This window comes from Archangium sp. (assembly GCF_045802675.1).
GTDB lineage: Bacteria > Myxococcota > Myxococcia > Myxococcales > Myxococcaceae > Archangium.
On record NZ_JBJMQO010000055.1, the window covers coordinates 1 to 55,760 of the forward strand.

The window sequence follows — 55,760 nt, forward strand, 5'->3', positions numbered from 1 at the left end:
GGGCAGAAGTGGAAGGTGGCTCGACTCCCGCTGTCCCCGGTACGGACGTACTGCGTGGAGCGGCCCTCGGTGCGCACCTGGTCACGGGGGAACCGCGCCTGGACGCCGTACGTACTCCCCGTCCGTCATCGGCGCCTACGGCGGACCCCTGGGCCGCTGGCAGTAGGCGAGCGCTCGGCACCGAGCCGCCCGGCATGCGCCCAGGAGGGCCCCACGCTCGCTGCTCCCACGCGGGAGCACGCCACGGGCCCGGACACACCCTACGTTTCCCTCGTGCATCTCAGCGAGGTTCAAATCCACCCGACGCCGCTGGAACGCTTCGAGCCGCTCATCGGCCCCGAGCGGGCGGCGAAGTTGTATGCCGCGGCGGAGCTGGCCCGGCGGGTGCTCGCGGGACGTGTCGTCTTCATCGTGAACTCGACGGCCATGGGCGGCGGCGTGGCGGAGATGCTCCAGCCCCTGCTCGCCTACTCGCGGGGCGCGGGCATTGACGTGCGCTGGCTCGTCATCCAGGGCAACGAGGAGTTCTTCCGCATCACCAAGCGGGTGCACAACCACTTCCACGGGGACGCCGGGGATGGCGGTCCACTCGGGGCGAGCGAGCGAGCCACCTACGAGGCCGTCCTGCGCGACAACGCGCTGGAGTTCGCGGCGCTCCTCTCTCCCCGGGACGTCGTGCTGCTGCATGATCCGCAGACGGCGGGGTTGATTCCCTTGTTGCGGCGCTCGGGGGCGGTCGTGGTCTGGCGGAGCCACGTCGGCACGGAACTGTGGAACGACTACGTCCGGTCCGCCTGGAGCTTCATCCGGCCGTATATCGAGGAGGCCGAGGCCGTCATCCTCACCCGCTCCGCATACGCGCCGGACTGGCTGCGCCGCTACGTCGTCATCCCGCCGTCCATTGATCCGTTCTCGGTGAAGAACGCGCCCATGGACGAGCGCACGGTGCGCTCCATCCTCTACCGCGTGGGCATCCTGCGCGGCCGGCCGGAGGTGCCCGCGGTCTTCTCCCACCGGGACGGCACGCCGGGCCGCATCGACCATTGCGCGGATCTCCTGCGTGCCGGACCCCCGCCCTCCGCCGACGTCCCGCTCATCGTGCAGGTGTCGCGGTGGGATCGGCTCAAGGACATGGTGGGCGTCATGCACGGCTTCGCGCGACGTGCCGCCGCGCTCGGGAATGCCCACCTCGCGCTCGTGGGCCCCAATGTGAGCGGCGTCTCCGATGATCCCGAGGGCGCCCTGGTGCTCGACGAGTGCACCGCGGCCTGGCGCGCGCTCCCCCATGCCATCCGGCAGCGCATCCAGCTCGTGTGTCTGCCCATGCTCGACCGCGACGAGAACGCGGCCATCGTCAACGCGCTCCAGCGGCACGCGGCCGTCGTGGTGCAGAAGAGCCTCGCCGAGGGCTTCGGCCTCACCGTCGCCGAGGCCATGTGGAAGTCCCGTCCCGTCATCGGCAGCGCCGTCGGAGGCATCGAGGAGCAGCTCGTGGAGGGCGAGAGCGGGCTGCTGATCGCTCCGCCCACGGATCTGGACGGCTTCGGCGCGGCGCTGGAGCGGTTGATCTCGGATCGCGCCTTCGCCGAGCGGCTGGGACAGAACGCCCATCAGCGCGTGCTCGAGTTCTTCCTCGGGAGCCGGCACCTCATCCAGTACGGGGAGCTGTTCGCCCGGCTGGAGCATCCGCTCGTGGCCCCGGAGTCCGCCGCGGCGCCCTGAGCGGGTACGGGCCCGCCCGTGTTAGACACTCCGCATGAGCCAGGTGCCTGACGCAGAGCCCACTCGTCCTCCATCCGCTCCGGTCTCCCAACGTGCTCATCCATGGCGCGTGCTCATCGTCGATGACGACGAGGCCAGCCGGAAGACGGCGGCGGCCCTGCTGTCGCCCGGGGGCTACGAGGTGGTCTTCGCCAGCAATGGCCAGGAGGCCCTGGCCGCCACGCACGAGTCCGGTGTGGACCTGGTGCTGCTGGACGTGATGATGCCGGGCCTGGATGGCCTCGAGGTCTGTCGGCGGATTCGCGAGCACTCGCGCGAGGACTACATCCCCATCATCCTCCTCACGGCGCTGGATGGGCGGCGCGAGGTCGTCCTCGGGCTCGAGGCCGGTGCCGATGACTTCCTCTCCAAGCCGGTGCACGGGGCGGAGCTGCGCGCCCGCGTGGCCAATCTCCTCAAGGTGCGCTCCTACCACCAGCTGGTCACCACGCAGCGCGACAGCGCCCTGGCCACCGTGGGCGAGCTGCGCCAGCAGATCCTCCAGGCCGACCGGCTGGCGACGCTCGGCACCTTCGCCGCCGGCGTCAGCCACGAGCTGAACAACATCGCCCAGGTCCTCACTGTCGCCGTCGCCGAGCTGCCCGTGGAGCCGGCGGACCCGGAGGGTATGGACACGCGCGACATGCTGGCCATGGCGACCCAGCACGTCACCGAGCTGGCGCGCACCATCCTCCGCATGGCCCGCCCCCAGGAGGACACCACGCTCCAGGCCGATGTGGGACGGACGCTCGGCGAGGTGCGCGACATGCTGCGCCTCACCGGCCGCGCCCGGCACGTGCGCCTGTCGCTCGAGCTGCCCGCGGCTCCCTGTCTCATCCACGCCAACCCCGTGCATGCGCAGCAGGTGTTCCTCAACCTGCTCGCCAACGCCGCGGATGCCCTGTCCGGGACGGCCCGGCCGGAGATAAAGGCTGGCGTGCGCCACGCTCCCGGAGGGCGCGTCGATGCCTGGGTCGAGGACAATGGCCCCGGCATGAGCGAGGAGGTGCTCGCCCGCGTCTTCGAGCCCTTCTTCACCACCAAGCCCGCCGGACAGGGCACGGGGCTGGGGTTGCCCGTCGTCAAACAGCTCGTCGAGTCGTGGGGCGGACGCCTCCAGCTCCACAGCCGGCAGGGGCAAGGCACCCGCGTCGTGGTGGAAGTCCCGGCGGCCTCCGCGCCCGCCACCTCCTCGTCTTCCGTTTCGGGGCCCACTCCGTGAATCCTCCTCCCATCGCCTCCTCGTCACCGGCCCTGATGCTCGTCACCGACGCCGCCGGGCGCGTCCTCACCACCTGCGGCAGGCAGGAGCGGCTGTCCGGCACGGGCCTCCTCGAGAGGCAGGGGCTCACGCTGGCCGAGCTCTTCGGAGAAGACGCCTCGCGTCAGCTGCTGGCCGGACAATCCGAGGCCCTCCGCCTCACCCGGGGCGCACCCACGGCCGAGGGCGATGAGCCCACCGTGTGGCACCTGCGCAGCCAGCCGCTGGTGGGTGGGGGCGTGCTCGTCAGCGTCTGGATGCAGGGGGCGACGTCCCAGGGGGTGCCGGCCGCCTGGGAGCGCCGCATCACCCCCCGGTTGCTCAACCCGAGCGAGGATCTCCTCGGCCAGAAGCGCGCCTTCATGCTGGCCATCCTCGACGCGGACCCCACCCTCGTCTACGTGAGGGACCGGCAGCGCCGCTTCGTCTTCGTCAACAAGGCGTTGGCGGATGCGTACGGCACCACGCCCACGGAGCTCGTGCTCCAGCGTCCCGACGAGGTGCACTCCCAGGGGCAGGAGACCGAGGTCTTCGACGAGGTGGACCAGCGCGTGTTCGCCACCGGGGCCGAGGTCCGGCTGCAGGAGCGCTTCACCAAACCGGATGGCACCGTCGGCTGGTACGACACGATCAAGCGGCCCCTCCCGGCTCCCAACGGGGAGCTGTTCGTGCTCGGCATCACGGTGGACATCACCGAGCGGGTGCGCATGGAGCAGCTCCTGCACGAGACCAACCAGCGCCTGGAGCTGGCGGTGAAGGCGGGCAACCTGGGCCTGTGGGATTGGACCGTCGGTACGGACCGCGTCTACTACTCGTCCGTCTGGAAGGCACAGCTCGGCTACGAGGACCACGAGCTGCCCAACACCTTCGCCACCTGGAAGGACGGCATGCATCCGGAGGACGTGGAGGCCTCGCTCCGGACGGTGCAGCAGCACCTGGAGGATGCGTCGCGCGGCGACCGGTTCGTGAACGAGTTCCGCATACGGACCAAGAACGGCTCCTGGCGGTGGATGGCCGGTTATGGCCTGGTGGTGCGGGACGAGCGGGGCCGGGGGGTGCGCGTCACCGGCTGCCACCTGGACATCACCGAGCGCAGGCAGCGCGAGCAGGAGGCGGAGCTGCGGCGGGCCAACGAGCGGCTGGTGCAGGTGGCGCGGATGAAGGACGAGTTCCTCGCCAACATGAGCCACGAGCTGCGCACCCCGCTCAACGCGGTGCTGGGTCAGGCCGAGGCCATGGCCGAGGGCATCTTCGGGCCGCTCACCGAGCAGCAGCGCGGCTCGCTACAGACGATCGACGAGAGTGGCCGCCACCTGCTCTCGCTCATCAACGACGTGCTGGACATCGCCAAGAGCAACGCGGGCCACCTGGAGCTGGAGCTCGAGCAGGTGCCCGTGGAGGAGGTGTGCCAGGAGAGCCTGCGGCTGGTGCGCGAGCAGGCGCGGCGCAAGAAGATCTCCGTGGCGTACTCGAGTGACGGCGAGGTGCAGCACCTGCACGCGGACCGGCGGCGGTTGAGGCAGATCCTCCTCAACCTGCTGAGCAACGCGATGAAGTTCACCCGGGAGGGAGGGCGCATCGGGCTGGAGGTGACGTCGCGGGAGGGTGGGGACGCGGTGGCCTTCACCGTCTGGGACACGGGGGCCGGCATCGCCCGGGAGGACGTGAAGCGCATTTTCGATCCCTTCGTCCAGCTCGACGCGGGGCTGGCGCGCCAGCACGAGGGCTCGGGCCTGGGACTGGCGCTGGTGCGCCGCTTCGTGGACCTGCACCACGGCATGCTGGAGGTGGACAGCGAGCTGGGACGTGGCAGCCGCTTCACCGTGGTGCTGCCCGCGGGAGCGCCCGACGCCGAGCTGCCGGTGCACGACGCCCTCCCGAGCGCCGAGCCCCTTGCGCCGGAGGTGCCCTCGGACTTCGCCGCCCGGCGCACGGTGGTGATCGCCGACGACAGCGAGGCCAACACCCGCCACCTGCACGGCTACCTGGTGGCGCACGGCTACGTGGTGCGCATCGCCCGGGACGGCCTGGAGGCGGTGCGGCTGTGCCGCGAGCTGCGGCCCGCCATGGTGCTGATGGACATCCAGATGCCCCGGCTCGACGGCCTGGAGGCCATCCGCACCTTGAGGGCGGACCGCGTCACCGCCTCCATTCCCATCATCGCGCTCACCGCGCTGGCCATGCCCGGAGACCGCGAGCGGTGCCTGGAGGCGGGCGCCAACGAGTACCTCAGCAAGCCGGTGCGGCTGCGGCAGATGCTGGAGGTGATGCGGCGCTTCGAGGCGCGGGCCTGACGCTCAGGGCTTCGCGCACAGCTCCTGCACCTTCCAGCGGTGCAGGACGAGGTGGCTGTCCACGCCGACGATGTTGTCCTCGTCGATGGGGTGCCAGTGGTCCTCGCCGGAGAGCTGCTCGCTGGCGAGCACGAACTGCTCCAGCTGCGTGCCCGGCGTGGGAGGGCCCCCGTGCAGGTGGTGCGGGCGCTTGCCCGTCTCGGGCGCCGTGTCCGACAGGAAGAGCGTGCGGTTGCGCCGCGTGGCCACCATCACGTCCCCGTTCGTCACGAGGAAGTTCATGGACGAGCGCTCCTGCCCCGGCACGTCGGTGAGGTGGGACACCAGTCCCATCGTCTCCGCCAGCGCGCACGCCACCTTCTCCACGCACGCGGGCCCCTCGAGCGACTGCAGGTGCGCCAGCCGTGTGAGGAAGAGGTAGAAGCAGCGCTCCGAGTCCGTGGCGCCCCGGATGTTCGCCCGCAGGTCCGGCCGGATGAGGGCCTCCACCTCGTGCTGGTGCTGGGTGAAGTTCTTCACCGTGCCGTTGTGCACGAAGCACCAGCGGCCGTGGTGGAAGGGGTGGGCGTTGCGCTTCTCCACCTTGCCCACCGAGGCCAGGCGCAGGTGCGCCACCACCGTGCGAGAGGACACACGGCTGCTCACCCGCTCGAAGTCGGGATCGCAATACGCGGGGCCGAGCCCGTGCGCGACGAGGGGTTGCTCACCCGTTTCGTAGGTGGCGATGCCCCAGCCATCCTTGTGCTCCCTCGACTGGCGGAGCAGCGAGTTCTTCTCCGTGACGAGGGATGGGTGAACGGCAGCGGGAACAGCGGATCGAAAGCCGAAGAGACGGCACATGGTCTTCTGTCTGATTATAACGGCCGGCCCCGGCGGGAAGTCCCGCCCCGCCACTCCTGTCTGCCTGTCATCAGGGACAGAGGGCCCGCTCGTGCTCTACCACCACGTGGCCATCTTTAATGACAATCCGCGCGTGATTGATTCCCAGGTGATAGGGAAGGTGGCGGTAGTTTGAGCACGAAAAGATGACAAGGTTGGCTGGATCGCCCACGGTGATCCGCCCGTAGGTGCTCAAACCAAGCGCCAGGGCGGCGCCCCGGGTGGTGGCCCAGTAGGCCTCGGCGGCCGTCAGCCCGTTCTCCAGGCAGGCGAGCCCCATGGCGAGGGGGAGGTTCTCGCTCATGGCGGAGCCGGGGTTGAGGTTGGTGCCCAGGGCCACGTTGACGCCGGCGTCGCGCAGCTTGCGCCCGGGGGCATAGGGCTTCACGCGCAGGAAGAGGGTGGAGGTGGGGACGAGCACGGCGGTGACGCCCGCGTCGGCCAGGGCGCGGATGCCCGCGTCGCTGATGTTCTCCAGGTGGTCCGCGGTGGCGGCGCCCAGCTCGGCCGCCAGCTCGGCGCCTCCGTTGGCGGTGAGCTGGTCCACGTGCAGCCGCGGCTTGAGGCCCGCCTTCTGGCCGGCGGTGAGGATCCGCCGCGCCTCGGCGTGGCTGAAGGCGCTCTGCTCGACGAAGACGTCGCAGAAGCGCGCCAGTCCCTGCTCGGCCACGGCGGGGATGATCTCCTTGATGCAGAGATCCATATAGGCCTCGCGCCACTCGCGGTACTCCTCGGGCACGGCGTGGGCGCACATGAGCGTGGGGATGAGCTCCAGGGGCTGGAGGGCGGAGAGCCGCTGCACCACCCGGAGCATCTTCAGCTCGTCCTGGAGCGACAGGCCGTAGCCGCTCTTCACCTCGGCGGTGGCGATGCCGTACTCGAGCATCGCCTGCAGTCGGGGCAGGGCGAGCCGGATGAGATCCTCCTCGCCGGCGAAGCGCGTGTTGCGCACGGTGTTGGCGATGCCGCCGCCGGCCTGGGCGATCTGCAGGTAGGTGGCACCCTGGCAGCGCAGGTCGAACTCGGCGGCGCGCTCACCCGCGAAGACGGCGTGGGTGTGCGGGTCCACGAAGGCGGGGCCCACGAACTGGCCGTGGGCGTCGAGCACGCGGGTGGAGGGGCCCACCGCTCCCGGCGGCAGCGCGCCCTCGGGGCCCACGTACCAGACCTTCCCGCGGCGCACGCCGACGCAGGCATTGGGACGAGGCGTGAGGGCCTTCTCGGCGGGCTCCTGGGGGGAGCCCTCGAGGGTGAGCACCTCGGACGTGTTGCGGATGAGCAGCTCCAGGGTTTCCATGCGTCACTCGGTGATGCCGGGGATGCGCACGCCGCGGGTCTTCGCGACCTCGATGGCCTCGGGGTAGCCGGCGTCGGCATGGCGCAGCACGCCCATGCCCGGGTCGGAGGTGAGCACGCGCTCGATGCGGCGCGCGGCCTCGGGGGTGCCGTCGGCCACGATCACCTGGCCCGAGTGCAGCGAGTAGCCCATGCCCACGCCGCCGCCATGGTGGAAGGACACCCAGGAGGCGCCGTTCACCGCGTTGACGAGCGCGTTGAGGATGGGCCAGTCCGCCACCGCGTCCGAGCCATCGCGCATGGACTCCGTCTCCCGGTTGGGCGAGGCCACCGAGCCGCAGTCGAGATGGTCTCTCCCGATGACGATGGGGGCCTTCACCTCGCCCTTGCGGACCATCTCGTTGAAGCGCAGGCCGGCCTTGGCGCGCTCGCCGTAGCCCAGCCAGCAGATGCGCGCGGGCAGGCCCTGGAAGGCCACGCGCTCGCGGGCCATCTTGATCCACCGGTGCAGCGACTCCTTGTGGGGGAAGAGCTCCAGCACCGCCTCGTCCGTGCGGCGGATGTCCTCGGGGTCGCCGGAGAGGGCCACCCAGCGGAAGGGCCCGAGCCCCTCGCAGAACATGGGGCGGATGTAGGCCGGGACGAAGCCGGGGAAGTCGAAGGCGTTCTCGAGGCCCGCGAGCTGCGCCTGGGCGCGGATGTTGTTGCCGTAGTCGAAGACGTGGCTGCCGGCGCGGGCGAAGTCGAGCATCGCCTCCACCTGCATGGACATGGACTGGCGGGCCTTCTCCACGTAGCCCTTGGGATCGCGCTGGCGCAGCTCGGCGGCGGCCTCGAGCGACATGTCCACGGGGATGTAGCCGTTGAGCGGATCATGCGCGCTCGTCTGGTCGGTGACGAGGTCCGGCTTGATGCCGCGGCGGTACAGCTCGCGGAACACCTGGGCCGCGTTGCCGATGATGCCGATGGAGCGGCCCACGCGCTTGGCCTGGGCTTCCTTCGCGAGGGCGATGGCCTCGTCGAGGTCCTTGGCGACGACGTCGAGGTAGCGCGTCTCCACGCGGCGGCGGGCGCGGGTGGGGTCGATCTCCACGCCGAGGAAGACGGCGTTGTTCATGGTGGCGGCGAGGGGCTGGGCGCCGCCCATGCCGCCGAGGCCGCCGGAGAGGACGAGCCGGCCGGAGAGGTCATCGGAGCCGAAGTGGACACGGCCGGCCTGGGCGAAGGTCTCGAAGGTGCCCTGGAGGATGCCCTGGGTGCCGATGTAGATCCACGAGCCGGCGGTCATCTGGCCGTACATCATGAGACCCTTCTTCTCGAGCTCGAAGAAGTGGTCCCAGGTGGCCCAGCGGCCGACGAGGTTGGAGTTGGCGATGAGGACGCGGGGGGCATCCGGGTGGGTGCGCAGGACGCCCACGGGCTTGCCGGACTGGACGAGGAGGGTCTCCTCATCGGTGAGGCGGCGGAGGCTGTCGACGATGCGATCGAAGGACGGCCAGTCGCGAGCGGCCTTGCCGATGCCGCCGTAGACGACCAGGTCCTCGGGGCGCTCGGCCACGTCCGGATCCAGGTTGTTCATCAACATCCGGAGGGCGGCTTCCTGGACCCAGCCCTTGCAGGACAGGGTGGTTCCACGGGGGGCACGAATGGTGCGGGACATGTGTCTCCTCGGGGGGTACTCGAGCGGCGCGGACACTAACCGAAAGCGGGTGGGGGAGGGGTGTCCGAGTTGGTGGCTTCCCACTACAGGACTTCCCCGCAGGTGACGCGGGACGTCCGGGCCGTTCCGTGCTACCACGCGCCGCGCCATGAGCCGCATCTACCGTTCGCTTCCCCCCGCTGGTACCCGGATTGGTCTCGCCTTCTCGGGTGGTCTCGATACCCGCGCCGCCGTCGCGTGGATGTCCCGCAAGGGCCTCGAGGTGTACGCCTACACCGCGGACCTCGCCCAGCCCGACGAGAAGAACCCCGCCGACATCCCTCCCGTCGCGATGCAGCACGGCGCGAAGCAGGCCCGGCTCGTGGACTGCCGCGAGGCCATGGTGCGCGAGGGACTCGTCGCCATCCAGTGCGGCGCCTTCCACCTCTCCGTGGGCGGCAAGAAGTACTTCAACACCACGCCCCTGGGCCGCGCCGTCACCACCACCGCCATCGTCCAGGCCATGCGCGAGGACGGCGTCAACGTCTTCGGCGACGGCAGCACCCACAAGGGCAACGACATCCAGCGCTTCTACCGGTACGGCATCCTCGTCAACCCGGAGCTGCGCATCTACAAGCCCTGGTTGGACCCGGCGTTCGTCAACGCCTTCGGCGGCCGCAAGGAGATGAGCGAGTACCTCGTCTCCATCGGCATGCCCTACAAGATGGGCACCGAGAAGGCCTACTCCACCGACGCCAACGTGCTCGGCGCCACGCACGAGGCCAAGGACCTGGAGCACCTCGACAAGGGCATGAACATCGTGGAGCCCATCATGGGCCTGGCCCACTGGCGCCCCGAGGTGGACATCCGCCCCGAGCGCGTCACCGTGGAGTTCGCCCAGGGCCTGCCCGTGTCCCTCAACGGCAAGCGCTTCCCCTCGCTCTTCGAGCTCTTCCTCGAGTGCAACCGCATCGGCGGGCGCCACGGCCTGGGCATGAGCGATCAGCTCGAGAACCGCGTCATCGAGGCCAAGAGCCGCGGCATCTACGAGGCCCCCGGCATGGCGCTGCTGCACCTCGTCTACGAGCGCCTGCTCTCCGCCATCCACAACGAGTCCACCACGGACCTCTACTTCACCCTGGGCCGCCGCCTGGGCCGCTTCCTCTACGAGGGCAAGTGGTTCGATCCCGAGGCGCTCATGCTCAAGGACGGGCTCTCCCGGTGGGTGGCCCCCAGCATCACCGGCAGCGTCACCGTGGAGCTGCGCCGCGGCGATGACTACACGCTGCTCGACACCCAGGCCCAGCACATGGCCTACGATCCGGACAAGCTCTCCATGGAGAAGGTCGCCAGCGCCTTCACCCCCGAGGACCGCATCGGCGCCCTGGAGATGCAGAACCTCGCCGTGGGCGACAACCGCGCCCTCCTCCTCCACCACCTCTCCAGCATCCGCCAGCTCTCCGGCGGCACCGGCACCGGCATCGCCCAGTTGCTCGGCGACGGGGACGAGGAGTAAGGCTTTCCATTAATTCCCGGTTTGCGTGAATATGGGAGTCCCCAGCCGGGGAAGGGTCCCCGGCGCTCAGGAGACTCCCCCATGCGAACCGGACGGTTGTTGCTGCTCTCCACGCTGACGCTCGCCTCGTGCGGCCCCCTCGTCGAGGAGGAGGCCGTGCTGGGTACGCGCCAGGATGCGGTCATCACCGATGCGGACGCGGACGGTATCGACGATGGGCTGGAGGATCAGCTCGCGGCGAAGTTCGCGCCCGAGGTGCGGCTGGCTCCGGACTCCATCGACTGGACGCGGCCGGCCAACGTGGACTGGTACCTGGCGCGGGTGACGATGCGCTTCGACCATTCGGGTTGCCCGGACTGCCAGGTGCTCGCGCTCGCCGCGCCCACGCAGGCCAACCTCTCCGCGCAGTCCCACGCGACGAAGGGCACGTTCTGCACGCACACGAGCACCGTCTATAACTCGAGCGCGTCGCACAAGGAGTTCTTCCTCCAGCCGCCGGACGACACCGTGCACAACGGCTCGGCGTCCTCGGGGTGGAAGGTGTACGTGCACTCGAAGAAGAGCACGCTCGTCTCGGGCGGCTACGACCTCCAGTACTGGTTCTTCTACGCGTACAACGACTCGTACGCGTCGGTGAACCACGAGGCGGACTGGGAGCACATCACCGTCACCACCGACTCGGCCGGCAACTTCTATTCGGCCTGGTACGCGGCGCACAGCGGCGGCACGCGCTACAGCGCCTCGCAGCTCAAGTGGAACGGGACACACCCCATCGTCTACTCGGCGGATGGCTCGCACGCGAGCTACCCCACCGCGGGCACGTACCCCACCGAGGTGTCGGGCTTCGATGACCACTCCTACGACGGCGGCCCGGTGTGGCAGACGTGGAACAACTGGGTGAACGTGGGCGAGAAGGCCGCGCCGCGCAACGGCCAGACGTTCATCAAGTACGGCGGCCGCTGGGGCGAGGTGGGCAGCCTCGATGACACCAGCGGTCCCCAGGGCCCGTCCTTCCAGGGCTCCTGGACCACCTACTGACGCCGCTGTGTGGCAAGGGGCTTCACGGCCGGGCACCTTCGCCCGGCCGTGCTAAGCCAGGTGGGGAAAGTCCTGTCAGGGTGCTCTCGGCACAAAGAACGAGGCACCTTCCGGTCGCGCTTCGTCCCGACTGGTACGACCATCGGACCAGTTGCGGGAAAACGCGCCCGGAGCCTCCCCCCTGACAGGACCTACCCCATCTGGCTTAGCGCAGCCGCTTCCCCGCGAAGGCGCGCCCTTCTATCCTCGGCGCACCGGTTTCAGCGGGAGGAGATGCGAGCCATGAATCGAGTGAAGAGTGCCTCGTGGTGGTGTGCGGCGGTGATGGGCGGGTTGCTGCTGGCGCTGCCCGCGGCGGCCGCGCCGAAACAGAAGGACCCGGAGCAGTGCAGGCACGAGTGCCTGCGGAAGGCCACCGCGGCGGTGGACTCGTGCTCCCAGGCGTGCCCCCGGGGACAGGATGCGGCGGCCTCGGCCAGGTGCATGACGACGTGCGGGGAGAAGTACCGCGCGGCCGAGGCGTCCTGCGCCTCCAGTTGCCCTATCCCCAAGGCGCCGCCGCCGCAGGAGCCGCCGCCGCAGGAGCCGCCGCCTCAGCAGAAGAAGTAGCCTCGCCCGGCGGAGGCGTGAGTCAACCGCTCACGCCTCTCGCGAGAAGGCGGCGTACACCGAGGCGAAGCCCGTCGCCGCGAGGCCCCCCAGGAAGAGCAGCGGGCCGAGCATCAGCCCGCCGTGCACGAGCGTCCACACGAGGCCGAGCACCACCACCCCGATGGGCGTGAAGCGCACCCAGTCCGGCCGGGGCACCTCGGGGCGCAGCGCCATCAGTCCGAGCATCCCCAGCAGCAGCAGCTCCAGCGCCACGGAGAACGACTGGTCCCAGCCCTTGTCGTAGGACTCGTCGAACCAGCTGTAGACGACGTCGTCCGACGGGCGCGGCACATCCACCACGTGCAGCTCCGGCGGCCCCTGGGGCACCGGACCCGCCGGCCCCGTGCTGCCCTTCGGGGCCTGTCCCGGCAACCAGGTGAGGAACAGCGCCGTCAGGCACAGCGCCACGCCCACGAGCGCCACCGGGCCCATGCCCCGCAGCAGCCGGCGCGGCTCGAAGAAGCGGCTCCACCCGTCCTCTCCCGCGAACACCTTGCGGTACTGGTCGGTGCCCAGCAGCACCGCGCCTCCCAGCCACAACATGGGCGTGAAGCCCAGGCCGAGCATCCGGATCGCCAGCCCCGCCACCACCACCGTGTAGAGCGCCGGCACCAGGGGGCGCAGCAGGGACTCGGGCACCCAATCCACCAGCGGGTGCCGCTGTCCGGCCGCGCGCACCTCCCGCGCCGTCACCAGCCACCCGCCCGCGAACGTCACCAGCGCCCAGAAGGGCCCCACTCCCTGGAAGAGCAGCGAGAGCACCAGCGCCATCGCCAGCAGCCCCACGCCCACCACGCTCGGCGAGTGCCCCGGCACCTTCGCCAGCCACACCGGTCCGTCGTAGCGCACCTCGGGCCGGCCGGGATCCGTGTACTCGTCCGCGTCCTCCGCCCGCACCGCGCGCAGGCCGGGATCCGTGTCCTCGGCCGCGTCGGAGGCGGGAAGGGCTCGCACCGTCCCCGTGCTCCGCGCCCGCCCCGAGGTCTGGATGGCGGCCCGGGTGCCCGTCCGGCGGATGGAGCCAGGCGGCGGGGGCGGCGGCATCTTCGCCCCACAGTTCTCGCAGTAGCGCAGGGCGTGCTCCCGCGCGATCTCTCCGCACTCCTTGCACTGCATGGGCGACGGCCTCCAGCTCCCGGGCTCTCGGGCTTCCCGGCTCTTGCCGCACCCGAGTCTAGGGCCAACCCGGGGTCCGTGCACCCCCACCCCGTCCACTTCCCGGTGGGAGAGGGGCCGTGGGGGGGTACCCCGGGGTTACTGCTGCTTCGCCGTGGGGGCGGGGGCGGGGGCGCTCGAGGCCAGGTCCTTCATCCAGTCCGCCATCGTCTGCGGATCGATCGGGCCCACGTGCTTGCCCCGGATCGTCCCCTGCGCGTCGATGAAGTACGTCTCCGGCACTCCCGCCACCCCGTAGTCCACCGCCACCCGCGAGCGCGGATCCACCAGCTGCGGGAAGCTCGCCCCCATCTGCGACAGGAACTGCCGGGCGTTGTCCTCGGTGTCCTCGAAGACGACCCCCAGGAACTGCGCCTGGTTGCCGAACTCCCGCGAGCCCCACTCCAGCACCGGGTGCTCCATCTTGCAGGGCCCGCACCAGGACGCCCAGAAGTTCATCACCACCGGCCGGCCCTTGAACTGCTCCAGGCTCACCTTCATCCCGCTGTCGAGCGCCCTCAACGCGAAGGGCGGTGCCGGCTCGCCCTTGAGCATGAAGGGCACCGCGTGCGGATCGCTCCCGAAGCCCTTGTAGAGCACCGCCAGCAGGCCCATGCACAGCACCACGAAGCTCAGCGTGACGCGCCACTTCATGCCGCACCCCGATTCATCTCGTCACCCGCCGAGGGAGGTGCTCCCGCCTCCGGCGTCTTGGCGTCGGCCACCGCACGCGAGCGCCGCGCCGGCCACAGGGCGATCAGCGTCCCCAGCACCAGCACGGGGATGCTCCACCAGATCCACCCCACCAGCGGGAAGACCCAGGCGTTGAAGCTCGCCGTGCCGCGCTCCTGCGAGAAGGCCATCAGCGACAGGTACAGGTCCTCCTTCGCCGTGGTGCGCACCGCCGGCGTGCCGATGGGGTCCGTCATGCGCTCGTAGTAGTTCATCCGGGGCGCGAGCTCGCTGACGCTGCCGTTGGGCGCCGTCACCTCCACCCGCGTGGCCACGTAGGTGCGGTGCGGCTCCTGGCCGCTGGCCAGTCCCAGGAACTTCACCTGGTACTCGCCCACCTTGAGCGACTCGCCCTGGCGCACCGTGCCCGAGGTGTGCGTCACGTACGCATGCGAGGCCCCCACCGCCACGAAGATCATCACGATCCCCAGGTGCACGATGTAGCCGCCGAAGCGCCGACGCGCCTTGGTGGCGCTGCCCACGAGCGCCGTGACGAAGCCCTCCTTGCGCTCGCTCATGCGCACCTTCACCGGCAGCGCCAGCTCGCGCAGGGTGATGACGGTGACGAAGCCCGCCAGCCCGAACGTCAGCAGCGGGTAGAAGCCGCGCAGGCCGCCCACGAGGCACGCGGCGACCACGGCCACGCCCACCGCCGCCGGAATCCAGAAGCGCTCGCGCACCGTCTTCGCATCCGAGCTGCCCCAGGGCAGCATCGGGCCCACGCCCATGAGGAACAGCACCATGATGCCGCCGGGCACCGCCATCTTGTTGAAGTACGGCTCGCCCACGCTCACCCGGACGCCGCGCACGGCCTCGGAGATGAGCGGGTAGAGCGTGCCCAGCAGCACCGTGAAGGTGATGGCCACGAAGACCAGGTTGTTCACCAGGATGGTGGTCTCGCGCGAGAGCGCCGACTTGATGCTGCTCTCGGCCACCAGCAGGTGCCCGCGCGTGGCCAGCAGCGCGATGGAGACGAACAGCAGGATGGCGATGAACACCAGGAACGTGGGGCCGATGTCCGACTGCGTGAAGCTGTGCACCGAGTTGAAGATGCCGCTGCGGGTCATGAACGTGCCCAGCACCGTGAGCACGAAGCTGCCCAGCACCAGGCTCAGCGTCCACAGCTTCAGCATCTTCTTGCGCTCGTGCACCAGCGTGGAGTGCATGAACGCGGTGGAGGTCAGCCACGGCAGGAACGACGCGTTCTCCACCGGGTCCCACGCCCAGTAACCGCCCCAGCCGAGCACCGCGTACGCCCACCACGAGCCGAGCACGATGCCGATGGAGAGGAACAGCCACGCCACCAGCGTCCAGCGCCGCAGCGGGGCCATCCACGCATCGCCCATCTCCCCGCGCAGCAGCGCGGCCACGGCGATGCCGAAGGGCACCGTCATGCCCACGTAGCCCAGGTACAGCATGGGCGGGTGGATGATCATCAGGTAGTGGTTCTGCAGCAGCGCGTTGGGGCCCGGCCCGTCCATGGGCACCGGAGACATCGTGTGGAACGGGTTGGCCGGCCCGGCGATGAGGAAGCTGAAGAAGACGCCCACCGCGAGCATGGTGCCGAGCGCCAGGGACATGTAGCGCTTGTGCTCGTTGCGGTGCACCAGCGCGAACGCGAACACGTACGTGCCCATGATGAGGCCCCAGAAGAGGATGGAGCCCTCGAGCGCGCTCCACAGCGAGACGATCTTGAAGACCGTCGGCGTGGCGCGGCTGCCCACCTGCGCCACGTACTGGACGCTGAAGTCGTTGGTGAGGAGCGCGAACTCCATCACCAGGTTGGCGCCGAGCATGCAGGCGAAGAAGCCGAACACACAGCCCATCACCCACCGGAAGGCCGAGTCGTTGCGGCGCATCCCGCCCACCAGGCCCACCAACGCCCCGAAGCTCGCGAAGGCGAGCCCGCCGAGCACCATCCCGTATCCGAGCGTCGCGTTCACTGGCCCTTCCCCGCCGAGGCCGTGGTGGCCTCCGCCTTCTGCATCTCCTCGAACATCTTCTTCACGTCGTCATCCGTCTTGGGCGCGCGGTACTCGTTGGAGTGGTTCACCATCAGTCGGCTGCCCTGGAACACGTGCGTGGAGTCGAAGGTGCCTTCCACCACCACGCCGATGCGCTCGCGGAACATCTGCGGGGGCACTTCCGTGGTGCGCACCAGCACGGTGGCCGCGCCGGGCTTCTCGTCGTCCATGACGCGGAAGTTCAGCGTGGTGTGCTGCTCGTTCCACTGCACGCTGCCGGGCTGCACCTGGCCGCCCAGGCGGATGGTGGGGCCGTAAGCCTTCTCGCCCTGGCCCAGCATCTCCGAGGGCCGCCAGTAATAGACGAGGTTCTCACCGATGTTGCCGAAGGCCACCAGGGCCAGGCCCGCTCCGGCCACCAGCAGGGCCGCCACGGCGATGAGACGGTTGCGCGTCTGCTGCGTCATGGCTCACTCCTTCGTTTCGTTGGCGGCCTTGCCGGGACGGCGCAGCCAGAGGGACAGGGCATACAGCGAGATGGACGTCCAGGCGATGACGTAGGCGGCCCAGATGTACTCCCAGCCTCCCTGGATGCGGCCGGCGCCCACCTGGGCGAGCAGCGTGTGCATGAGCGGCGACATCAGGCCACCTCCGAAGCGCGGTTGGGCTGCGAGCCGGGCGCGTCCGGGGGGAGCGCGTCGGGCAGGGCCACCTCGGCCTCGCGCGTGGCGAGGGCGATGCGGTAGCGGTGCAGCAGGAAGAGGGTGAGGACGATGAGGAAGGCCCAGGCGTTGACGCGCAGCGACAGCACCATGTCCGGGTCCACCGTCTTGGGCGTCGACTGCACCTGGTGCAGGCTGCGCCACCACTTCACCGAGAACCACACGATGGGCAGGTTCACGTACGAGATGATGCCCACCACCGAGCTCCACACCGCGCGCTTCTCGGGGTCCTCCACGAAGCCGCGCAGCGCCATGTAGGCCACGTACGTCACCAGCATGATGGCCATGGCGGTGAGCCGCGGATCCCAGTCCCAATACGTGCCCCACGTGGGCTTGCCCCAGATGGAGCCGAGCACCAGCCCGTAGCTGCCGAAGAGCAGGCCCACCTCGCCCGTGGCCTCCGCCAGCGCGTCCGTCTTCCAGCTCGACTTCATCAGGTACGCGATGCAGCAGCCGAAGTTGAGCGTCAGCGCCAGCAGCGCCATCCACATGGCCGGCACGTGCACGTAGATGATGCGGTACACCTCGCCCATCATCGCCTCGGGCGGCGTCCACACCAGGCCCAGGTACGCGCCAATGACGAGCAGCAGCACCGCCGCCGCCGTCATGCCGATGAGCGCCGGCTTCGCGTTGTAGCGCGAGCCCGGCGGCGCCCACTTCGCGCCCAGCCGGAAGCCCAGAAACACACTCGCCAGCGCCGCCACCGCCGACACCACCTGCAGCACCGTGTTCATGACACCGCTCCTGACCTCAATCCTCGATGACCCGGGGGAACAGGACGAAACCCAGCCCCCAATAAATCAGATTGAACCCGACGAGCAGCCCGAACCATGAGCCAATCTGATTCATCGGGTCGCCTTGCAGTACGAGCGATGTCGCCTTCGCGGCGGCGAGCAGCGCGGGAATGATGAGCGGGAACAGCAACAGCGGGAGCAGCACATCTCTTGCCCGCGCGTTGCTCGCGATGGCCGAATACACCGTGCCCGGCGCGCTGATGGCCATGCAGCCAAGCACGAGCGTGGTCAGCAAGGTCCCCATCCCCATGGCCACGTTCACCGCGTAGAGCGCCACCATCACCGGGATGAGCAGGACGCCCAGCAGGACGAGCAGCAGGGCGTTGCCCACCGCCTTGGAGAGGAAGATGGCGCGCGCGTCCGCCGGGGCCAGCCGCAGCCCGTCCAGGGTGAGGTTCTCCTGCTCCACCCGGAAGGACTCGCCGAGCGCCAGCACGCTCGCGAAGAGCAGCGCCAGCCACAGGTAGCCGCCCGCGTTGCGCGCCAGCACCTTGGTGTCCGGGCCCACCGCGAAGGAGAAGAGCAGCAGCGTGGCCAGCGCGAAGAAGACGAGCGCGTTGAGCCGCGCGCGCGTGCGCCATTCAATCAGCAGATCCTTGGCCAGCAGCACCCCCACCGTCTTCAGCAGGGAGATGGGTCGGGGTCCGCGCTTCATGCCGCCACCGCCCGGCCTTCCCGCAGGTCCAGGCGCTCCTCGCACAGCGACAGGCCCTGTTCAATCAGGTGCGTGGCCAGGATCACCGTCACGCCCGCGTCCTTGAGCTCGCGGATGATCTTCTCCATGGCCTGGATGCCGGAAGGGTCCAACTCGCCGAAGGGCTCGTCCAGCAGCGCGAGGGCAGGGGCCTTCATCAGCAGCCGGGCGATGGCCAGACGCTTGCGCATGCCCGCGGAGAACTGGCGCACCGGGCTGTCCGAGCGCTTCGTCAGCCCCACCTTGGTGAGCAGCTCCCCGGCCACGTCCGAGGGCCCCTCCATCCCGAGCAGCCGCGCCAGCACCACCAGGTTCTGGTGCGCCGTGAGGTCCTCGTAGAGGAAGCTCGCGTGCGACAGGAGGGCCACCTCGCGGCGCACCGCCTCGCGCTCGGTGACGCAGTCGTTGCCGCGCACCAGCACCCGGCCGTGGGTGGGGGAGAGCGCGGTGGCCACCAGCCGCAGCAGCGTCGTCTTCCCGGAGCCGTTGTGCCCGGTGAGCAGCAACGAGCGGCCCGCGGGGAGGGTGTAGCTCAGGCGCGCGAGGGCCCAGCGACGTCCATATCGCTTGCTGACATCGTGGAGGGCGAGCGCGGGAGGTGACGCTGCGGCGGGGGCTTCCATCGGCGGAAGCGTTCGTAACTGGAAACTTCCCCGCACTCCAGAGAAAGCAGGCCCGGCTGCTCGCCCTGGGGGCGGGAGGTGGTGCCCCAGCGCCCTGGGCGCCTGGGAGAGGGCACGGGCGGGGGAATCGCCGCATCCCGGACAGGGAAATTCCAGGGCATGACCTGGGACCCAGATGGGGTGATCCCCAGGACATGAGACGGGAAGTTTTTTCAACCGGAGCCCCTCCCGTCAGGGCAGGCGAGGGGCTTGGAATTCAGTCAAGGCCGAGAGACGGGGGGGCTGTCCGCGGCGGAACGGAAGATCTTTCGGCCCACTGACGCCCCGTTTGCATCGCCCTTGCACCAGGGACGCAGCGGCTGGGAACGGCGGTACCGCCAACAGTGGCCCCCGCTTCTTGTCGCGGACCTCTGGGCGGATGGCATCCCACGTGCACACCTCCCTGGCCGGGGAACATGGGCGGCGGCGTCATCTGGGAGGAAGCAGCGATGGTGGACGTGCGGGGAACGGTACGACGGGCAATGAAATCCGCGGCGGCGGGGGTGCTCCATCACACGGGGTTGCGCAAGGCCTTGGCGGCCTACAGGCGCTCCCAGTCCGGTGGGCGCCGGCTCCTCATCGTCAGCTACCACCGCGTCGTGGGGGACTTCACCGGAGAGCTGCAGCGCTCCATCCCGGGCCTGCTCATCTCCCAGGAGACATTCCGCAAGCACCTCGAGGGCCTGTCCGCGGCCGGTTATGACTTCGCGCCGCTCGGCGAGGCGCTGGACGTGATGGCCGGACGCCGCACGGCGCGCAAGGACCTGTGCGTCGTCACCTTCGACGACGGCTACCGCGACGTGTACCGCTACGGCTACCCCGTCCTGAAGCAGATGGGGGTGCCGGCCATCACCTACCTGCCCGCGGCCCTCATCGGCACGCCGGGGCGCTTCAACCATGATCGGCTCTTCCACCTGCTGCGGCTCGCGCAGGCGCGCAACCACCGGGCCGTGTTCGACATGATGCCCGCGCCGGCCGCGGAGCTGCTGGACACGGTGGTGTCCGGCCGCCAGCGGCTGTCCGCGGCGCTCGACGACTTCATCGGCCAGTACCCCTCCACCACGCTCCTGGAGACGATCGACGCGCTGGAGAAGACGCTCGGCCCCGGCCCGGACCTGCTCCCCGAGCAGGGCGACCTGATGGACTGGGACGAGGTGCGCCAGATGGTGAAGGACGGCTTCGAGTTCGGCGCGCACACCCTGGGCCACGTGGTGCTCACGCACGAGCCCGTCGACGTGGTGGAGCGCGAGGTGCGCGAGTCCAAGGAGATCATCGAGCGCGAGACGGGCACCACGGTGCGCGACTTCGCCTACTGCAACGGCTGGTACTCGGACGAGGTCATCCGCGTGCTGGTGCGCAACGGGTTCCGCTCGGCCGTCACCACCGAGGACATGCCCAACCGCATCGGCGGGGATCCCTTCACCCTCAAGCGCAAGGTGCTCTGGGAGAACTTCAGCGTGGGCGTGTCGGGTGGGTACTCGCAGAGCCTCACGGTGTGCCAGCTCGACGACTGCTTCGGCGCGCTGGGCATGCGCGGGCCCGTGTACGGCCGGCGTCCGCAGCGCTCGCAGGCCATGGCCAACACGCCGCTCCTCTTCAACCCGCCCGAGGGGGTGTCCTGGTGAACGGTAAGCCGGACACCGCGGTGCCCGCGGCACCCGCTTCACCTGTCACTCCGGCGGCGCCCGCCTCCTCTTTCCTGGGGAAGGCGGGCCCGTTGGTGCTCGCCCGGCTGTTCACCGCGGGCCTCACGCTGTCCATTCCGCTCGTGCTGGCGCGGGTGCTGAGCCCCGCCGAGTACGGCACCTACTACCAGCTCTTCCTCATCGCCACGACGCTCTACTACGTGCTGCCCTTCGGGGTGGTGCAGAGCCTCTACTACTTCGTGCCCCGCGCCGAGGAGAAGCGGCCCTGGTTGGGCCAGGCGCTGCTCTACGTGTCCGGCGCGGGCGTGGTGGCCGCGGGCCTGGTGTGGGCGCTGATGGGGCCGGTGGCGCACCACTTCACCAACCCGGCGTTGCTCGAGCACCGCGGCACGCTCGCGCTCTACACCGCCTTCCTGCTCGGCTCGTTCCCGCTGGAGATTTCGCTCACCAGCCAGGGCCGCACGAAACACTCGGCCCTCGTCTACCTGGTGTCGGACGGGGTGCGCTCCCTGTCCATGGTGGTGCCGTGCCTGCTGGGCTTCGGCCTGCACGGGATGATGCTGGCGGTGGCGGGCTTCGCCTTCCTGCGCTTCGTGGCCGCCTGGGTGGTGGTGCCGCGGGGCTCGAAGGGTCCGCTCGCGCGCGCGGACCTGTGGCGCCAGCAGTTCGTCTACGCGGCGCCCTTCGGCGCGGCCATGGCGCTCGCCATTCCCCAGCAGAACGCCCACCTCTACATGGTGGCGAGCGCGGTGGCTCCGGCCATCTACGCCGTCTACCGCGTGGGGTGCTTCCAGTTGCCCGTGGTGGACCTGCTCTACACGCCCACCAGCGAGGTGCTCATGGTGCGCCTGGGCGAGCTGGACAAGCAGGGGCGCATGGAGGAGGGCGTGGTGGCCTTCCGCGAGGCCGCGGGCAAGCTGGCCTTCGTCTTCCTGCCCTTCGCCGCGTTCCTCTTCGCCGCGGCGCCCGAGTTCATCGGCGCCCTCTTTGGTGTGAAGTACCTCGCGGCGGTGCCCATCTTCCGGGTGAGCGTGCTGGGCGTGGTGCTCGCCATCCTGCCCATGGACGGCGTGCTGCGCGCCCGGGGGCACACGCGCGCCATCCTCCTGTCGTACCTGCTCAAGGCGGCGGTGACGGCGCCGCTCGTCTGGTTCGGCGTGAAGCGCTTCGGCATGACGGGCGGTGTCGTGTCCTGGGCGGTGGCCGAGGTGGTGGGCAAGAGCGCGCTGCTGATGCGCGTACCGGCGGCGCTGTCCACGCCGGAGCGGGCCCTGCGCCTCCGCGACGTCATCCCCTGGCGTGAGCTGGGCAAGGCGTCGCTCGCGGCCGTGGCCGCCGCGGTGGCCGTCTTCCTGCTTCGCCTGGGCACGGAGCACGCCTTCAGCGGCCTGCCCCAGGGCTTCGTCTGGCGGGTGCTGCCGCTCGCGGTGGCCGGCGCGCTGTTCGTCACCGGCTATGTGGGTGTCCTCTACGCGACGGGCGTGAGGCCGTTGAGCCTGCTCGCCAGCTTGCGCTCCCGTCGCGCGGGTTGAGCTCCGGAGCGGCCGTCCGTCATGGACCCTCTGGAGGCCCTCCGGATGATGTCGATGGCGGACGGCGAGGGTCCGGGGGACTCCCGCCCTGGGGGGCCGGTACCTAGCTTGGGGCCTCGTTCAACCAGGGGAGAGGCGTGATGGGCATTGATGCGATGGCGTTGTATCGGATGGGGCGCAAGCTGTACCTGCGGGGCATTCCTGTGTTGCCCGCGGTGGTGCGCAAGGTCATCCACTACCTGCACGGCTCGTACATCCCCTGTGAGGCCGACATCGGCGAGGGGACGCAGCTGGGCTACGGTGGCATGGGCATCGTCATCCACAAGGAAGCCCGGATCGGCCAGCACTGCCTCATCTCCCACCAGGTGACCATTGGTGGGCGCTCGGGGATCAAGCAGCTGCCCATCATCGGCGACTATGTGCGCATCGGCGCGGGCGCGAAGATTCTGGGCCCCGTGCACATTGGCGACTTCGCGGTGATCGGCGCCAATGCCGTGGTGGTGAAGGACGTGGCCCCCGGCGCCATCGTGGGAGGCATCCCCGCCCGGGAGCTGCGCAGGGATCCGGATCCGCTCACCACCTACGAGCGTGAGATGGGCATCCGCCCGCAGCCGGCGCGGCGCCCCGAGGGAGTGCAGCCCGTTCCGCCCGTGTCATCCGCCGCGCAGTAGCCACAAGGAGGGCAGGCCATGCGAGTGCTCCTCGTCGGGGACTATCCGCCACCGCACGGTGGCGTGGCCGTGCACGTCCAGCAGCTCCACGAGTACCTGCGCGGGCGCGGGGTGGAGGCCATGGTGCTGGACATCGGGAAGGGGGGCCGGCCCACACCGGACGTCATCCCCGTCCGGACTCCCACCCAGTATGGAACGCGGCTCGCGGGCTTCCTCCGCGAGGGGTGGACCGTTCACGTCCACACCAGTGGCAACAACCCGAAGTCCTGGATGGTCGCCGCCACCGCGGGAGTGAGGGCACCGCGCTCGCAGCGCGTCATCACCCTGCACTCGGGATTGATTCCGGACTACCTGCGCGCCTCGGTATCGCGCCGGGCCTTCGCTCGGGTGGCGCTGGCCGGCTACTCGCGCGTGGTGGCCGTGTCCGAGGCGGTGGGCGAGGCGCTCGCGCGCTGCGGCGTGCCCGAGGAGAAGCTCGTGGTGTACCCGGCCTTCTGCGGCTCGCAGGTGCGGCCGGGGCCGGTGACGCGGGAGCTCGAGGAGGCGCGGGGCCGCCGCCAGACGCTGCTGGCCATGGCGCACCATCCTTCGCCCGTCTATGGGCGAGAGCTGATGTTCCGCGCGCTGCGGATGCTCTCGGACGAGCGGCCCGGTGTGGGGCTCGCCGTCTTCGGGCCCGGCACGCGCTCGGAGGAGTTCCTCCAAGATGCCCGGCGCCTCGGGGTGGAGGAGCTGCTCGAGGACCTGGGCGAGCTGGAGCACGCGACGGCGCTCGCGTTGATGGCGCGCTGCGATGCCTTCGTGCGGCCGACCACGCACGATGGAGATGCCATCTCCGTGCGCGAGGCGCTCACGTTGGGGGTGCCGTGCGTGGCGAGTGACGTGTGCGGGCGGCCGCATGGGACGTACACCTTCCGCGGGGGCAACGCGGTGGATCTGGCGGAACAGGTGAAGCGCGCGCTCGAGCACGGTCCCGCGCAGGTGGTGTCACCGGACGCCGGGCCGGTGCTGCTGAAGCTCTACGGCGATCTTCTGTCGCAACCGACGATTCTGGGAGGAGGCGAGACACATGCGGCGCAGTGAAGAACTGGAGCTGGCCCGCCGGGCCCTGCGTGGACGGGACCTGGTGGTCTTCTCGAACGACTGGGATGGGGACCCGCTGTCCAAGGTCCACATCATGCGGATTCTGTCCCGGGACAATCGCGTCCTGTGGGTGAACAGCATCGGCAACCGGGCCCCGAAGGCCAATGCGCACGACGTGAAGCGCATCTGGAAGAAGCTGGCCTCGTTCACCGAGGGCATCCGCGAGGTGGAGCCCAACCTCTTCGTGCTCGCGCCGCTGGCGGTGCCGTTCTACGGCTCGGAGGCGGTGCGCGCCTTCAACCGCACGCTGCTGCGCGCCCAGGTGCTGCGCGCCATGCGGCAGCTGCACTTCAAGAAGCCCATCTCCTGGTCCTTCCTGCCGGCCTCGGCGCCGGTGTCCGGGCGGCTGGGCGAGGAGTTCGTCGTCTACCACTGCGTGGACGAGTTCTCCGCCTTCAGCGACACCAACGGCAAGCACATCGCGGAGATGGAGGAGCAGCTGCTGCGCCGGGCGGACCTGTGCATCACCTCGGCGGAGCGGCTGAGGGAGAACAAGGTGCGCATCAACCCGAAGACGGTGCTGGTGCGCCACGGCGTGGACTTCAACCACTTCGTGAAGGCGTGCGATCCGTCCACGCCGATCCCCGAGGACATCGCGAAGCTGCCCAAGCCCCTCTTCGGCTTCTTCGGGCTGGTGGCGGACTGGGTGGATCTGGAGGCCATCGCCGCGACGGCGCGGGCGCACCCCGAGGGCTCGGTGGCGGTGATCGGCAAGGTGGCGCCGGACGTGAACCCGAAGGAGCTCGAGGCGCTGACGTCCCTGCCCAATGTGCACATGCTCGGGCGCAAGCCGTACGCGGCGCTGCCGGGGTACTGCCGGGCCTTCGACGTGGCGCTGATGCCCTTCAAGGTGAACGAGCTCACGCTCAACGCGAATCCGCTCAAGGTGCGCGAGTACCTGGCGGCGGGCCTGCCCGTGGTGAGCTCGGACATTCCCGAGGTGCGCAAGGTGGGCCTGTGCAAGCTGGCGAGCGGCACGGAGGACTTCGTGCGCAAGGTGGACGAGTGCCTCGCCGAGGGCTCCGGCCCGACTCGTGAGCGCGCCGAGCGCATCCGCCACGAGAGCTGGGAAGCCAAGGTGGAGGAGATCCGCGGCTTCGTCGGCGAGGCCATGGTGAAGTCCGGGCGCGGACTGTAGTCGGCGCGAGGAGCCCCGGACCGCCGGGAGCTTCACGCACGGGTGGACACCGCGTGGGAGGTCTGGTTGGTTGCATCCAGCCTCGCCTCCCACCGAGGTGGCCCTGGTCATGCTCACCCGGCGTCTGATCGAACACACCAAGGATGTTGCCCGCTTCGCCCCGGTCCGGCCGGCGGTGAAGGCCGGGCTCCGTGCGGCGATCGCCACCATCCTCCCGGTGCTGGTCGCCAGCGCCTTCCACCTCGCGGGCGCCATCTGGCTGAGCGTCGGTGGCTTCAACACCTCCTTCGCGGACAAGGGCGGCTCGTACCGCTCGAGGGCCTCCAGCATGGGGGCGGTGGCCCTCGCCTGTTCGCTCTCGATTTTCGTGGGCGGACTCGCCGGAGCCCATCCCGCGCTCGCCATTCCAGTGGCCCTGGTGTGGGTGAGCTCGTGCAGCTTCGCGGGCGTGTACGGTCCCACTGCGGGTTTCGTGGGCAACATCGCCGCGACCGCCTTCGTCATCTCCCTGGCCCTCCCCGCCGCCAGTCTCCTCGAGGGCCTCGAGCGCGTGGGCTTCACGCTCGTGGGCGCCCTCTGGGCCATGCTGCTGTCGCTCGTGCTCTGGCCCATCCGTCCCTACCGGCCCTCGCGCCTCGCCGTGGCCCGCTGCTTCCACGCGCTGTCGGACTTCGTGGGCGAGGTGGGCCGTCTGTCCACCGGGGCCGAGACCGCCGCCTGGCAGGGGCTCATCCAAGGCCACCACGGGCGAATCCGCGAGACGCTGGAGGCGGCCCGCGGCACGCTCGCCGCCACCCGCCGTGGACGCCAGGAGAGTGGGCGAGGGGAGCGGTTGCTCGTCCTGCTCCAGATCGCGGACGCGACCTTCGAGACGGGCGTCGCCCTCGCCGACGTGCTGGAGAGCCTCGCGCATGGCTCCGGCGTGCGCCCGGCCCGTGAGGAGGTGGCGCGGGCCCTCGCGGCCTTCTCCCAGTCCCTCCAGGAGCTCGCGCGCGTCGTCGAGACAGAGGGCCCGGTCCGGCGGTTGCCCTCACTGGACTGGAGCGCCGAGGCCCTCCGGGAAGCGCTCGCCCGTGCCGAGACCGCCGAGGGTGCGGACACCATGCGGGTCGTCGATCGGGCCCAAGCGCTCCACGCGGCCCGGTTGCTGGCGCAGCTCCGCGAGTTCGCGGGCATCGCGTCGGAGACGGCCTCGAGCCTCTCGGATGATCGCCCGTCTTCCCTCGGGCGGACGCTGTTGGGGATCGACCTGTCCGAGCGCAAGCGCCCATGGCTCGAGCCGCTGCGGGAGAACCTCTCCCGGGACTCGGTGGTGCTGCGGCATGCGCTCCGGGTCGGAGTGACCACGGCGATCGCCGTCTGGCTCACCGCTCGCCTGCAGCAGAGCCACGGCTATTGGGTCACCATCACCGTGCTCACGATCATGATGCCCTACACCGGCCCGACCTTCCTCAAGGGGCTGCAGCGCGTGGTGGGCACGATGGTGGGAGGCATCCTCGCCGCGCTGGTCGCCGCCTGGCTCCATGATCCGCACGCGATCATGCTGCTCGTGTTCTTCACCGTGGCCATCAGCGTGGCCGTCATCTCGGTGAACTACGGGCTCTACACCGTCTTCCTCACCATCACCTTCGTGCTCCTGGCCGAGGTGGGGACCGGCGACTGGAGCCTGGCCCGGGTGCGCATCCTCAACACCCTCATCGGCGGAGCGCTGGCGCTGGCGGGCTCCTGGCTCCTCTGGGAGCGGCCGGAGAAGGAGCTCTTCCCCGAGCAGCTCGCGGCGGCCCTGCGCGCGGATGGCGAGTACTTCCAGCGGGTGTTCGCCGCGTGGCTCGGCGAGCCGAAGGGGCCGGAGCCGGTGCTCGGCGAGGCGCGGCGGAAGATGGGCCTGGCGACCATCAACGCGGAGGCGTCCTTCCAGCGGCTGCTCTCCGAGCCCCGGAGGCGGACGGAGCCGCTCGAGCCCTTGATGACCCTGCTCGCCTATACGCGCCGGTTCGCGGCGGCGGTGATCGCCTTCTCCTCGACGCAGCACGAGCGGGTGACGGAGCGGGCCCGGGCCAGCCTGGAGCGCTTCGCGCGCACCACCGAGCAGGTGCTGGAGGATCTCGCCGGCGCGGTGGCGCAGGGGCGAGCGCCCGGAGCGTTGCCCGACTTCGGAGGGCTCCTCGGGGCGGACGTGCCTTCCAGCGGGGGAGGGGAGGCCCTGGCCGTGGACGAGCCGCTGCTAAGGGCACAGCTCGAGCGGGTGGTGCGGCAGCTCACCGTGCTCCACGGAGCCGCATCCCGGAGGGCCACCGTGGGGGGCTCGCATTCCGAGACGCCTCGAGGCCCGGACGGCGGCTACCAGTAGCGGCGGGGCGGCACGGCAGTCGGGACGATCTCGGGCGCGGGGACCGGCTCGAGCATCCCGCAGCCGAGCAGCCGCTCGACCGCCACCTTGACTTCCTTCGCGCTGGCACAGTCCTCGAGGTTACGCGCCACCTCGGAGATGGTCCGCTCGCCCATCCCGAACTCCACGAGGAAGAGCCCATCCTCGGAGGTGATTCCGCGAGGGACGCTCCAATCGGTCCGGGCGGCGTCGAACTGCGCACGCCCCAGGCCCGCCCGGGATTTCTCGACCATGAGGGTATAGGCGGACACGGCCTCGTTGCCCTTCGTGGAGAGCCGGAACTTCTGCGCGCGCCCGAAACGGATGCGCTCGGGATTCTCATCCGTCATGGTGGGGGTGCCTTCGCGGGAATGAAAAAGGGCCCAGCCTCGCGGGGAGGCTGAGCCCGTGTGTTGCTTCAAGTTCAGACGCGCCGATCAGATCGGGCGGACGTTCTGCGCCTGCAGGCCCTTGGGGCCACGGGCGACGTCGAACTCCACGCGCTGACCCTCCTGGAGGGAGCGGAAACCCTGGCTCTGAATCGCGGTGTGGTGGCAGAAGAGGTCCTCGCCCCCGCCATCCTGCGTGATGAACCCAAAGCCCTTCGCGTCGTTGAACCACTTCACGATACCAGTTGCCATTTACTCGTCTTCTTTCTTGTCCGGCGTCAGTCAGTTTTGCCGGAGGCCGCACCCAACTGGGGCGACCGGTGCCGTGTGACACGTTTCGAGGCGGATTCCTAGGGGGTCCTCTCAGAAAGATCGCCCCGGTGCCGCGCGGCTGAAGATGAAACCCCTGGCGGCCGGCCCCCATTCCGGGGGGGGCTGGTCCCTCTGAGCGAGGTGGATCAGGCGCCGGGGCACGGCGTTCCATCCGGCCAGAAAGGTCCGCATCACGGAGTACCTGGACGCCGCCTGCCTGCTGAACCGGTTGGCGTTTGCCGCGGCCGCGGCCTGGTGTCTCCTGGACCGGGACCCGGGGGGGGCGTCACCGCCCCGTGACAAAGGGCGCGAGCCCATTTCAACCCCCCCGCGACGCCTGCCTGCCTGCCGCATCCTGTGCTTGACATTTCCCTCCCCCCCAGGATTAGTTAGTTTCCAGTCACTAACTTATCTCGGGCCGAGGCAATGACCCCTCGCAGGGGGGGTTGGGGCGTACGGGAGCACAGGTATGCAGAAGCTTCATCGACAGGGCAGGACGGGCAAGGGCCCGACGTTCAAGGTGCTGGTGGCGGGCGGGCTCGTACTGACGCTGGGCGCGGGGTGTGGGCAGCGGGTGGACGCGGCGGAGACGAAGAATGCCGCGGCCGCGACGCAGGGCTCGGCGCCGGAGGCCGCGGTGAAGGCGGACACGGTGCAGGTGGGTGAGGCGAAGGTTCCGCGCTTCCTCACGGTCACCGGCTCGCTGACGGCCTACGAGGACTCGGACGTGGCGGCGGGTGCCACCGGCAAGGTGGTGTCCGTGCACGCCGAGCGCGGCTCGGTGGTGCGCAAGGGCGACGCGCTGGTGAAGCTCGATGGCCGCGTGGCCGCGGCGAGCCTCGAGGAGGCCCGGGCGCAGGTGACGCTGGCCCAGTCGCAGAAGCAGCTGGCCGACGCCGATTGCGATCGCGCCGACAAGCTCTTCAAGGAGGGCACCTCCTCCGTCGCCGAGCATGATCGCGCCCAGGCCCAGTGCCGCAACGCCGCGGCGCAGGCCGCCTCGGCCGCCGCGCGCCTGTCCATGCTGGAGATCAACGTGACGGACACCACCATCCGCGCCCCGTTCGACGGCGTGGTGTCCGAGCGCGTGGTGTCCGTGGGCGAGTACGTCCGCGCGGACTCGAAGGTGGTGACGCTGGTGGCGTTGAATCCGCTGCGGCTGTCCATCACCGTGCCGGAGTCCTCGGCCGCCTTCATCAAGAAGGATCAGCCGGTGGAGTTCACCCTGACGGCGGAGCCCAACAAGACGCACCAGACGAAGCTCTCCTTCGTGGGCGCGGGCCTGCGCAACGGCACGCGTGACCTGGTGGTGGAGGCGCTGGTGCCCAACGAGAAGCGCGAGCTGATGCCGGGCCAGTTCGCCACCGCGCGGGTGCAGCTGGGTGAGCAGCAGCTCCCGGTGGTGCCGCGCACGGCGGTGCTGGGCGAGGGCTCGCGCCGCAAGGTGTTCGTGGTGAGCGACGGCCGGTTGGAGGAGCGCATCGTCCAGGTGAGCGAGTCCGCTGGGGACTCGCTGGGCGTGATGGCTGGCGTTCGCCCTGGCGAGCGCGTGGTGGCGGTGGCGCGGGACGACCTGCGCGACGGCCAGAAGCTGCAGTAGTCGAGGGCTCCCGCACATGCAATGGCTCGCCAGTATCTGTGTCCGTAAGCCCGTTTTCGCCTGGGTTATCATCCTGCTGATCTGCGTGCTCGGCATCGCCGGGTACATGAAGCTCCCCGTCGACCGTTTCCCCAAGGTCGACTTCCCGGTGGTGGTGGTGGTGACGCGCCTGCCGGGCGCCGCTCCCGAGGAGATGGAGACGGACGTCACCGAGAAGGTGGAGGAGGCGGTCAACACCATCGCCGGCATCGACGAGATGACCTCCATCACCGCGGAGGGCGTCAGCCAGGTCATCATCACCTTCGTCCTGGAGAAGAACGTCGACGTGTCCGTGCAGGAGGTGCGCGATCGCGTCGCTCAAATCACCTACGAGCTGCCGCGCGACGCGGAGACGCCGGTGGTGCAGAAGTTCGATCCGGACGCCGTGCCGGTCATCGTCCTCTCGGTGCAGGCGGAGAAGCCCGTCCGGGAGATCACCGAGTACGCGGACCGCGTGCTGCGCCGCCGGCTGGAGACGGTGCAGGGCGTGGGACAGGTGTCGCTCATCGGTGGCCGCAAGCGCCAGGTGAACGTGTGGATGGACCCGGTGAGGATGCGGGCGGCGGGCGTGAGCTCGTCGGACGTGCAGCGCGCGCTGGCGGGGCAGAATCTGTCCATGCCCGGCGGCAGCATCGACACGGGCCCGGAGCGTTTCACCCTGCGTCTGCGCGGCCGGGTGACGAGCGTGGAGGAGCTGGGCCAGCTGGTGCTGCGCGAGAGCAACGGCCACATCCTGCGCATCCGGGACGTGGCGCGGGTGGAGGACGGCGAGGTGGAGGCGGAGACGGCGGCCATGCGCGATGGCAAGTCCGCGGTGCTCCTGTCCCTGCGCAAGCAGTCCGGTGAGAACAGCGTGGCCCTGGTGCAGGAGGTGCGCGCGCGCGTGGCGGAGCTCAGCAAGACGCTGCCGCCGGGCTACTCGCTGGAGGTGGTGCGCGACAACACGGAGACCACCCTCACCAGCGTGCACGCGGTGAAGGAGCACCTGCTGCTGGGCGGTGTCTTCGCCGCGCTGGTGGTGCTCGTGTTCCTGGGCAGCTGGCGCAGCACCGTCATCGCCGCGCTCGCCATCCCCACGTCCATCATCGGCACCTTCTCGCTGATGAACTTGATGGGCCTCAACCTCAACACCATCAGCCTGCTGGCGCTCGCGCTGGCGGTGGGTATCGTCATCGACGACGCCATCGTGGTGCTGGAGAACATCCACCGCTTCATCCACGAGAAGAAGCTCAAGCCCTTCCCGGCCGCCATCCTGGCCACCAAGGAGATCGGCCTCGCGGTGCTCGCCACCACGCTGTCGCTCATCGCGGTGTTCCTCCCGGTCGTCTTCATGGGCGGCATCCCCGGGCGCTTCCTGAGCAGCTTCGGCTGGACGATGGCCTTCTCCATCACCGTGTCGCTGGTGGTGTCCTTCACCCTCACGCCCATGCTGTGCGCGCGCTGGCTGGTGGGTGGTACGGCGGCGCCCGATCACGGTGGGCATCACCGCAAGCCGTTTCTCGAGCGCCTCACCGACATGGTGTACCTGCCCATCGAGCGCGCCTACGAGCGCGCCCTGCGCTGGGTGCTGGCGCACCGGTGGGTGGCCGTCGTGGCGGCGCTGGCCACGCTCGGCTCGTGCGTGCCCCTCATGGGCGCGGTGCCCAAGGGCTTCCTCCCCAAGAGCGACGAGGCCCAGTACCAGGTGACCATCCGCATGCCGGAGGGCACCAGCCTGGAGTCCACCCTGCTCGCGACCGAGCGCGTGGCGCGCGACATCCGCGAGAAGGTTCCGGAGACGACCTCCACGCTCGTCACCATCGGCGACAACACGGACCGGGCCTCCAACGTGGCCGGCATCTTCGTGAGGATCGTCGACCCGGACAAGCGCAAGGACACCCAGGACGACATCATGAACCGGGTGCGCCAGGAGGTGACGTCCAAGCTGCCCAAGGAGTGGCGGGTGAGCGTGTCCAACGCGCCCCTCTTCAGCGGCGCCGGTGCGCAGGCGGCCGTCCAGTACGTGGTGACGGGCCCCGACTTCGACGAGCTGGGCAAGCAGTCCAGCATCCTGCTGAAGAAACTCAAGGAGATCCCCGGCGTGGTGGACGCGGACAGCAACCTCATCGTCGGCAAGCCCGAGGTGAGCGCGTACATCGACCGCTCGCGCGCCGCGGACCTGGGCGTGCAGGTGCCCGAGGTTGCCAGCACCATGCAGATGCTCGTGGGCGGGCTCGACGTGTCCACCTACGTGGAGAACGGCAACCTGTATGACGTGCGGTTGCGCGCCGAGTCCGGCTCTCGCGACAGCGTGGAGGCCCTCGGCAATCTCACCGTGCCCTCCATCCGGGCCGGGTCCGTGCCGCTCACGGACGTGGTGCGGCTGCAGAAGGAGGAAGGCCCCTCGCAGATCAACCGCATGAACCGCCAGCGTCAGGTCATGCTGTCGGCCAATACGGCGCCCGGCGTGAGCACGGGACAGATCGTGGAGGCGTTCAACAAGGCCATCGCGGAGACGAAGCTGCCCTCCGGCTACGTGGCCAAGCCCGCGGGCCAGTCCAAGGAGATCGCCCGCACGGGCCAGAACTTCCTCCTGGCCTTCGCGCTGTCCTTCATCTTCATGTACCTGATCCTCGCCGCGCAGTTCGAGTCGTGGATCCACCCCATCACCATCCTCCTGTCGCTGCCGCTGACGGTGCCCTTCGCGCTGATCTCGCTGCTCATCTTCCGGCAGGCGCTCGACATGTACTCGATGCTCGGGTTGCTGGTGCTCTTCGGCGTGGTGAAGAAGAACTCGATTCTGCAGATCGACCACACCAACCAGCTGCGGCAGGAGGGCCTGCCGAAGGTGGAGGCCATCGTCCACGGCAGCAAGGACCGTCTGCGTCCCATCCTCATGACCACGCTGTCGTTCGTGGCGGGCATGATTCCGCTGCTGCTCTCCAAGGGCGTGGGCGCCAGCTTCAACCAGGCCACGGCCGGCGTGGTGGTGGGTGGTCAGACGCTGTCGCTGGTGCTCACCCTGCTGGTGACGCCGGTGGCCTACTCGCTGATGGATGACGCCTCGGCGTGGTTCAAGCGCAAGTTCGGCTCCAAGCGCTCGCCCGAGGAGACGGGCGAGGCCGAGGTGGCGCGCGTCTACGGCCAGGACACGCTCGCCGAGCTGCGCCCCACACACACCACCGAGGAGGCGGCATGATCGCCCTGCTTGCATTGACGCTGACGGTGAGCGCCGCGACGCCGGTGCTCACGCTCGACGAGGCGCTCCAGGCGGCTCGTGAGCACAACCTCGATATCCAGGCGGCTCGTGCCCGGCTGCAGCAGGCGCAGCTGTTGTCCAACCGGGCGTGGGCGGCCTACCTGCCCACCGTCGCGGTGGGCGCCGCGTACACCCGCAACTCGGCGGAAGCGGCGTTCTCCCTGCCCGGGACGACCACGTCCATCGTCATCCAGCCGTACAACCAGCTCGCCGGCCAGGCCGAGCTGCGTCAGGCGCTCATCGCCCCGTCGCTGTGGCCCGCCATCCGCAACGCGGGCATCGCCGAGGACGTGGCGGAGCTGAGCACCGAGAGCGTGCGCCGGGACATCCTCTTCGTCGTGGCGCAGGCCTACTTCGCCGCCGCCAGCTTCCAGGAGGCCATCCGCGCCGCCGAGTACCTGCTGGAGGTGAACAAGGCGCGCGAGTCGGACACGCAGAAGCGCTTCGACGCGGGCACGGTGACGCGCGTGGCGCTGCTCCGGGCGCAGCTGGACCGGGCGCGCGCCGAGCAGGATCTGGTGCGCGCGCGCAACGCCTACGCTTCCGCGAAGCTGGCGCTCTCCACGCTCATCCAGCGGCCGCCGGAGTTCTCGCTGGAGCTGCCGCCGGTGCCCGAGGTGCCCTCCAACGACGTGGACCTCGTCAAGCAGGCGCTGGAGCAGCGGCCGGACGTGGCCGCCGCGCGGCGCAACCTGGACCTCGCGGTGGGCCGCCGGCAGGGCGTGTGGTTCTCCTACGCGCCCTCGGTGGGCTTCTCCGGCGTCTACCGCATCAGCAACGCCACGGGCTTCACCGGGAAGAACGACTCGTGGGCGCTGGGGCTCAGCGCGCAGTGGGTGCTGTGGGACGGTGGCCTGCGGGAGATCAACCTGCGCGAGGAGTCCGCCCGCGTGGCCGAGGCCACCGCCCAGAGCAAGCTGGCCGAGTCGCGGGCCACCGAAGAGGTGTCCCGCTCCCGGCTGGACTACGAGAACGCCCGGGCCAATCTGGCCAAGGCCGAGGAGGCCCTGGGGCTGGCGCGTGAGACGCAGCGTCTCACGGAGATCAGCTTCAAGGCGGGCGTGGCCACCTACCTCGAGGTGGCGGACGCCAACTCCTCGCTGACCAGCTCCGAGGTGAATGCCATCTCCGAGCGCCTGCAGACGTCGCTCGCGGCCCTGCGCCTGCTGCGGTCCGCCGGGCTCTTCGAGGCGAAGCAGTAGGTACACCGGGGGCTCCGCCGCGCGTGGGCGGAGCCCTCAGTCCCCCTCAGTCCCAGGACAGCTCGTAGTCGTTGTCGAGCGAGGGCGTCGGCCGGCAGCGCACCGTCAGCCCGCGCACCCGCGCCGCCTCGAACGCTCCCTGCAAGGCGCCCTCGGTGTACGAGTGGGGCAGGTAGTCGCGGGTGATGCGCAGCACGGCGCTGTGGAAGCCCGTCCAGTGCACCTTGCACCCACCCGCGCTCGTGTTCATCCGGTGGGCCGAGGGCATGGCATCCAGCAGCCGCCGGGAGTCGGAGATCACCAGCCGCAGCATGATGGCGCCCATGGTGGACGTGGCGAAGCTCCGCGCCGACACGTAGCCCATCTGCCGCATGACCTCGTCGAACGTCCGGGTCTCGTCGCTCAGCCGCCTCGCCCCGGCGTAGGACATGCGCAGCATCGTGTCGACGGGGTAGTTGAAGAGGTCCAGGAAGCGCTTCTCCCCGCTCTCGGCGAGGCAGTGCTGCACCGCGGCCTCTCCCCCGAGCTGCCGCACCGCCTGGAGCACCCCGTTGAGGAAGAGCCCGCGCGTGGTGTCTCCCGGAGTCACCAGGGACAGCCGGTGCCGCAACTCCTCCTCGGAGCCGATGGGCCACGCTTCATGTCCCGCCGCGTCATTCACGCGCCCCAGTCTGACGCCCACCCCCTCGTTCACGCCAGCCCCGCCTTTCGTCACTGTTTGATGACGGCGGGGGGCGTACGGCCGGTGATGACGTCTTCGAACCGGGCGTACCGGCGCACCAGCCGCGCGTAGTCCGAGGGCCGCACGTCGCGCTGCTCCATCGTGCGCACCAGGTCCTCCCTCGCGGCCAGGTAGTCCGCCGCCGGGAGCCCGCACGTCTGCTCTAGCAGCCGCGCCACCTCGTCCTCGGGCAGCGTGAGGGGGATGCCCAGCCGCTCGTGCATGCGCCGCCGCAACTGGCGCGCCAGCTCCGGCACCAGCTCGCGCTCCACCTTCGAGCGCCGCGCCAGCCAGCCGAGCGAGCGCACGTACTCCAGCGCCGAGCGGTGCTTCTCCTGAAGCCTCGGGCGGGGCGGGCCGAAGCGCGTCCCGCGCGACACCGCGTACAGGAGGCCCACCACCAGGCCCTGCGCCACGAAGACCCAGAGGGCCCTCGCCGAGGGCGGTTCCGGCTTCGGGCCGAGGGCATGGTGGTACTCGTCGAAGGCGAGGGGCCCGCGCGCCGCCAGCGCGTCCCAGAAGCGCAGGTTGTCCAGCAGCTCCAGCCGCCGGTTCTCCGCCAGGTCCACTCCCGCGAGCACGTAGACCTCGCCCTGGCCCTCGGGCACCCGCCACATCACCGCCACGCCCTTCGCCCCCGCGAGCGGCACCGCTTCGGGCCTGCCCACGTTCACCCCCTGGTCCAGCGACACGCGCAGCCGCTCCAGGCCTCGCGCCGCGCCCACCGGCACCCAGACGTGCACCGTCGTGCCCGTGAGATCCCTCTCCTTCGGCGGCAGTCCCTCGGAGTCCGGCGGCGGGAGCGAGCCCGTGGAAGGCCGCAGCCAGTCGTCCAGGTGCGGCTGCTGCGTCTTCGCGTTCCTCGACGCGAGGTAGACGAGCGTCCCGCCCCGGCGCACCCACTGGCGCAGGGCCTCGGTCTCCGCCTCCGTCATGGGCCGGCCCACGGGCGCCGCCACCACCACCGTGCGCACGCCCTCGGGAATGCCCGGTGTGTCGAAGGCCTCGTGCAGCGCCGATACCGGTGCGCCCGACTCCTGGAGGTACAGGTACAGCGCCCGCAGTCCCAGGGGCCCCGGGTTGTCCACCGAGGGCACCGTCGTCGGCTGGGGCGGCGCCTGGTTCGCCGCGAGTCCCAGCGCCAACGCCAGCGCCACCAGCACGCCGTAGATGGCCGCGGTCCGGAGGCCCTTCATGCCACCGCTCCCGCGAGTCCCTGGTGCAGCCGCTCCACCTCGGCCACGAAGCGCGCCGCGTCGTCCGCCGGCACCGGCTCGAGCGAGTAGAAGGCCCGGTCGTACCAGCGCACCAGCCGCTCCACCTCGCCCGTGAGCTGCTCGGAGGCACCGCGTCCGGGGAGCTCGCCCACCAGCTCGCGGTTCGTCTTCACCCGGTCCGGCCGTGCCAGCCGCTTCGCCTCCAGCGAGGACAGCAGCGCCAACAGCCCTTCCCGGATGGCCTCGCGCGGTTGGGTTGCCAGCGCCGTGCGCGCCCTCGTGAGGTGCTCACCCGGTGAGTCGAGCCGCAGCGCCGCCGCTCCCGTGTCCGTCTGGGCCGCTTCTCCCCGCCGCGCCGGGCCCTTCCTCCAGTGACGCAGGCGCAGCGCCGCGAAGAGCACCACCGCGAAGCCCAGCACCAGCACCACCGTGCGCGTGCTCGTCGCGAAGCCCTGGGCCTCCCGCGTCTGTAGCAGCGCCTCCAGCCACGTCAGTACCATTCGCATCAGCCGCTGGAGCACGTCCCCCTGGCGTTGCCGGGCCTGGGCGAACTCGGGCCGAGCGAGGATGTCCTGGAGCCGGGCCGGGTCCGTCCGGGGCAGGGGCTCCGCCGCGCCCTGGGCCGCTTCGAGCTGCGTACAGGCCGCTTGAATGCGGCGGGCCGCCGTCTTCGCGCGCGCGGTGGGCTCCGTGTCCTCCGGCGAGCGCAAGGGCAATCCCCGCCAGCGCGACTCCAGCGCCTCGAGGTGCGCGTCCAGCGCCTCTGGCTCCTCCTCGGCCAGCTCCGTGAGCTGTTGGAGCTCCCGCGCCTGGATCTCGCAGGGCAGGGGAGCGGCCGCGAGCCACAACAGCACCAGCCCGGACATCATGCGCGCGCCTCCAGGCGCTTCTCCAGATCCAAGCCCTCGCGGCGCACGCGCATGTCCAGGTAGAGCGTGGCGTAGACGACGAGCCCCAGCGGGTTGAAAAGGGACTGTCCCACCACCTGCAGCAGCTCCGCGGGGACGAGCAGCGACTGGGGCACCGGATTGGCCGCGGCGGCCGCCGGGTCGAACGGACTGCCATAGACGAACTGGATGATCAGCGCGGGCAGCCCGCACAGGATGCTCACCGCGAGCAGGATGAGCGACACCACGGTGACGAGGAGCATCGCGCGCACCGACACGCGCCCGATGAAGCCCGGCTCCACCCGTCCCGAGAGCAGCTCGCCCGAACGGCGGAAGGAGCGCACCGCCGGGAGCTCCTCCAGGGCCATCACCGGCGCGAGCAGCGAGAAGCGCAGCAGGTACCAGAGGAAGCCGCCGAGCAGCCCGAGGAGCGCGAGGATGAGCCCTCCGCCCGCCAGCACCAGGCCGGCGATCCGGGTGCCCGGTGCGGTCGACTGCACCCCCATCACCGCGCCCACACCGGCCAGCACCGTGCCGGGCAGCATCATCAGCAGCGTGGCCCCCACGCCCCAGAGCAGAGACAGGACGAAGGCTCCGGTGAACGCGACTCCCCGCTTCAGCGCGCGCCGCATCCCCTCGGCTGGAGTCGTGGGCTCGCCGAGCTGCGCGGGCACCACGTATCGGGCCACCACCAGCGTGTTCAGATCGTAGATCCAGAGGGACACCACGAGGATTCCCGCGAGCGCTCCCATCATGCGGGCGTAGTGGGCGCCCAGGACGGCCAGGTCCCCGGTGCGCGCCGCATCCTGGATGACCGAGTAGTTGCGCAGCAGCGCCAACTGCATGGCCTTGGTGAGGATGTACGAGACGAGGTTGAAGCCGAGGCTGAGCAGGAACAGCGTCTTGAAGTGCTGGCGCCAGAAGGTGGCCGCGCGGTCGATGATCTCTCCGAGCGCCAGGGGCCGCAGTTCCGAAAGGGGATGACTCACGGGCCGCAGCCTACTTGAGGCGTGGCGCCCCGGGGGAACCCCCTCACCCGAGGGCGCACAGGGCGCGTGCGGCGGCGCCTGGGTCCTCGGCCTCGAGCACGCCGGAGATGACCGCGAAGCCCGCCGCCCCGGAGAGCAGGGAGGCTCGCTCGGGAGTCATCCCACCGAGCGCCAGCGCGGGGCAGGGCAGGGCGGCGGAGAGTCTCCGGAAGCCCTCGGGCCCCAGCGTGGGCCGCGTGTCGTCCGGCTTCGAGCCCGGCGGGAACACCGGACTCACCAGCGCCAGGTCCGCGCCCCGGGCCCGGCGGGCCTCCTGCTCGTCATGCACCGCCACGCTCACGAGCCGCCCCGAGGGCAGATACGGGCGCACGTCCTCGGGCGTGAGGCCTCCCGCGGGCAGGTGCAGGTGCGCGCCCACCAGCAGGGCCACGTCCAGGCGGCCGTTGACGAAGAGGGGATTGCCCCGCGCCCGGCATAGCCCGGAGAGCAGCCGGGCCTCCTCGAGGAACTGGCGCGCGGTGGCCTCCGGGTGACGGTGCTGCACCGCCACCTCCGGCCCCACCTCCAGCGCCCGCTCCAGCGCGGCCAGCAGCCGCTCCCGGGGCAGGCGCCAGTCGGTGATGACCATCAACCGCGGCACCACTACTCGACGAGCCCCTCGATGGGGCTGGACGCCGAGGCGTACGCCTTGCGCGGAATGCGGCCCGACAGGAAGGCCTCGCGCCCGGCTTCAATCGCCAGCTTCATGGCCCGAGCCATGCGCACCGGATCCTTCGCGCCCGCGATGGCCGTGTTCATCAGCACCGCGTCCACGCCCAGCTCCATGGCGATGGCCGCGTCCGACGCCGTGCCCACGCCCGCGTCCACGATGACCGGCACCTTCACCGTCTCGCGGATGAGGCGGATGTTGTGCGGGTTGCGGATGCCCAGCCCCGAGCCGATCGGCGCCGCCAGCGGCATCACCGCCGCGCACCCCACGTCCTCCAGCTTGCGCGCCGTGATCGGATCATCCGAGGTGTAGGGCAGCACCGTGAAGCCCTCCTTCACCAGGATGCGCGCCGCCTTCAGCGTCTCCTCGACGTCCGGGTAGAGCGTCTTCTCGTCGCCCAGCACCTCGAGCTTCACCCACTTGCTCATGCCGAGCTCCTCGGCGAGCCGGCAGGTGCGCACCGCGTCGTCCGCCGTGTAGCAGAGCGCCGTGTTGGGCAGCAGCCGCATGCGCGAGCGGTCGATCCAATTCATCAGCGACGCCTCGCCCCTGGCCGCGAGGTCCAACCGCCGCACCGCCACCGTCACCATCTCCGCGCCCGAGGCCTCGTGGCAGCGCTTCATCACCTCGTGGCTGGGGTACTTCCCCGTGCCCACGATGAGGCGCGACTGGAAGGTGACTCCCGCGATCACCAGGGGCTTGTCCTGCACGCTCATTGCTCGCTCCTATCCGCCACCGACGAAGGTGACGATCTCCACGCGATCCTGCGGCGACAGCTGGTACTCGGCGTGGCGCGCGCGGCGCACCACCTCCGCGTTCACCTCCACCGCCACTCCCGGTCCACCCACCTCCATCGAGGCGAGCAGCGCCGCGAGGCTCATTCCCTCGGGGACTTCTCGGGCCTGTCCGTTGATCCAGATCGTCACGGCTCGACGCTCCTTGGCGCCCGACGGACTACAGGCGCTCCCCCCGGCTGTCAACGCGCACTGGGAGCGCTCGCGTCCACCACCCCCCGCTATACTCATGGCCATGTTCACCGTCCGATGCAGGCTCGTGGCCTCCGCCCTGGTGCTCACGCTCGGGCTGCCCGCCTCCGCCGCCGAGACCCCCCGCGCTCCGGATGCCCCCGAGCGCGCTCCCTCCGAGCCCTCGGGCCCCTCCGGGCTTCATGGCCACCGGTATGCCTTCGTCGCCGGGGGGCTGTTGGCCCTCGGGGGCGCCGGTTTCGGCTACCTCGCCCTGGGCGAGTCCAACCGCGCCCGGACGCTCTCCTCGGCGAGCGAGTCCAGTGCCGCGCTCGACCGGGCCCGCGCCAGCGCCGCCACCGCCAACGTGCTCTATGGGGTGGCGGGGGCGGCCGTCCTCTACGGGATCGTGCTGGAGCTGCTCCCGGAGCCCGCCGCCGAGAAGGCGAGCCTCACGTTCCACTTCTGACGCCCGGAACCATGCGCCACCCCCTGAGCTCCCTGCTGCTCGTCTCCGCCCTGGCGGCCTCCGGCTGCTTCATCTCCGAGAACGCCGGGCCGGGACACCCGTGCTCGGACGACTCCGAGTGCCCCGCCTCCTACCGCTGTGTCACCGTCTCCGAGGGCCAGCGCTCCTGCGAGGTGCTCTACCCGCCGGGCCCCCAGGAGTCCGACGCGGGCACCGTCGACGCCGGGCCCGTGCCCACCTGGTGCCAGGACGTCCGGCCCATCCTCGCGGCCAGCTGTGTGGCTTCGTGCCATGGCGCGACGACGACGGGCAGCAACCGGACGGACTTCCGGCTCGACCAGTACGCGGCCAGCAGTGGGGTGCTCGGGGCCCGGGACATGGCCGCGCGCATCAAGGTCCGCGCCGTGGACCAGCAGACCATGCCGCCCGCGGGCAACCCCGCTCCCTCGGCCAGCGAGCGCGACGTGCTCTCGCGATGGAGCGCCGGAGGTACACCGTTGTGCTCGGACGGTGGTACTCCGTAGGGCCACCATGAAGCGCCTTCCCCTGAGCCTCCTGGGTCTCTGTGCCGCCGTGGCCGCCGGCTGCACCCTCGAGTCCCCCGACTTCTCCGGCAAGTCGTGCGAGTCCGCGGCCGACTGCCCCCAGCCCTATACCTGTGTCGCGGCCCGTCCGGGCGCGGGGCGCACCTGCGAGTTCCTCAATGGGCCCGGCGTCTCCGGCTCCACCGACGGCGGGCCCGTGCCCACCTGGTGCAAGGACATCCAGCCCATCCTCGCGGCCAATTGCGTCTCCTCGTGCCACGGCGCGGACACGTCGGGGAGCGGCCGCACGGACTTCCGGCTCGACCTGTACGAGGCCGACGGGGGCATCGCGGGGGCCCGACTGATGGCGCCCCGCATCGACTCGCGCGTCGTCACCTTCCGCACCATGCCGCCTCCCGGGCGCGGTCTTCCCGAGCCCACCGAGGCCGAGCGTCTACTCATCGACCGGTGGGCCTCGGGGGGTGCTCCGTTCTGCGACAGCGCCGCCCCCGACGGAGGGCCATGAACGGGAGGACAAGGCGGGGAACACCGCGAAATCCTTCCCGTTTCCAGCAGGCAGGCGCCCGAGCGTTCCGCGTCCCGGCCGAGGCCCCTGTGTCCGCGCCCTCGCCAAAGCAAGGCTGTGCAACGGCGAGGCTGGCTCCCAGTTTCCCGCCGCACGCCGGGGAAGAGCCCGGGGTCACGAACTGAAAGGAACGGTCGACATGCGGAAGCTCATGATGGCGGTGGTGGCGGTGGCGGGTCTGGGTCTCGTGACGGGCTGCCAACAGAAGAGCGACGTCCAGAATAAGCGCGAGGACGTGGCCGAGGCGCAGCGCGACGTGGCCAAGGAGCAGCAGGACGCGAACCGCCAAGTGGCCGAGACGCGGCAGGACGAGCAGAAGGACGTGACGGACGCCCAGCGCAACCTCGCCGAGGAGCAGAGCGACCTGGCCAAGACCGAGCACCAGGAGGCCACGGACCAGGCCACGGGTGGCAGCGGCATGGCCACCACCAACAAGGACACCACGGCGAAGAACGACAACGTGAAGACCGAGGAGGTGAAGGGCACCATCAAGTCCGCCTCGGCCAGCAACCTCACGCTCATCGTCCCGGACAAGAACAACCAGATGATGAAGTTCAACGCGAACCAGCAGGTCCAGGTGACTCGGGACGACAAGCCGCTGGCCCTCTCGGACCTGAAGCCCGGTGACGAGGTCCGCGCCTCCTACACGATGGACGCCAACGGCCAGATGGTCCTGCGCAGCATCGACGTGACGAAGGCGAGCGCGCAGCACCCCGGCGTGAAGGCCAAGTAATCCCGCGCACGACGTGGGTGGAAAACACGGCCTCCGCCTCCGGGCGGGGGCCGTTCCCCATTCAGGCCACGGGCCTCGAGAGGGCGCTTGTCGCGGGACGCCCGAGGGCCGAGACTTGGCGCCATGTCCCCCTCCCCGAGTCACGTCCTCGAGCTTCATCAGCGCTGGTGCATCGCGGACGGGCACGCGGACTCGCTGATGTGGAATCGGGATCTGTGCGAGCGCTCCTCGGAGGGGCACGTGGACTTCCCCCGCCTGCGCGAGGTGGGGATGAAGCTGCAGTGCTTCACCATCGTGACGCGGGGCTTTCCCTTCATCGGGGGCTTCGAGGCCTTCGCCGTCTGGCGTGGGTGGCCTCGCGAGGCCCGCGCCACCGAGTGGACGCGCGCGGTGTGGCAGGTGGACCGGCTGGCGGACTTCTGCCGCCGCTCCAACGGGCAGGTGCGCATCACCACCACGGGGCGCGGCCTGGAGGAGAACCTCGCCGAGGGCCGGCTGTCGGCGGTGCTGGGCATCGAGGGCGCTCACGCGATTGAGGGCCAGGTGGAGCGCGTGGCCCAGCTGCACCAGCGGGGCGTGCGCTTCATGGGCCTCACGCACCTGTCCAACAACGAGGCGGGTGGCTCGTCCTTCCCGCTGATGGGCAACCGGCCACTGTCGCCGTTGGGGCAGGCGGTGCTGGAGGAGATGGCTCGCGTGGGCATGGGCGTGGACGTGGCCCACGCCTCCGAGCGGACGCTGGAGGACATCCTCGCCCACAAGATGGCGCGCGTCTTCTCCTCGCACACGGGCGTGCGCGGGGCGGGCGGAGGCTGGCGCAACCTCTCCGACGAGTCGCTGCGCCGCATCGCCGACAAGGGCGGCGTGGTGGGCATCATCCTCGCGCCCGTGTACCTGGGCGGGGATGCCATCGACGATGTCGTGCGGCACATCGAGCATGCGCTGAGCGTGATGGGGGAGGAGGGCGTGGGAATCGGATCGGATTACGACGGCATGGTGGCGCTGCCCAAGGGCATCCGCGACGTGACGGATCTGCCCAAGCTCACCGAGATCCTGCTGCGCCGTCACCCCGAGGCGCTCGTGGAGCGCATCCTCGGGGGCAACTTCCGCAGGTACTTCCGCGAGACGCTCGGGGAGTGAGGCGGGTTGACCGGGCTCGCGGCGCCTGGAATCGTCCGGCGCCGTGATGACTCGCACTCCCGTCCTGTTCTCGATGTTGTTGGGCTCCCTCCTGCTGTCCGCCTGCGGTGCCAGGGCGGGCGACGCGTGCTCGGGCTCCGGCTACCAGTGCGCCTCGGAGAAGGAGGCCCTGGAGTGCCGCGACAAGGTGTGGCGCACGCTGCCGTGCAAGGGCGGCGGGGGGTGCACCGAGTCCGGCAATACCGTCTCGTGCGACATGCGCAACAACGTCGACGGGGATGCGTGCGCGGCGTCCGCCGAGGGCTCGGGCCTGTGTACGGCCAATGGCAAGGCCGTGCTCGAGTGCCGCCAGGGCACTCTGGTGCAGGTGAAGCTCTGCAGCGTGTGCACCATGGACAGCACGCGCGTCACCTGCCAGCCATGAGTCACGAGGCCGTGCGCGCTCCGGAGCGGTGGTCCAGCCTGGCGTGCCCCTTGCAGTGGGCGCCGTACTCCACGCGAGAGGGCATTCCACATGAGCATCAGGGCGACGGCACAGGCACAGACGATGTCCCCACGGCCGGCCCCGGTGGCTCGCGGCTCGCGGCTCGAGCTCCTCCAGGGCGAGGGGCACCCGGCGCGGGCGAACGAGCCCCGAGCGCAACTGCGTGCCGCGGTGAGAGAGCGGCTCCTCCAGGGCCTGACGGACATTCAAAGCCGGCTCGCCCAATTCCTGAGGACTCCGGGCCGCCCGGGCTCCGTCACCCTGTCGCTGGTGCTCAGCGAGAGCTCCATCACCTACGAGCTGTGGAAGGAGCCGGCCCTCGTTCCCGAGTGCCGGGCGCGCCTGGCCCAGACGCTGGGCGTGGCCCCGGAGACGGAGGAGGCCTCGTTGCTGCGGGGGCTGATGGCCGAGGTGCACCAGGCCTTCGTGGAGTTCCAGGCGAGCGCCCCGGGCCGCGACGCCCGGAAGCAGTACGAGGCGGTGCTCCAGGGCTACACGGCGGCGAACGTGCTGCCCATCGTGCCCGGCCATGACTCGGGCCCCATGCTGGCCGAGCTCGCCCGACTGGGACTGCCCCACGAGAGGGACTTCTCCCGCTCGCTGCTGGTGGATCCGCTGCTGCTGGCGGTGGGGCTCGGCCCCGAGGAGGGCTCGGAGTCCCAGGTGATGGTGGCCGGGCTGAGCGTGTCCCAGCTCGGCACGCTCGTGGCCCAGGTGCGCCGCCTCAATCCGAGGCTCACCAACCGGCAGGTGGGCCAGCTCCTCATGCGCGCCGCCACGGACCGGAAGAGCGCGAACCGCAAGAGCCTGGGCCCGGCCGAGGTGGAGCAGGTGCGCGAGCGGGCGAGCCAGCTGCTGCGGCTCCAGGTCGTCGAGCTGCTCTTCGTCTGAGTCCGAGAGGTGATGACAGCAGTCACCAGGCGGTGACCGCGGTCATCAGGAGAACGGGCTCCCAGAGGCCCTTCTCCAGAGGGACAGAGGCCTCGCGAGCCCTGGCACACCTCCTGCTCTGACTACGTCATTCCCACCGATGACGCGAGCACGCTGGCCACCCGGGCCACCCACCTGGCCGTCCACCTGCGCAACCTGGCGTGAGCCGCGCCTTGCCAGAGCAGGGCGGGTGGATGAATGTTCGGTGCGATGGCCACTGCTGCTCTCCACCTCGAGGAACACCGCGCCGCGCTGACTGGCCACTGCTATCGCATGCTGGGCTCGGCCGCCGAAGCCGATGATGCCGTGCAGGAGACGATGGTGCGTGCGTGGCGCGGCCTGGACCGGTTCGAGGAGCGCGCGTCCCTGCGCACCTGGCTCTATCGCATCGCCACCCGCGTGTGCCTCGACTCGCTGACGGATCGCTCGCGCCGCGTGCGGCCGATGGAGGAGGGTCCGGTGGGCTCGGTTGATGACTCGCTCACCCAGTTGCCGGCCTCTCACTGGCTCGAGCCCATCCCCGATGCGCTCGCCGTGCCCGCGGATGCCGATCCCGCCGAGCGCCTGATGTTGCGCCAGAGCATCCGCCTCGCGTTCGTGGCGGCGCTCCAGCACTTGCCGCCGAAGCAGCGCGCGGTATTGCTGCTGACCGAGGTGCTCGGCTGGTCCGCCGCCGAGGTCGCGGACAGCCTCGAGACCACGGTGGCCTCGGTCAACAGCGCCCTGCAGCGGGCCCGGGCGACGCTCGCCACGCGCGACTTCACCGAGTCCCGCACGCCGCTGTCCGATACGCAGTCCACGCTGGTCGACCGTTACGTGGACGCCTTCGAGCGCTACGACGTGGACGCGCTCACGAGTCTGCTCCACCAGGACGCGACGCTGTCGATGCCGCCCTTTTCGCTGTGGCTCCGCGGTCACGAGTCGATCAGCGCCTGGCTGCTCGGGAAGGGCTCGGGCTGTCGAGGCTCACGGCTGGTGCCCACGTCGGCGTGCGGCTCGCCCGCGTTCGGGCAGTACCGGCCCGGCGGACCGGGCGAGCCTCACAAGGCGTGGGCGCTGATCGTGCTCGAGCTCTCGGGCGATCGCATCGCCGCGATGAGCTCGTTCCTCGACACCGCGGCGCTGTTCCCGCGCTTCGGCCTGCCCCTGGAGCTGGCCACCTGAACTCGCGGCCCTCGGCGCCTTCCGCCCGTCAGTGCCGCGAGGGCTCGGGCGGGAGCAACCCCGCGCGGTGCATCGCCTCGAGCGTCAGATCGGCGAGCTTCTGGTAGCCCTCGGGACTCGGGTGGAAGCCGTCGGCGGAGACCCACTCGGCATGCTGGGAGAGCTGCTTCGAGGCGGGCAGCAGGTCCACCACCAGGACGCGCGGGCCGTAGGGCCGGGCCGCGGCGGCGATGGCGGCGTTCCACGCGCTGACCAGCGCGTGCAGCTGGGCGCGCCGCTGGGGTGAGGCCTGGGCCGCGGAGAGGGTGGCGAGATCCGGGATGTTGAGCAGCACCACCTGGGCGTCCGTCTCGCGCGTCAGCAGCTCGAGCGTGGCCTGGAGCGACTTCTGGTAGGTGGGCAGCGGTACCTGGCCGAGGGCGTCGTTCACCGACAGCCACATCGTCACGAGCGTGGGCCGGAAGGCGATGGCCCGAGGCACCTCGACCTTCGCCGCCTCGCCCAGGGTGATGCCACTGCGGGCGAAGCGCTCGTACACGGTGTTCTCGGGCAGCGCCGCGCGGATGCGCGCGGTCCAGTTCTCACGGGCGGGGGCGCGGCTGCCCACGCCCACCGTGTCGGAGGCGCCAAGGGCGGCGTAGCGGATGGGAGTACGCAGGGCAGCGGAGGCAAGAGGGGCTTCCGCACGGGCGGCGGCATTCATCGGGGGCATGGGAGACGGTTGCTCCTCGGGGCTTTGTTCCGGGGGACGGGGAGCGGCCGGCACGGTGGTGCCCAGCCCGAGCGCCGTCGCCAGGGTCAGCAGGACGGAGGTCTTCATTCGGTTGAAGGGGAACGCGAGAGGGAGGACCTGGAATCCCCATCGACGCCCCTCCCATGGGGGCCGGCCGGGCTGGACCTCTCTCCCTTGCTCGCTACACTCGCGGCCATGCCGAGCGAACCCACCACCGTCGACCAGTACCTCGCTGCGCTTCCGGAGGACCGCCGCGCGGCGCTCTCCGCCGCGCGCGACGTCATCCTCGAGAACCTCGGTGAGGGCTACGAGGAGGGCATTCAGTACGGGATGATTGGCTACTACGTCCCGCACAAGGTGTTCCCGGCGGGCTACCACGCGGATCCGAAACAGCCGCTGCCGTTCGCGTCGCTGGCCTCGCAGAAGAGCCACATGGCCGTCTACCTGATGTGCGTCTACGGCCAGCCGGAGCAGGAGAAATGGTTCCGCGAGGCGTGGGCGAAGACGGGCAAGAAGCTCGACATGGGCAAGTCGTGCGTGCGCTTCAAGAAGCTCGAGGACGTCGCGCTCGACGTGCTCGGCGAGGCCATCCGCCGCGTGCCGGCGAAGGCATACATCGCGCATTACGAATCCGTCATCCGGCTCCCGGGGAAGAAAAAGGCACCGGCCGCCGCGAAGAAGGAGCCAGCGGCGAAGAAGGCCTCAACGGCGAAGAGCAAGCCCGTCGCGAAGAAGAAGGCGGCGGCCCTCGGAGCACGAAAGGAAGCCAGGCGATGAGCACGAAGACCTATCACGGGAGCTGTCACTGTGGCCGGGTGCGCTTCAAGGCGGACCTCGACCTGAGCCAGGGCACTGGCCGCTGCAACTGCACGTTCTGTCACAAGGCCCGTTGGTGGGGCTTCATGACGAAGCCCGCGGCCTTCACCCTCCTGTCCGGCGAGGACTCGCTCGGCGATTACCAGGGGCCGAACAACACGCAGGGGCACCACCTCTTCTGCAAACACTGCGGCATCCGCGTGTTCGGCAAGGGCCATGTCCCCGAGATTGGCGGCGACTACGTCAGCGTGAGCCTCGCGGCGCTCGACGATGTGTCGCCCGAGGAGCTGATGCAGGGGCCGCTCCGGTTCATCAACGGCCGCGACAACGACTGGTTCAAGCCGCCAGCCTTCACGCGCCACCTCTGAACCGCTGGGCCGCGCGTGGGCCTGGCGCGGGCCGCGAGGCTCAATAGCGCAAGGGGGGCAGGGGACCGGGCAGGCCCCCTGTTCCCCCGTTGCTCCGGGCTGGTCGCGGTACCAATTTTGTGCGGATGCGTAAACTCCGCGATCAACAGGCCCCAGAGACACCCGGCGACACGAGGACGGGGTTCGTCCGGGTGCGAGGGGCTCGTGAGCACAACCTGAAGAACGTGGACGTCGAGCTCCCGCGTGACGCCCTCGTCGTCTTCACGGGGGTCTCCGGCTCGGGCAAGTCGTCGCTGGCCTTCGGGACGCTCTATGCCGAGGCCCAGCGGCGGTATTTCGAATCCGTGGCCCCGTACGCGAGGCGGTTGATCGACCAGGCGGGCGTCCCCGAGGTCGACGCGATCGACGGTCTGCCCCCGGCGGTGGCCCTCCAGCAGCACCGGGGCGCAGCCACGACCCGCTCGTCCGTGGGCAGCGTGACCACCATCGCGAACTCCCTGCGCCTGCTGTACTCGCGCGCCGGAACGTACCCGCCGAACCAGCCGCACCTCGACTCGGACGCGTTCTCGCCCAACACCCCGGCGGGGGCCTGTCCCCACTGCCATGGACTCGGCCGCGTCTACGAGGTGACCGAGCGCTCGATGGTGCCGGATGACTCGCTGACCATCCGCGAGCGGGCCGTGGCCGCGTGGCCTCCCGCGTGGCACGGACAGAACCTGCGCGACATCCTGGTGACGCTCGGTTACGACGTGGACCGCCCGTGGAGGGACCTCCCCCAGAAGGACAGGGATTGGATCCTCTTCACGGAAGAGCAGCCGACCGTTCCGGTATACGCGGGCTTCACTCCGGCGGAGACGCGCCGGGCGCTCAAGCGCAAGGAGCCTCCCAGCTACATGGGGACGTTCACGAGCGCCCGGCGCTACGTGCTGCAGACCTTCGCCACGACGCAGAGCGCGCTGATGAAGAAGCGCGTGTCGCAGTACCTCGTGAGTGGTGAGTGCCGCCTGTGCCAGGGCAAGCGGCTGCGTCGCGAGTCCCTGTCCGTCACGTTCGCGGGCCTCGACATCGGCGAGCTCTCCCGGCTGCCGCTGACGCGCGTCGCGGAGATTTTACGGCCGGCCGTGGACGGGACGGCTCCCGGGGCGAAGAAGCTGGCGAAGGAGCACCCGGAGAAGGCACTGGTCACCGAACGCATCGCCAAGGACCTGCTGGTGCGCATCCAGGTCCTGACCGGGCTGGGATTGGGCTACCTCTCGCTCGAGCGCAGCACCCCGACGCTCTCGCCCGGCGAATTGCAGCGGCTGCGGCTCGCCACCCAGGTGCGCTCGAACCTGTTCGGCGTGGTGTATGTGCTCGACGAGCCCTCCGCGGGGCTGCATCCGGCGGACACCCAGGCGTTGCTGAAGGCGCTGGATCAGCTCAAGGGCTCGGGGAATTCGCTGTTCGTGGTGGAGCACGAGGTGGACGTCATCCGGCACGCCGACTGGATCGTCGACGTCGGACCGGCCGCGGGCGAGAAGGGGGGACGCATCCTCTACAGCGGTCCGCTCGAAGGGCTCGAGAACGTGGAGGAGTCCCAGACACGGCGCTACCTCTTCGGGTCCGAGACCTCGCCGCGCCGCACACCGCGCTCGCCCAAGGGGTGGCTGCGCCTCGAAGGCGTCACCCGCAACAACCTGCACGGACTGGACATCCGCTTCCCGCTGGGCGTCTTCACCACGGTGACGGGCGTCTCCGGCTCGGGAAAGTCGAGCCTGGTGAGCCAGGTCCTGGTGGAGCTGGTTTCCGAGCACCTCGGCCATGAGATCCCGGAGGACGAAGAGGAGGGTGAGGAGTTGGAGCGCTCCGTGGTGCTCACCACGGGGGGCCGGATCGTCGAGGGAATGGAGGGCATCAAGCGGCTGGTGCGAGTGGATCAGAAGCCGATCGGGCGCACGCCGAGGTCCAACCTGGCGACGTACACGGGGCTCTTCGACAATGTGCGCAAGCTCTTCGCGGCGACACCGGCGGCGCGGGCCCGGCGCTTCGACGTGGGACGGTTTTCGTTCAACGTGGCCAAGGGGCGCTGCGAGACGTGCGAGGGCGAGGGCTTCGTGAGCGTCGAGCTGCTCTTCCTGCCGAGTGTCTACGCGCCGTGTCCCACGTGTCACGGAGCCCGTTACAACGCGAAGACGCTGGAGATCGAGTACCGCGGAAAGAACATCGCCGAGGTGCTGGGGATGACGGTGGATACGGCCCACGCGTTCTTCGCCGAGGAGCCCCAGGTGCATCGCGCGCTCGGGGTGTTGCGGGAGGTGGGCCTGGGCTACCTGCGGCTGGGCCAGCCCGCGACCGAGCTCTCCGGAGGCGAGGCGCAGCGGATCAAGCTCGCGACGGAGCTGCAACGGGTGCAGCGGGGCAACACGCTCTACATCCTGGACGAGCCCACGACGGGGCTGCATCCCTCGGACGTGGACAAGCTGATGACGCAGCTCGATGGACTGGTGGAGGCGGGCAACACCGTCATCCTCGTGGAGCACGACATGCGAGTGATTGCGGCGAGCGACTGGGTCATCGACATGGGCCCAGGAGCAGGAGAGGAAGGAGGCCGGGTGGTTGTATCCGGAACACCGGCCCAGGTGGCCACCTCGTCCGCGAGCCGCACGGCGCCTTTCCTGGCGCACGTCCTGGGTTGAGGCATTCCCGCCAGAGCCACGTCGTTCACTGGGGAAGCGTCACTCCGGGGAGGGTGATGGAGCGCGGACCGTCCTCGCGCAGCACCAGCGTGACGTCACCTCGAGGCTCGTCCTGCTGTGCATTTACCTCCACCACCACCATACGGGACTCCTTCGGCGGGATGGGCGCCTCCTGCCAGAGTTTCAAGCTCTGCAACTCCTTGCCCTTGGCATCCACCAGCGATGCGCTTGTTGCCGTCCAGGGCTGCGTGCCAGAGTTCAGTAGCCATACTTCCACCGCGACCCGGCGGTCGGATCGATAGCTGATGCCTCTTGTCACGGAAAGTGAGCCCTGGGTGTACCCGGTGAACTTCATTGTGAATTCCCAGGTACGGATTCCGTTATTGCCCATCGTCTTGCTGGCGATGAGCCTCCGCAATCCACCCGGGTCTCCGCACTCGGCACGAAGCTGCTCGAATTGGTGCTGGAGCCGTTCGAGCTCGCTCTGGAGTTGTTGATTCTTCGCGCGCTCCTGCGCCACCTCATGCAGGAAGGACTCCCGTGTACGCTTATCACGGTATACTTCCACCTGACGTGTGGCCTGCCCAGGGTGGGCCGTCAGCACGAAGGTGATACTCGCACCATCCCCATATCGAGCCATGAGACGGAGGCGTTCCCCTGGCATCATGTCCTCGGGAGGCATGATACCGGCGCTGGTGCGGCTGCGCGTGATTTGCGTGAAGCGCACCTCGTCTTGCAACTCCACGAAGACAGGGGCGTCGAAGATGAACGCCGTCAACAGACCTGGACTGACACAGATCTCCTGCGTGCCCGGCTCCAGTGACAATTCAATGCGCTGCACGTCCTGGCAGACGTTGGCAGCGCGCCGCTGCTCGACAACGGGTGCGCCTTGAAGCAGTGCCAGGACCATGAAGGAAACGCGGGCGGCCAGGAGCACGGGGAGCAATCTCCTGGGTCTGGCCTAATGGAAATGTTTCACTGCCACGATGCTGACGCTGTTGCGGACGTTGGGCCGCTCGACCGACCCCCCGCGCTCCGGTTGCAGGCCCAGGTTGCCGTTGTAGTAGATCTCCAAACACACGGGGAAGGTCTCGCCCGTTTTGGGATGCCGAAGCTGGGTGAAGCGGCCGTAGATCCGGTCCTTCGTCGGGAAGATCTCCCCGGAGAGGACAACATGATCCGGAAGGTCTCCCCAGGGTCCGATGGACTCCGCTTCAATGGGCCCCCGTGTCACGCGTGCCGAGGAGGCGGGCATGGGAGCGAAAAGCGCCCCGTGCCACTCGCCAACGCCGATACCGAATCGCTCGAACGTCTCTTGTGCTCCGGGCGGACAATCCGCTGGGGAAGGCTGGCGCAGCTCCGGGCCACTCGCACAGGCGGAGCCGGCAGTGCAGCTGACGGCAACCAGGGTACGGAGTGTCTTGGAATTCTTCTTCATCGGTGGGTCCTCGCTGTGCGTCGCACTGGCGACGGGCGCGGGGGTGGGTGACTTCGGAGGTCCCGCGCTGGGCGCAACGTCTCCCGTCAGCTTCACTGACGCCAATTCCTGGCGAGGGTTTGCCTGCTGCGATGGGGAGGGGATCCGTGACTCCAAACGTTGGGCGAGCACAGCGAACCCCACCAGCGCCGCGACAAGAACGAGCCCCACGAGCAGCCTTCGCAAGGGGGTCTGGGCTTCAGGGTCAGCGGGGGCGGGCGATGGGTTCTTGTCGCGACGGCCTCCTGTAAAGAGCGGCGCACGCCAGGACCTGTCGGCCCGAGCCCACTCCTCCGACAGGGCCGCCGCGAGCGCCTTCGCATCCGCGTACCGGGCCTCGGGGTCCTTCTCCAGCAGCCGCATGCACACGTCCCCGAGGGTCTGCGGCACACTCGGGTTGAGCTCATGGGGGGCCAGAGGGGTCTCCTCAAGAACTGCGCGCACCATCCCCGGCTCGTGGCGATCCCCGAATGGAAGGGTGCGCGTCAGCAGTTCGTAGGTGATGACGCCCAGCGCCCACAGGTCATCCGCTGGCTTGAACGGGTAGGGCTCGCCCTCCCACTCGCGCGCGAAGCGCCACGCCTCGGGGCTGCGGTACTCCGCGGTGCCGGGAGGTAGCAGCTGCGTCAGGCGCGGCGCTCCCTCGAGACCCGCCGCGCCGAAGTCCACCAGCACCGGCTGCCCATCCGTATCGCGCACGAGGATATTGGCATCCTTGAGGTCTCGGTGCACGACTCCGGCCGCGTGAACGTCCGCCAGGGTGAGGGCCAACGGCAGCAGCACCTGCATCACCAGCTCGAGCGCGGAGGGGTTCTCTTCCCGCGCCCACTGGTCAAGCGGACGGCCCTCGACCCACTCCAGCGCCAGTACCAGGAAGCGGGGTTGCTCCTCCGGCCAGAAGCCATACCCGTGGAAACACACCACGTTCGGGTGTCGCATCAGGCGCAGGGCCTCGACCTCACGATCACCCCGAGGCTCGATGGGCACCAGCTTGATGGCAAAGGGGCACCCTCCGCGCTTCGCCCGGTACACCGTTCCGAAGCTGCCAGAGGCAAGCAGCCCCTCAATGGTGAAGCCGGCCACCTCCGTGCCAGGAGCCAACCCCCAGGGCAATCCACCCCTCGCCTGTTCGCCGCTTCCGTCGAGCATCCGGCCTGCCTCCGAAAGTTCAGGAGGCTACCAGACGGATGGTGGGCGCCCCCAGACCCAAGAAGTTGGGCTGGTGGTTTGTGAGCAGGACCGGCGGCGCCTCCTATTCCAGACTGCTTTCATTGCTACAGCCTGGCCAGGAAGCTCTCGAGCACCGCGTTGAACTTCTCCGGCTGTTCCTGGTTGGGCAGGTGGGCGGCGTCGGGAATCACTTCCAGCCGCGCCCCCGAGATCAGGTCCGCCAGCTGCTTCGCCTTCTCCAGGGGCGTCACCGGATCCTTCTCGCCCACCACGACCAGAGCGGGGCCTGCGTAGCGCGCGAGGATGTCTTTACTGTCCGGCCGCATCGCCATGCCCCGCTGTGCCGCCGCGAGGCCCGCGGGCGTGGCCGAGCGCATCATCGCCGCCACCTCGCGCCCCGCCTCCGAGTCCGGTGCCGCCACCACCTTCGGCAGCAGTGCTCGCACCACCGCCTCGGGCCCCTCCCGCAGCGCCTCCTGCGCCGAGGCCTCGCGCCGGGCACGTCCCGCCTCGTCGTCCGCCGTGGCCTGCGTGTCCACCAGCACGAGCCCTCGCACGCGCCCCGCGTCCTCGCGCAGCAGTGCCATGCTCGCGTACCCGCCCATGGACACTCCGCCCACCACCGCCGAGTCCACCTTCAGCGCGTCCAGCAGCGCCAGCGCGTCCTGGGCGATGCGCGACATCTCCGTGGGGCCCTCGCCGAGCCCGCTCCGCCCGAAGCCGCGCACGTCCGGGATGATGAAGCGGTAGCGCCCCGACAGCGCCTTCACCTGCTTCTCATAGGCATCCCCGTTCAGCGGGAACGCGTGGAACAGCAGCACCGGCAGCCCGCGGCCTTCGTCGCGGTAGTGCAGGGGAACGCCGTCGATGGTGATGGTGAGCATGGGCTCCTCCAGGTTCTCAAATCCACCGCTTGCTCTTGAACCAGAACATCAGTCCCACGGGCAATCCGATCACCGATACCAGCATCAGCCAGAAGAAGCCCCGGTGTGTCAGGAGATCGAAGTTCTGCCCGAAGAAACCCGTGATGAATGACAGTGGCAGGAAGATGGTCGCGAAGATGGTGAGCTGCTTGGTGATGTCATTCGTCCGGTTGGCCACCATGGACAGGTAGCCGTCCATCACGTTGCCCAGCAAGTCGCGCCCCGCGTCGATCTGCTCGTACAGCCGCACCAGGTGGTCATACACGTCGCGGAAGTACAGCGCCGTGCGCTCGCCCACGTTGGGGATGCCCCGCTTGGCCAGGAAGCCCAGCACGTCCCTCTGCGGTGACAGCACCCGCCGCAGCGTCACCAGCGCCCGCTTCATCTCGAAGATGCGCTGGAGTTGCCCCGGCTGTGGGTTCTCGAAGACGGCGGACTCCAGGTCCTCCAGCTCCTCGTTGAAGCTGTCGAGGATGGGGAAGTTCCGGTCCACCGCCGCGTCCGCCATCAGGTACAGCAGGAAGTCCACCCCGCGCGCGATCGTCGCCTGGGGCTCGCTGAGCACCCGCTTCCGCACCGCGTCCAGTCCCTCGAAGGCCAGCTCGTGGACGCTGATGATCCAGTCCGGCCCCAGGAAGAAGTGGTGCTCGTGCATCGTGAGATCGCACACGTTGCCCGCCTGCGAGGTGAAGCCCTGCAGCACGATGAACTGGTGGTTCGGGTACTCCTCCAGCTTGGGCCGTTGGTCCAGGTGGAGGCAGTCCTCGATGGCCAGCTTGTGCAATCCGTAGCGTTCCCCGAGCCGCTGCATCAGCTCCTCCGTGGGCTGGAGGACGTCGAGCCACTTGGGGCCGGGTTGGTCGAGCAGCTCCTCGCCGCCGGCGAGGACCTTGCCTTCATTCAAGAGCAGAACCTGGAGCATGCGAACGCGTGCTTAGATCGCACCCACCATGAAGTCGAGCACCCGGCTCCATACTCCCCGGAACTGGACGCCGCGGAAGTGCGAGCCGGACTCGAGCCAGCCCACGTAATCGGGCGGCTCGTCGAAGTGGCCCATGACATCCAGGTGGTCGGCGGTGACGGCGGAGAGGACCTGGCCCCAGACCTGCGAGCGGGTGGGGACGATGCCATCGCTCCGGGAGCGGTACCCCTCGCCGAAGGCCGCTCGGAGCGCCTGCGCCTGCTCCGGACGCGGGTCGGGCGTGCGGAGCTCCCGTGAGTCGGGCGCGCTCTTCTTGTGGAGGAACGACCAGACGCCGTAGATGGCCTGGGGCTCGGGGTCCATCATCCGCAGCGACACCATGTCGCCCAGCCCCGGGTCGTCCTTGCCGGTGATGACCTGGAGCAGGACCTTGAGGCTCGGGGGCGGCGCGCCGGTGATGACCGAGCCATAGCGCACATTCGGTTGATCCACCGTCTCGCGGTTGAAGCCCTCCATGCGGCCCGGCGTCAGGTCCTCGATGAGGGATTGATCCTTGCCCACCTGGGAGAGGAACTCCTCGAGCGTGGCCTGCTCGGTGGGCGTCAGGTGCGCCAGCAGGCGGGTGACCTTGTCGGCCACCGTGTCCTGGAGGCCGAGCTGATGGCCCGCCTGGCTCAGCGAGTAGAAGAGGCGGAAGGCCAGGAACGTCATCGGCCGAGAGCCCCGCCGCAGGGCGAACACGGTGAAGAGCCACAGCAGGCGCAGCAGCATCTCGCCCCGCTTGTCCTGCTGGAAGAAGCCGGCCAGGGGCGTGCCGTGGTG

At 69.8% G+C, this 55,760-nt stretch carries 52 protein-coding genes and 1 pseudogene (1 of these 53 running past the window's edge); 26 read left to right on the forward strand and 27 right to left on the reverse strand.

The features are described from left to right. Positions 1–113, reverse strand: a pseudogene (locus ACJ8AN_RS16580) (aldehyde-activating protein); the annotation flags it as partial. Positions 114–273: 160 nt separating this feature from the next. Here ACJ8AN_RS16580 and ACJ8AN_RS16585 point away from each other — a divergent pair. The 3 genes from ACJ8AN_RS16585 to ACJ8AN_RS16595 all read left to right on the forward strand — a co-directional run bounded on the left by ACJ8AN_RS16585 (position 274) and on the right by ACJ8AN_RS16595 (position 5,316). Next, positions 274–1,722, forward strand: coding sequence for a glycosyltransferase (locus tag ACJ8AN_RS16585; RefSeq protein ID WP_407756338.1), 1,449 nt, complete (start codon positions 274–276; stop codon positions 1,720–1,722). A gap of 109 nt (positions 1,723–1,831) precedes the next feature. Continuing rightward, on the forward strand, positions 1,832–2,983 hold the full coding sequence (locus ACJ8AN_RS16590; protein ID WP_407756339.1) for a sensor histidine kinase: 1,152 nt from the start codon (positions 1,832–1,834) through the stop codon (positions 2,981–2,983). Further along, positions 2,980–5,316, forward strand: a complete 2,337-nt coding sequence (locus tag ACJ8AN_RS16595; protein WP_407756340.1) for an ATP-binding protein — start codon at positions 2,980–2,982, stop codon at positions 5,314–5,316. The genes ACJ8AN_RS16590 and ACJ8AN_RS16595 overlap by 4 nt, the downstream gene beginning before the upstream one ends. 3 nt (positions 5,317–5,319) lie before the next feature. Here the strand turns inward: ACJ8AN_RS16595 and ACJ8AN_RS16600 are convergent, their stop codons facing one another. The 3 genes from ACJ8AN_RS16600 to hutU all read right to left on the reverse strand — a co-directional run bounded on the left by ACJ8AN_RS16600 (position 5,320) and on the right by hutU (position 9,151). Beyond that, positions 5,320–6,156, reverse strand: a complete 837-nt coding sequence (locus tag ACJ8AN_RS16600) for a class II glutamine amidotransferase (protein ID WP_407756341.1) — start codon at positions 6,154–6,156, stop codon at positions 5,320–5,322. Positions 6,157–6,226: 70 nt separating this feature from the next. Next, a complete protein-coding gene (gene hutI / locus ACJ8AN_RS16605) occupies positions 6,227–7,492 on the reverse strand; it encodes an imidazolonepropionase (RefSeq protein WP_407756342.1) in 1,266 nt (421 codons plus the stop codon). Positions 7,493–7,495: 3 nt separating this feature from the next. After that, positions 7,496–9,151 carry a urocanate hydratase gene (hutU, locus tag ACJ8AN_RS16610; RefSeq protein ID WP_407756343.1) on the reverse strand — a complete coding sequence of 552 codons (1,656 nt, stop codon included), beginning with the start codon at positions 9,149–9,151 and terminating at the stop codon, positions 7,496–7,498. Between the two features lie 148 nt (positions 9,152–9,299). Here hutU and argG point away from each other — a divergent pair, with 148 nt between their 5' ends. From argG to ACJ8AN_RS16625, 3 genes are all read left to right on the forward strand, one after another. Then, entirely contained in the window at positions 9,300–10,646 is a 1,347-nt protein-coding gene (gene argG, locus ACJ8AN_RS16615) for an argininosuccinate synthase (RefSeq protein WP_407756344.1), read from the forward strand. An 81-nt stretch (positions 10,647–10,727) separates the two neighbouring features. Continuing rightward, positions 10,728–11,684, forward strand: coding sequence for a Vps62-related protein (locus ACJ8AN_RS16620; protein WP_407756345.1), 957 nt, complete (start codon positions 10,728–10,730; stop codon positions 11,682–11,684). Positions 11,685–11,966: 282 nt separating this feature from the next. Next, on the forward strand, positions 11,967–12,293 hold the full coding sequence (locus tag ACJ8AN_RS16625) for a hypothetical protein (RefSeq protein ID WP_407756346.1): 327 nt from the start codon (positions 11,967–11,969) through the stop codon (positions 12,291–12,293). Between the two features lie 30 nt (positions 12,294–12,323). On the opposite strand, the gene ACJ8AN_RS16630 is transcribed toward ACJ8AN_RS16625, so the two are convergent. From ACJ8AN_RS16630 to ccmA, 8 genes are all read right to left on the reverse strand, one after another. Continuing rightward, positions 12,324–13,451, reverse strand: coding sequence for a hypothetical protein (locus ACJ8AN_RS16630; protein ID WP_407756347.1), 1,128 nt, complete (start codon positions 13,449–13,451; stop codon positions 12,324–12,326). Positions 13,452–13,589: 138 nt separating this feature from the next. Then, on the reverse strand, positions 13,590–14,144 hold the full coding sequence (locus tag ACJ8AN_RS16635; protein ID WP_407756348.1) for a TlpA family protein disulfide reductase: 555 nt from the start codon (positions 14,142–14,144) through the stop codon (positions 13,590–13,592). Beyond that, positions 14,141–16,165, reverse strand: a complete 2,025-nt coding sequence (locus ACJ8AN_RS16640; RefSeq protein ID WP_407756349.1) for a heme lyase CcmF/NrfE family subunit — start codon at positions 16,163–16,165, stop codon at positions 14,141–14,143. Before ACJ8AN_RS16640 ends, ACJ8AN_RS16635 begins: the two co-directional genes overlap by 4 nt. Beyond that, positions 16,162–16,653, reverse strand: coding sequence for a cytochrome c maturation protein CcmE (locus ACJ8AN_RS16645; RefSeq protein ID WP_407756350.1), 492 nt, complete (start codon positions 16,651–16,653; stop codon positions 16,162–16,164). The genes ACJ8AN_RS16640 and ACJ8AN_RS16645 overlap by 4 nt, the downstream gene beginning before the upstream one ends. Before the next feature lie 3 nt (positions 16,654–16,656). Then, positions 16,657–16,827, reverse strand: coding sequence for a hypothetical protein (locus ACJ8AN_RS16650; protein ID WP_407756351.1), 171 nt, complete (start codon positions 16,825–16,827; stop codon positions 16,657–16,659). Further along, entirely contained in the window at positions 16,827–17,642 is an 816-nt protein-coding gene (gene ccsA / locus ACJ8AN_RS16655; protein WP_407756352.1) for a cytochrome c biogenesis protein CcsA, read from the reverse strand. The genes ACJ8AN_RS16650 and ccsA overlap by 1 nt, the downstream gene beginning before the upstream one ends. Before the next feature lie 16 nt (positions 17,643–17,658). Continuing rightward, positions 17,659–18,357: a heme exporter protein CcmB gene (locus ACJ8AN_RS16660; RefSeq protein ID WP_407756353.1), complete on the reverse strand. Its 699-nt coding sequence runs from the start codon at positions 18,355–18,357 to the stop codon at positions 17,659–17,661. Continuing rightward, positions 18,354–19,019 (reverse strand): heme ABC exporter ATP-binding protein CcmA, encoded by a 666-nt coding sequence (ccmA, locus tag ACJ8AN_RS16665; RefSeq protein WP_407756354.1) that lies wholly within the window; start codon positions 19,017–19,019, stop codon positions 18,354–18,356. The genes ACJ8AN_RS16660 and ccmA overlap by 4 nt, the downstream gene beginning before the upstream one ends. Before the next feature lie 572 nt (positions 19,020–19,591). Between ccmA and ACJ8AN_RS16670 the strand changes: the two genes are divergently transcribed. The 6 genes from ACJ8AN_RS16670 (at position 19,592) to ACJ8AN_RS16695 (ending at position 27,538) form a co-directional block, all read left to right on the forward strand. Then, positions 19,592–20,683, forward strand: a complete 1,092-nt coding sequence (locus tag ACJ8AN_RS16670) for a polysaccharide deacetylase family protein (RefSeq protein ID WP_407756404.1) — start codon at positions 19,592–19,594, stop codon at positions 20,681–20,683. A gap of 20 nt (positions 20,684–20,703) precedes the next feature. Then, positions 20,704–22,236, forward strand: a complete 1,533-nt coding sequence (locus ACJ8AN_RS16675; protein WP_407756405.1) for a lipopolysaccharide biosynthesis protein — start codon at positions 20,704–20,706, stop codon at positions 22,234–22,236. A 140-nt stretch (positions 22,237–22,376) separates the two neighbouring features. Further along, positions 22,377–22,907 (forward strand): serine O-acetyltransferase, encoded by a 531-nt coding sequence (locus ACJ8AN_RS16680; RefSeq protein ID WP_407756355.1) that lies wholly within the window; start codon positions 22,377–22,379, stop codon positions 22,905–22,907. 18 nt (positions 22,908–22,925) lie between these two features. Further along, complete coding sequence (locus tag ACJ8AN_RS16685) at positions 22,926–23,990, forward strand: glycosyltransferase family 4 protein (protein WP_407756356.1); 1,065 nt, start codon at positions 22,926–22,928, stop codon at positions 23,988–23,990. Continuing rightward, positions 23,977–25,188, forward strand: a complete 1,212-nt coding sequence (locus ACJ8AN_RS16690) for a glycosyltransferase (protein WP_407756357.1) — start codon at positions 23,977–23,979, stop codon at positions 25,186–25,188. The genes ACJ8AN_RS16685 and ACJ8AN_RS16690 overlap by 14 nt, the downstream gene beginning before the upstream one ends. A 109-nt stretch (positions 25,189–25,297) precedes the next feature. Then, a complete protein-coding gene (locus ACJ8AN_RS16695; RefSeq protein WP_407756358.1) occupies positions 25,298–27,538 on the forward strand; it encodes an FUSC family protein in 2,241 nt (746 codons plus the stop codon). Here ACJ8AN_RS16695 and ACJ8AN_RS16700 read toward each other — a convergent pair. Next, positions 27,529–27,906: a hypothetical protein gene (locus ACJ8AN_RS16700; RefSeq protein WP_407756359.1), complete on the reverse strand. Its 378-nt coding sequence runs from the start codon at positions 27,904–27,906 to the stop codon at positions 27,529–27,531. The genes ACJ8AN_RS16695 and ACJ8AN_RS16700 overlap by 10 nt on opposite strands. A gap of 87 nt (positions 27,907–27,993) precedes the next feature. Continuing rightward, positions 27,994–28,197 carry a cold-shock protein gene (locus ACJ8AN_RS16705; protein ID WP_407756360.1) on the reverse strand — a complete coding sequence of 68 codons (204 nt, stop codon included), beginning with the start codon at positions 28,195–28,197 and terminating at the stop codon, positions 27,994–27,996. A 529-nt stretch (positions 28,198–28,726) separates the two neighbouring features. On the opposite strand from ACJ8AN_RS16705, the gene ACJ8AN_RS16710 reads away from it, so the two are divergent. From ACJ8AN_RS16710 to ACJ8AN_RS16720, 3 genes are read left to right on the forward strand one after another with little or no spacing between them, the layout of a single operon-like run. Further along, on the forward strand, positions 28,727–29,857 hold the full coding sequence (locus tag ACJ8AN_RS16710) for an efflux RND transporter periplasmic adaptor subunit (RefSeq protein WP_407756361.1): 1,131 nt from the start codon (positions 28,727–28,729) through the stop codon (positions 29,855–29,857). A 16-nt stretch (positions 29,858–29,873) separates the two neighbouring features. Beyond that, positions 29,874–33,074 (forward strand): efflux RND transporter permease subunit, encoded by a 3,201-nt coding sequence (locus ACJ8AN_RS16715; RefSeq protein WP_407756362.1) that lies wholly within the window; start codon positions 29,874–29,876, stop codon positions 33,072–33,074. Beyond that, entirely contained in the window at positions 33,071–34,336 is a 1,266-nt protein-coding gene (locus tag ACJ8AN_RS16720) for a TolC family protein (RefSeq protein WP_407756363.1), read from the forward strand. Before ACJ8AN_RS16715 ends, ACJ8AN_RS16720 begins: the two co-directional genes overlap by 4 nt. Positions 34,337–34,382: 46 nt before the next feature. On the opposite strand, the gene ACJ8AN_RS16725 is transcribed toward ACJ8AN_RS16720, so the two are convergent. The 7 genes from ACJ8AN_RS16725 to thiS are packed head-to-tail and all read right to left on the reverse strand — an operon-like array spanning position 34,383 to position 39,785. Further along, positions 34,383–35,030, reverse strand: coding sequence for a TIGR02265 family protein (locus tag ACJ8AN_RS16725; RefSeq protein ID WP_407756364.1), 648 nt, complete (start codon positions 35,028–35,030; stop codon positions 34,383–34,385). A gap of 17 nt (positions 35,031–35,047) precedes the next feature. Continuing rightward, positions 35,048–36,253 carry a DUF4350 domain-containing protein gene (locus tag ACJ8AN_RS16730; protein ID WP_407756365.1) on the reverse strand — a complete coding sequence of 402 codons (1,206 nt, stop codon included), beginning with the start codon at positions 36,251–36,253 and terminating at the stop codon, positions 35,048–35,050. Beyond that, positions 36,250–37,143, reverse strand: a complete 894-nt coding sequence (locus ACJ8AN_RS16735) for a DUF4129 domain-containing protein (protein WP_407756366.1) — start codon at positions 37,141–37,143, stop codon at positions 36,250–36,252. Before ACJ8AN_RS16735 ends, ACJ8AN_RS16730 begins: the two co-directional genes overlap by 4 nt. Beyond that, positions 37,140–38,150, reverse strand: coding sequence for a hypothetical protein (locus tag ACJ8AN_RS16740; protein ID WP_407756367.1), 1,011 nt, complete (start codon positions 38,148–38,150; stop codon positions 37,140–37,142). The genes ACJ8AN_RS16735 and ACJ8AN_RS16740 overlap by 4 nt, the downstream gene beginning before the upstream one ends. 43 nt (positions 38,151–38,193) lie before the next feature. Then, entirely contained in the window at positions 38,194–38,778 is a 585-nt protein-coding gene (locus tag ACJ8AN_RS16745; protein ID WP_407756368.1) for a thiamine phosphate synthase, read from the reverse strand. A gap of 14 nt (positions 38,779–38,792) precedes the next feature. After that, positions 38,793–39,575, reverse strand: coding sequence for a thiazole synthase (locus ACJ8AN_RS16750; RefSeq protein WP_407756369.1), 783 nt, complete (start codon positions 39,573–39,575; stop codon positions 38,793–38,795). Between the two features lie 9 nt (positions 39,576–39,584). Next, positions 39,585–39,785: a sulfur carrier protein ThiS gene (gene thiS / locus ACJ8AN_RS16755; RefSeq protein WP_407756370.1), complete on the reverse strand. Its 201-nt coding sequence runs from the start codon at positions 39,783–39,785 to the stop codon at positions 39,585–39,587. Between the two features lie 103 nt (positions 39,786–39,888). Between thiS and ACJ8AN_RS16760 the strand changes: the two genes are divergently transcribed. The 8 genes from ACJ8AN_RS16760 to ACJ8AN_RS16795 all read left to right on the forward strand — a co-directional run bounded on the left by ACJ8AN_RS16760 (position 39,889) and on the right by ACJ8AN_RS16795 (position 45,854). Next, on the forward strand, positions 39,889–40,293 hold the full coding sequence (locus ACJ8AN_RS16760) for a hypothetical protein (protein WP_407756371.1): 405 nt from the start codon (positions 39,889–39,891) through the stop codon (positions 40,291–40,293). An 11-nt stretch (positions 40,294–40,304) separates the two neighbouring features. Then, a complete protein-coding gene (locus tag ACJ8AN_RS16765; RefSeq protein ID WP_407756372.1) occupies positions 40,305–40,817 on the forward strand; it encodes a hypothetical protein in 513 nt (170 codons plus the stop codon). A 7-nt stretch (positions 40,818–40,824) separates the two neighbouring features. After that, a complete protein-coding gene (locus ACJ8AN_RS16770; protein WP_407756373.1) occupies positions 40,825–41,343 on the forward strand; it encodes a hypothetical protein in 519 nt (172 codons plus the stop codon). 199 nt (positions 41,344–41,542) lie between these two features. After that, positions 41,543–42,136 (forward strand): hypothetical protein, encoded by a 594-nt coding sequence (locus ACJ8AN_RS16775; RefSeq protein WP_407756374.1) that lies wholly within the window; start codon positions 41,543–41,545, stop codon positions 42,134–42,136. A gap of 123 nt (positions 42,137–42,259) precedes the next feature. Then, positions 42,260–43,276 (forward strand): dipeptidase, encoded by a 1,017-nt coding sequence (locus tag ACJ8AN_RS16780; RefSeq protein WP_407756375.1) that lies wholly within the window; start codon positions 42,260–42,262, stop codon positions 43,274–43,276. Positions 43,277–43,322: 46 nt separating this feature from the next. Continuing rightward, positions 43,323–43,700, forward strand: a complete 378-nt coding sequence (locus ACJ8AN_RS16785) for a hypothetical protein (RefSeq protein ID WP_407756376.1) — start codon at positions 43,323–43,325, stop codon at positions 43,698–43,700. 90 nt (positions 43,701–43,790) lie between these two features. Continuing rightward, entirely contained in the window at positions 43,791–44,651 is an 861-nt protein-coding gene (locus ACJ8AN_RS16790) for a hypothetical protein (protein ID WP_407756377.1), read from the forward strand. Positions 44,652–44,900: 249 nt separating this feature from the next. After that, positions 44,901–45,854, forward strand: a complete 954-nt coding sequence (locus tag ACJ8AN_RS16795; protein WP_407756378.1) for a sigma-70 family RNA polymerase sigma factor — start codon at positions 44,901–44,903, stop codon at positions 45,852–45,854. 28 nt (positions 45,855–45,882) lie between these two features. On the opposite strand, the gene ACJ8AN_RS16800 is transcribed toward ACJ8AN_RS16795, so the two are convergent. Next, the gene (locus ACJ8AN_RS16800) at positions 45,883–46,674 is read right to left on the reverse strand and encodes an SGNH/GDSL hydrolase family protein (protein WP_407756379.1); all 792 of its coding nucleotides are present in this window, start codon (positions 46,672–46,674) and stop codon (positions 45,883–45,885) included. Between the two features lie 87 nt (positions 46,675–46,761). On the opposite strand from ACJ8AN_RS16800, the gene ACJ8AN_RS16805 reads away from it, so the two are divergent. The 3 genes from ACJ8AN_RS16805 (at position 46,762) to uvrA (ending at position 50,446) form a co-directional block, all read left to right on the forward strand. Continuing rightward, a complete protein-coding gene (locus ACJ8AN_RS16805) occupies positions 46,762–47,364 on the forward strand; it encodes a DUF1801 domain-containing protein (RefSeq protein ID WP_407756380.1) in 603 nt (200 codons plus the stop codon). Continuing rightward, positions 47,361–47,771, forward strand: a complete 411-nt coding sequence (locus ACJ8AN_RS16810) for a GFA family protein (RefSeq protein ID WP_407756381.1) — start codon at positions 47,361–47,363, stop codon at positions 47,769–47,771. The genes ACJ8AN_RS16805 and ACJ8AN_RS16810 overlap by 4 nt, the downstream gene beginning before the upstream one ends. 125 nt (positions 47,772–47,896) lie before the next feature. Continuing rightward, positions 47,897–50,446 (forward strand): excinuclease ABC subunit UvrA, encoded by a 2,550-nt coding sequence (gene uvrA / locus ACJ8AN_RS16815; RefSeq protein ID WP_407756382.1) that lies wholly within the window; start codon positions 47,897–47,899, stop codon positions 50,444–50,446. Between the two features lie 25 nt (positions 50,447–50,471). Here uvrA and ACJ8AN_RS16820 read toward each other — a convergent pair whose 3' ends face one another. From ACJ8AN_RS16820 to ACJ8AN_RS16840, 5 genes are all read right to left on the reverse strand, one after another. Then, positions 50,472–51,383, reverse strand: coding sequence for a DUF2381 family protein (locus ACJ8AN_RS16820; RefSeq protein ID WP_407756383.1), 912 nt, complete (start codon positions 51,381–51,383; stop codon positions 50,472–50,474). 24 nt (positions 51,384–51,407) lie between these two features. Then, on the reverse strand, positions 51,408–53,072 hold the full coding sequence (locus ACJ8AN_RS16825) for a serine/threonine protein kinase (protein WP_407756384.1): 1,665 nt from the start codon (positions 53,070–53,072) through the stop codon (positions 51,408–51,410). Between the two features lie 125 nt (positions 53,073–53,197). Next, positions 53,198–53,977, reverse strand: coding sequence for an alpha/beta fold hydrolase (locus tag ACJ8AN_RS16830; protein WP_407756385.1), 780 nt, complete (start codon positions 53,975–53,977; stop codon positions 53,198–53,200). Between the two features lie 16 nt (positions 53,978–53,993). Continuing rightward, complete coding sequence (gene corA / locus ACJ8AN_RS16835) at positions 53,994–54,938, reverse strand: magnesium/cobalt transporter CorA (protein WP_407756386.1); 945 nt, start codon at positions 54,936–54,938, stop codon at positions 53,994–53,996. A gap of 12 nt (positions 54,939–54,950) precedes the next feature. Next, a protein-coding gene (locus ACJ8AN_RS16840) for a lipase family alpha/beta hydrolase (protein WP_407756387.1) crosses the window boundary here: on the reverse strand, positions 54,951–55,760 show its 3' portion. The gene runs 315 nt beyond the window's last position; 810 of the gene's 1,125 nt are visible here — the last part of the coding sequence; its start codon lies beyond the right edge, outside the window; its stop codon occupies positions 54,951–54,953.

Excerpts from the sequence above, each read along its gene's own strand:
- ccmA (WP_407756354.1), bottom strand. The coding sequence starts at position 19,019 with ATGGAAGCCCCCGCCGCAGCGTCACCTCCCGCGCTCGCCCTCCACGAT.
- ACJ8AN_RS16600 (WP_407756341.1), bottom strand. The coding sequence starts at position 6,156 with ATGTGCCGTCTCTTCGGCTTTCGATCCGCTGTTCCCGCTGCCGTTCAC.
- ACJ8AN_RS16735 (WP_407756366.1), bottom strand. The coding sequence starts at position 37,143 with ATGATGTCCGGGCTGGTGCTGTTGTGGCTCGCGGCCGCTCCCCTGCCC.
- ACJ8AN_RS16765 (WP_407756372.1), top strand. The coding sequence starts at position 40,305 with ATGCGCCACCCCCTGAGCTCCCTGCTGCTCGTCTCCGCCCTGGCGGCC.
- argG (WP_407756344.1), top strand. The coding sequence starts at position 9,300 with ATGAGCCGCATCTACCGTTCGCTTCCCCCCGCTGGTACCCGGATTGGT.
- uvrA (WP_407756382.1), top strand. The coding sequence starts at position 47,897 with ATGCGTAAACTCCGCGATCAACAGGCCCCAGAGACACCCGGCGACACG.
- ACJ8AN_RS16780 (WP_407756375.1), top strand. The coding sequence starts at position 42,260 with ATGTCCCCCTCCCCGAGTCACGTCCTCGAGCTTCATCAGCGCTGGTGC.
- ACJ8AN_RS16770 (WP_407756373.1), top strand. The coding sequence starts at position 40,825 with ATGAAGCGCCTTCCCCTGAGCCTCCTGGGTCTCTGTGCCGCCGTGGCC.
- ACJ8AN_RS16700 (WP_407756359.1), bottom strand. The coding sequence starts at position 27,906 with ATGACGGATGAGAATCCCGAGCGCATCCGTTTCGGGCGCGCGCAGAAG.
- ACJ8AN_RS16645 (WP_407756350.1), bottom strand. The coding sequence starts at position 16,653 with ATGACGCAGCAGACGCGCAACCGTCTCATCGCCGTGGCGGCCCTGCTG.
- ACJ8AN_RS16745 (WP_407756368.1), bottom strand. The coding sequence starts at position 38,778 with ATGGTCATCACCGACTGGCGCCTGCCCCGGGAGCGGCTGCTGGCCGCG.
- ACJ8AN_RS16750 (WP_407756369.1), bottom strand. The coding sequence starts at position 39,575 with ATGAGCGTGCAGGACAAGCCCCTGGTGATCGCGGGAGTCACCTTCCAG.
- ACJ8AN_RS16720 (WP_407756363.1), top strand. The coding sequence starts at position 33,071 with ATGATCGCCCTGCTTGCATTGACGCTGACGGTGAGCGCCGCGACGCCG.
- corA (WP_407756386.1), bottom strand. The coding sequence starts at position 54,938 with ATGCTCCAGGTTCTGCTCTTGAATGAAGGCAAGGTCCTCGCCGGCGGC.
- ACJ8AN_RS16710 (WP_407756361.1), top strand. The coding sequence starts at position 28,727 with ATGCAGAAGCTTCATCGACAGGGCAGGACGGGCAAGGGCCCGACGTTC.
- ACJ8AN_RS16705 (WP_407756360.1), bottom strand. The coding sequence starts at position 28,197 with ATGGCAACTGGTATCGTGAAGTGGTTCAACGACGCGAAGGGCTTTGGG.
- ACJ8AN_RS16630 (WP_407756347.1), bottom strand. The coding sequence starts at position 13,451 with ATGCAGTGCAAGGAGTGCGGAGAGATCGCGCGGGAGCACGCCCTGCGC.
- ACJ8AN_RS16825 (WP_407756384.1), bottom strand. The coding sequence starts at position 53,072 with ATGCTCGACGGAAGCGGCGAACAGGCGAGGGGTGGATTGCCCTGGGGG.
- ACJ8AN_RS16785 (WP_407756376.1), top strand. The coding sequence starts at position 43,323 with ATGACTCGCACTCCCGTCCTGTTCTCGATGTTGTTGGGCTCCCTCCTG.
- ACJ8AN_RS16635 (WP_407756348.1), bottom strand. The coding sequence starts at position 14,144 with ATGAAGTGGCGCGTCACGCTGAGCTTCGTGGTGCTGTGCATGGGCCTG.
- hutU (WP_407756343.1), bottom strand. The coding sequence starts at position 9,151 with ATGTCCCGCACCATTCGTGCCCCCCGTGGAACCACCCTGTCCTGCAAG.
- ACJ8AN_RS16810 (WP_407756381.1), top strand. The coding sequence starts at position 47,361 with ATGAGCACGAAGACCTATCACGGGAGCTGTCACTGTGGCCGGGTGCGC.
- ACJ8AN_RS16760 (WP_407756371.1), top strand. The coding sequence starts at position 39,889 with ATGTTCACCGTCCGATGCAGGCTCGTGGCCTCCGCCCTGGTGCTCACG.
- ACJ8AN_RS16660 (WP_407756353.1), bottom strand. The coding sequence starts at position 18,357 with ATGAAGCGCGGACCCCGACCCATCTCCCTGCTGAAGACGGTGGGGGTG.
- ACJ8AN_RS16690 (WP_407756357.1), top strand. The coding sequence starts at position 23,977 with ATGCGGCGCAGTGAAGAACTGGAGCTGGCCCGCCGGGCCCTGCGTGGA.
- ACJ8AN_RS16795 (WP_407756378.1), top strand. The coding sequence starts at position 44,901 with ATGGCCACTGCTGCTCTCCACCTCGAGGAACACCGCGCCGCGCTGACT.
- ACJ8AN_RS16775 (WP_407756374.1), top strand. The coding sequence starts at position 41,543 with ATGCGGAAGCTCATGATGGCGGTGGTGGCGGTGGCGGGTCTGGGTCTC.
- ACJ8AN_RS16650 (WP_407756351.1), bottom strand. The coding sequence starts at position 16,827 with ATGTCGCCGCTCATGCACACGCTGCTCGCCCAGGTGGGCGCCGGCCGC.
- ACJ8AN_RS16715 (WP_407756362.1), top strand. The coding sequence starts at position 29,874 with ATGCAATGGCTCGCCAGTATCTGTGTCCGTAAGCCCGTTTTCGCCTGG.
- ACJ8AN_RS16730 (WP_407756365.1), bottom strand. The coding sequence starts at position 36,253 with ATGAAGGGCCTCCGGACCGCGGCCATCTACGGCGTGCTGGTGGCGCTG.
- ACJ8AN_RS16830 (WP_407756385.1), bottom strand. The coding sequence starts at position 53,977 with ATGCTCACCATCACCATCGACGGCGTTCCCCTGCACTACCGCGACGAA.
- ACJ8AN_RS16790 (WP_407756377.1), top strand. The coding sequence starts at position 43,791 with ATGAGCATCAGGGCGACGGCACAGGCACAGACGATGTCCCCACGGCCG.
- ACJ8AN_RS16800 (WP_407756379.1), bottom strand. The coding sequence starts at position 46,674 with ATGAAGACCTCCGTCCTGCTGACCCTGGCGACGGCGCTCGGGCTGGGC.
- ACJ8AN_RS16625 (WP_407756346.1), top strand. The coding sequence starts at position 11,967 with ATGAATCGAGTGAAGAGTGCCTCGTGGTGGTGTGCGGCGGTGATGGGC.
- ACJ8AN_RS16685 (WP_407756356.1), top strand. The coding sequence starts at position 22,926 with ATGCGAGTGCTCCTCGTCGGGGACTATCCGCCACCGCACGGTGGCGTG.
- ACJ8AN_RS16695 (WP_407756358.1), top strand. The coding sequence starts at position 25,298 with ATGCTCACCCGGCGTCTGATCGAACACACCAAGGATGTTGCCCGCTTC.
- ccsA (WP_407756352.1), bottom strand. The coding sequence starts at position 17,642 with ATGAACACGGTGCTGCAGGTGGTGTCGGCGGTGGCGGCGCTGGCGAGT.
- ACJ8AN_RS16680 (WP_407756355.1), top strand. The coding sequence starts at position 22,377 with ATGGGCATTGATGCGATGGCGTTGTATCGGATGGGGCGCAAGCTGTAC.
- hutI (WP_407756342.1), bottom strand. The coding sequence starts at position 7,492 with ATGGAAACCCTGGAGCTGCTCATCCGCAACACGTCCGAGGTGCTCACC.
- ACJ8AN_RS16620 (WP_407756345.1), top strand. The coding sequence starts at position 10,728 with ATGCGAACCGGACGGTTGTTGCTGCTCTCCACGCTGACGCTCGCCTCG.